Genomic DNA, 47,602 nt, shown 5'->3' with positions numbered 1-47,602 from the left:
CGGCGGGGCCGTGGTCGGCGCCCCGCGCCCGGCCGGGGGGGGGGCGGGGGGGGGGGGGGGGGGGGGCGCGCGGCTGGTTGGTTGCTGGCGGGCGCCCCGGCCGGACCCGCCGGCCCGCCCCCCACCGCTGCCCCCACAAGCGCCCCGAGCCCCACCCCGATAAGGATGCCCAGGAACGGGGAATTGAAAACCAGTTGGCCAACGATGAGGCCCACGGCAGCCCCCAGGAGGCAGCCGATCCACAGTTGGTTGTTCATGGGGCCTCCAGGACTGGAACCGTCAGGTACGGGGCGCCGCGCGGCGGGAACCAAGGACCCTCTTGCGGGGGAGCTCCCCCGACTCCGTGTCAGCCTCGCGGATGGCTGACCACGACGCCGAGACGAGATACACCTGGCTCACCAGGTTGAACCAGATCAGCAGGCCGATGATGATGGCGAAGGATGCCAGGACGGGGTTGTTTCCGGACCTGGCCAGGAGTTCGGTGCTGAAGAACTGAAGCACGGTGGTCCCGACGCCGGCAAGCACGACGCCTTCAAGCAGGGCACGTTTCCCCAGCTTAAGGCCACCGGCAATGCGGAACAGGACTGCCGCCGTCGCGCAGTTCAGCAGGAGTGGCACCACGATCTTGACGGTGGCCGCGATGGGGGCGGCCACCGCTTCGTCCAGCTTCAGCAGGCCGATGAGCCAGTCGGCGGCGGTGCCAAAGATCAGGGAGGCTCCGGCGCTAATGACCAGGATGACACCCAGGAGCAGCAGGGTGCCGGCGTCGATGAGTTTCTGGAGGAGGCCGTTGCGCTGGAGTGGATCAGCGTTCATCACTCCCCGTAGGCCTTCCCTGACACTGGCTATCCAGCCAAGCGACGTGAAGATGGTAATGGCCGCTGCGATCAATGCGGTCCAACCGAGCCCGGACGGATTAAGCAGTGACTGCGGATCTACCAGCCCCTCGCCGCCGTTTACTTGGAGAAGTCCGGGCGCAGCGGAGGCCACGCTTCCGATCACGGCATCTTCCAGCACAGGATTGCCGCCCAGGACGATGCCCGCAATGGCGAAGCCGGTGGTCAGCAGACCCGTGACGGAGAAGAACATGTTGAAGCCGATACCTGCACTCAGCAGCGGCCCGTGCTGCCGTGAATAGTGCTGGAAGGAGCGCATGGCGCGGTTGGTGTTCAGCCTGGCCATGAACAGGGCGAAGAATGCTCCTGCCTTCTTCGGCAGCCCCTCGCCGGAGCGCTTGGCCTGGCCCCAGTCCTGCCTCTTGCGCAGAAGTTGTAATTTGAGCTTGGCCAGCTCAGTTGGCAGCGGAGGAGCGTCCGCCTCCATGGCGTGAATCCGCTTGCTGTTCTTCGTCAGTATCGCCGCCAAAGTCGAGCTCTTCCCGTAGCTGCCAAATTCCGTTGGTGTCGTGCTCGTAAAGTCCCATGCTAACCACAGGGAAGGTCGCCCGGTAATCTCTGAGGACCGTTTCGGCCTCGTCGAGGTTTTCCTGGGCTACATCGTGCGCCACCGTGACGTGCGGGTGGTACGGGAAAGGCAGCAAGCGCTCGAGCGGACCGGTTTGAAGTTTCTCGTGCAACTGCACGCACTCTTCAAAGCCTTCTTCCACGTTGACGAACACCACCGGTGAGACGGGCCGGAACGAACCGGTGCCCGAAATGGTGATGTCGAACGGCTCCTGTGTCCGCGCCACCTCCCGCACATGTTCCCGGGTAGCGGCCCAGTCCTGGGTGGGTGTGGTGGTGATCAGCGTGATGTGGGCAGGAATGACCTCGGCCATCGGATCACCGAAAGAGGCCCGCCATTCCTGCAGTTCACGGGCGATCTCCGGGGGGAAACCAAGGATGACACCCACGCACATAGTGTCACCGGCACCGCAATCGGTGCCGGTGACAGCGGGCTGGCGAGAGTGGTCTGGACCGACACCCTTGCGGGCATCGGTCTTGACGTTGAGCTGGCCAGCGGAGCACATGGAGTTAGCGGACTCCCAAGTCGCGGTGTGCATCGCCGCGGTAGGGCAGGAAACCGACCTTGGCATACACATCGGCCAGGGTGGCTGAGGCAATGTCGCGTGCCTTGTCCGCTCCGAGGGCCAAGAGCCGGTCCAGTTCTGCGGGATCGGCCAGGAGTTCGTTGGCTCGCTCCCGGATGGGTGCCAGGTGTTCCGAGACGAGTTCGGCGAGATCAACCTTGAGGTGGCCGTACATCTTGCCCTGGTAGTCGGCCACGATCTTCTCCACCGGTGTTCCGCTGATGGCCGAGTAGATGGTCAGCAGGTTGGAAACGCCCGGCTTGTTCTCGCGGTCGTAGCGGATCTCGGTTTCAGTGTCGGTCACGGCGGACTTGATCCGCTTGGCCACAGTCTTGGGATCATCCAGGAGGTTGATCAGGCCGGCCGGTGATTCCGCGGACTTGGACATCTTGGCAGTGGGGTTCTGGAGATCGTAGATCTTCGCGGATTCCTTCTGGATGAAGGCCTCGGGAACTTGGAAGGTCTCCCCGAACCGGCTGTTGAAGCGGTTGGCCAGGTCCCGGCTGAGCTCCACGTGCTGGCGCTGGTCTTCGCCTACCGGCACGCCATGCGGCTGGTAGAGGAGGATGTCGGCAGCCTGCAGGATCGGGTACGTGAACAGGCCAACGCTGGCGTGGTCAGAGCCCTGCTTCTGTGCTTTGTCCTTGAACTGGGTCATCCTGCCGGCTTCACCCATGCCGGTGATGCAGTTCAGGACCCACGCCAGCTGGGCGTGCTCTGGTACTTGGGACTGGACAAACAGGGTGCACTTGTCCACGTCCACACCGCCGGCGATGTACTGGGCAGCTGTAACCCGGGTGCGTCGCGCAAGTTCGGCAGGGTCCTGCGGCACGGTGATGGCGTGCAAATCCGGGATGAAGTACACGGCGTCGTACTCGTCCTGCATACGGACCCAATTGACCAGGGCGCCCAGGTAGTTGCCCAAGTGCAAGGAGTCGGCGGAAGGCTGCATGCCGGACAGGACACGGTGCTTGGCGCCAACGGGCAGCTTGGTGGACGTTGCGGGCTGGGGTTCGGTCACAGCAGCAGCGGTGCCGGTTTCAGTCGTGGTGGAACTAGTCATGGAGGAAAACCTTAGGGAGCTTAGAGCCGGTAGTCGACTACCAGCGGTGCGTGGTCGGAGAAGCGGGTGTCCCACGATGGCGCCCGGTCCACTACAGCCGAGAAAGCAGCGGCGGCGAGATCCGGTGTGGCCAGGTGGTAGTCGATGCGCCAGCCTGTGTCAGTGTCAAAGGCCTTACCGCGCTGGGACCACCAGGTGTAGGGGCCGGCGACATTTCCTGCCAGGCCCCTGTGGACATCCCTCCATCCGATTTCTTCGCCGAGGAAGCGGTCAAAGTACGCGCGCTCCTCCGGGAGGAAGCCGGCACGCTTAACGTTGCCCTTCCAGTTCTTGATGTCGAGTTCAGTGTGTCCGACGTTGAGGTCTCCCACGACCAAGGCGTGGTCGCTGTGCTTGGCAAGCTCAGGCAGGCGCACGGTCATGGCGTCGAGGAAGCGGAACTTGTCGTCCTGCTTGGGTGTCCCCACCTCTCCGGAGTGCACGTAAGCACTGACGACGGTGAGGGTGGCGGGTTCACCGGCACCGTTGTTCACGGTGTAGTCGGCTTCAACCCAGCGACCGGATGTATCGAAGTAATCGTCGCCGATGCCAACGCGGGTGGCAGTGGGTTCCTCACGGGAAGCAATGGCGACCCCGGCGCGGCCCTTGGCTTCAGCTTCGGAGTGCAGGATGTGCCAGCCGTCGCCGATCAGCTTCCTGACGATGTCATCAGGTGCCCGGACTTCCTGCAGGCAAAGAATGTCTACCTCGCGTGGCTCCAGCCATTCCGCCATGCCGTTCTTGTAGGCAGCCCTGAGGCCGTTGACGTTAACTGATGCGATGCGAAGGAAGTCCTTCTTCAATGCCGTACTCACCCGGTCCACTCTAGTCGATGATGGTGCCGGCTACGGGCTCGTCCGAGCCGCCGGATGACTTGATCATGTCGCGCGCATTGGTGGCCGTAATGGCAATGGTTTCCAGTGCGCGGTTGATGGTGTCCTGGTCCGCGGCGCCGCCCTTGGCGCGTTCCTCATCCACCACGCGGACCTGAACCTGGACGATCTTGAACGAATGGTCCAGTTTGAGGTCCCGGACCTCGTCTGCCTTGCTGCGCTCGGCAACGACGCGCGTGCCGCCGCTGTCGGCCGCGGACGACGACGGCGCGCGGCCTGCTGCGGCGTTAAAGGCGTTCTGCGCTTCGGTCAACTTTGCACCGGCACGCTGCGCGGCCTTGCGAATGCTCAGCACGACGAACGTGGCAAGAGCCAACCAACCGAATGCCACTACTGCCACGACCCAGCCCACAACATCGTTCTGGTTGGCAGCGAAAATGACAGCTACCAGGAAGGCGATGATAACGACGGTCATCCCCAGGCCGCCGATGCGGAAGCCCTTGAACATGCCTTTACCGGCGGGGGACGTGGACGGGTGCGGGTCACCGAGAGATTGCATGAACCTATTCTCTCAAACGCACAAAGGTGCCCGTGCCCGCTTCCACGGACGGCGAACACCGGCCCCCAAGCCCCGGGTTTTTGTACAGCTAACGCCCCCAAGATGCCGCTTTCGGGGCATTAGCTGTACAAAAACTCCATCACTTCAGGAACAGTTGGCGCAGCCTTCCGGTGGTCAGCATGATGCCGAGCGCGATCATCACCAGGTAGTAGCCCACGTGGATGGCGGTGGCCGGGCTGAACGAGCCCACGCTGATCTGCCGCAGCAGCTCCACGCCGTGCCACAGGGGCATGGCCTGGATGAACCACTGGATGACCTGCGGGTAGACGCTGAGAGGGTAGAACGTGGCACTGAAAAGGAACATGGGCAGCAGGAAGAAGTTGATCCAGTCCATCTGCTGGAACGTCTTCATGAAGCTGGTGATGCCCATCCCGAAGCTCGCGAACCCGAAGGCGATCAGCACCGAGGCGGGAATGACCAGGATGGCCCACCAACTGGTCAGCAACCCCATCACCCCCATGACGGCCGTGAATCCGGTGGCATAGAGCAGCCCGCGCAGGAGGGCCAGGAAGATCTCGCCGATGGCAACGTCCAGCGGCCCCAGGGACGTATAGAGCATGCCCTGGTAGAGCTTGGCGAAGTTCATCTTGAAGAAGACGTTCCACGTGGAGTCGTAAATGGCCCCGTTCATGGCCGAGACCGCCAACAGCGCCGGGGCAATGTAGGCCGCGTAGCTGATCTCCTCGCCGCCCGGACCTTGGACCGTGCCCACGATGGAACCCATGCCCACGCCCATGGCCAGCAGGAACAGCACGGGCTCAAAGAACCCGGAAACCATCACCAGCCAGGTGCTGCTTTTGGCCGCCATCAGCCCACGGCCCACCACTGCCTTGGCATTGCGTGAGTACAGCGAGCCAAACTTGCGCTCACGGGCAAGGTCCGTAACGCTGTGGCCACCTGTCAGGACACTCATGAGCCCATCCTTTTCACGAACTGGCGCCGGACAAGCAGCCACCCTACGGTAGCGGTCACCAGCAGGAAGACCACGTGGATGATGGTCAGCACAGGGTTTTGGTCCATTCCATAGGTGAAGACCCGCCCCAGTTCGGTTCCGTGCCACACTGGCGAAATCCAGCCGATCCAGCGGACCGCTATGGGCAACGAATCGAGGGGGAAGAACGTCCCCGAGAACAGGAACAGCGGCATGACAATGAAGCGCTGCACCAACGCGAACTGTCCCTTGTCCTGTTTGATGCTGGCGGCATAGGCCATGAGCGGCAGCCCGAAGGACAGTGCCGCCACCGTCGCCACAATGGCCGATACCCAGCCCCAAGGGCTTGGCGAAGCACCAAAAAGTGCCACCACCACGAAGTACACCACCGATTGCAGGAGGAACCTGAGGGTGCTGGCCATGATGTGGCCACTGGCAATTTGCTCCGGAATCAGCGGCGAGGCATGCGGACCGTAGAACACCCGTCGCCATTTGAAGCCGTCCATGATGGGGTAGGAAAACTCCCCCGACGCCGTCATCACGGCTGCGGAGACCAGCAAAGCCGGCGCCACGAACTCCAGGTAGCTGACACCGCCAAACGTGGCTTCACTGTTCGCATCCACCAAGCTGGCGAGCCCAACTCCCATGGCGAACAGGTACGCCACCGGCTGACCCACGCTGTACAGGACCACGGACCAGCCGTAGTTCCGCATGACGCGGAGGACCTGCTCCGCATAAAAGAAGGCGCCCCAGCGTCGCGCCCGGGCAGCCGAAACCTCCGGTGAGTGGGCCCGCAACGGGCGCTCCGCCGTCGTGATCGGCTTGTTCGCCGGGTCAGTCAACGAGGCTCCTGCCGGTCAGCCGCAGGAACACGTCCTCCAGCGATGAGCGGCGCACCAGCGACGTCACCGGACGCAGCCCGCGGGCACTGACCTGCTCCAGTGCGGCCTCGCCGTCGTGCGCGTAGATCAGCACGCGGTCAGGCAGCGTCTCCAACCTCTCGCCGATGCCTTGAAGTTCGACGCCGATGGTGGCGTTCCGCTCGGACCCGAACCTGAGCTCAAGTACTTCGCGCGAGGAGTGCTCGCGGATGAGGTTGGCCGGAGATCCCTCTGCCATGATCCTGCCCTTGTCCACCACGATCAGGCGGTCGCAGAGTTGCTCGGCCTCGTCCATGTAGTGCGTGGTGAGGATGAGCGTGACTCCGCTTTCCTTCAGCCGGAACAGCCGGTCCCAGAGGATGTGCCGAGCCTGCGGATCAAGGCCCGTGGTGGGCTCGTCCAGGAGCAGGATCCGGGGCTCGTTGATGAGCGACCGGGCGATGGTGAGCCGCCGCTTCATGCCGCCGGAGAGCGCGTCCACCTTGGAGTTGGCTTTGTCCGTCAGCTGCGCGAACTCCAGGAGCTCGTCCGCTTTCGGGCGCAGATAGCTCAGGGGCAAACCGAAGTACCGCCCGTAGACAATCAGGTTCTCGCGGACCTTGAGCTCTTCATCCAGGTTGTCCTGCTGCGGGACCACGCCCAGGTGCGCCCTCACTTCGGGGCCGTGGGATTCGGGATCCAGGCCCATGATGCTGAGTGAGCCGGAGGTCCGCTGGGAGACGCCGCCAATCATTTTCATGGTGGTGGATTTACCGGCGCCGTTGGGGCCCAGCAGCCCGAAGGACTCCCCCGCAGGTACGTCAAAGGAGATGTTGTCCACGGCGGTGAGATCACCATAGGTCTTGGTGAGGTTCCGCGCGCTGATGACGGTTGGTCGGTTCATGTCGACGCTGGTTCTCGACGATTCGGCTTGTGTTTCAGAGCGGGTTGCTTCATTGTGCACCCTCAGCAGACTAGTAGCGCCCACCGACATGTGAAAGGGCTCTTGCACATATTGTTGCAAGAGCCCTCTCGTTTAGCGCGTGTGAACCTAGGCGATGCCTGCCTGGCGCTCTGCGCTCTCCACGACGTTAGCGAGCAGCATGGCACGGGTCATCGGACCCACGCCGCCCGGGTTCGGGGACAGCCAGGCGGCGACGTCGGCAGCGGCCGGATCCACGTCTCCGGTGACAACAGCTTTACCGTTGCCATCGTCCACGCGGCTGACGCCGACGTCGAGCACGATTGCGCCCGGCTTGAGGTCTTCAGCCTTGATCATGTGCGGCACGCCGGCAGCGGCAATCACGACGTCGGCCTGCTTGAGTTCTGCGGGCAGGTCCACCGTTCCGGTGTGGGCCAGGATGACCGTGGCGTTGACTTCCTTACGGGTCAACAGGAGGCCGATGGGGCGGCCGATGGTGACGCCGCGGCCAACCACCAGGACACGCTTGCCCTTGAGTTCGATGTTGTGGCGGCGGAGCAACTCCACACAGCCCTTGGGCGTGCAGGGCAGCGGGGACTTCATCTCGCCGTTCACGTTGGCCACCAGGCGGCCAAGGTTCATGGGGTGCAGGCCGTCGGCGTCCTTGTCCGGGTCCATGGCTTCCAGGATGACGTCCTGGTCAATGTGTTTGGGAAGCGGAAGCTGGACGATGTAGCCAGTGCATTCGGGGTTGTCGTTGAGCTCGCGGACAACCTCCAGGAGGTCTTCCTGGCTGATGTCCTCGGGGAGGTCGCGGCGGATGGACTGGATGCCAACCTCGGCGCAGTCCTTGTGCTTGCCGCCGACGTACCAGGTACTGCCGGGGTCCGAGCCCACCAGGATGGTGCCCAGGCCGGGGACGATTCCCTTGGCGGCCAGGACGGAAACGCGAGTGGTCAGTTCTGCCTTGATGGCTGCGGCGGTGGCCTTGCCGTCAAGGATCTGTGCGGTGGACTGTGTCATTCCATCTGCTCTTTCTGGTGGGTGACCTATGTTCGAAAGCCTTTGACAGGCTCATGCCAACGGGACCCGCCGCCGTAGGTGTGGCGGCGGATCCCGTAGGCTCCGGTTCAGTGCCCGGGTGATGCTTTAGCAGCGAGGCCGTTTACCACTGCTCGTGCTGCGGGTACAGCGGGAAGTCAGCGGCCAGTTTGTCGACGCGGGCCTGGAGGCTTTCGACGTCGGCGGCGGAGCCTGCCTTGAGCGCGGTGGCGATGATCTCGGCAACCTCGGTGAACTCGGTGGCACCGAACCCGCGGGTAGCCAGGGCAGGCGTACCGATGCGGAGGCCGGAGGTGACCATCGGCGGGCGGGGATCGAACGGAACAGAGTTGCGGTTCACAGTGATGCCCGCCGAGTGCAGGAGGTCTTCGGCCTGCTGACCATCCAGCTGCGAGTTGCGGAGGTCAACCAGGACCAAGTGAACGTCGGTGCCGCCGGTCAGGACCGAAACTCCGGCCTCGGCAACATCGGACTGGTTCAGGCGGTCTGCGATAATCTTGGCACCTTCGAGGACGCGCTCCTGGCGTTCCTTGAACTCCTCGCCAGCGGCGATCTTGAACGCGACAGCCTTGGCCGCGATCACGTGCATGAGCGGCCCGCCCTGCTGGCCCGGGAAGACGCTGGAGTTGAGCTTCTTGGCCCACTCCTGCTTGCCAAGGATCACACCGGAACGCGGACCTGCGAGGGTCTTGTGCACCGTGGAGGTGACGACGTCGGAGTACGGGACCGGGCTCGGGTGCAGACCGGCTGCAACCAGACCGGCGAAGTGCGCCATGTCCGTCCACAGGAGTGCGCCAACTTCGTCCGCGATGGAGCGGAAGGCAGCAAAGTCGAGGTGGCGGGGGTACGCGGACCAGCCGGCGATGATGACCTGGGGCTTCTCAGCGATGGCCTGCTCGCGGAGCTTGTCCATGTCAATGCGGAAGTTGTCTTCTTCAACCTGGTAGGCAGCTACGTTGTAGAGCTTGCCGGAGAAGTTGAGCTTCATGCCGTGGGTCAAGTGACCGCCGTGTGCCAGGGAAAGACCAAGAATCTTATCGCCCGGGGTGATCATGGCGGACAGTGCTGCAGCGTTTGCCTGGGCGCCGGAGTGCGGCTGGACGTTGGCGTACTCCGCGCCGAACAGTTCCTTGACGCGGTCGATGGCGAGCTGCTCAGCGACGTCGACGTATTCACAACCGCCGTAGTAGCGGCGGCCCGGGTAGCCCTCGGCGTACTTGTTGGTCAGGACGGAGCCCTGGGCTTCCATCACCGCGCGGGGCGCAAAGTTTTCGGACGCAATCATTTCCAGGGTGCCGCGCTGGCGGCCAAGTTCCTGGTTGAGGACTGCTGCGATCTCGGGATCGAGATCGGCGAGCGACTGGTTGCTGACAGACGCGGAAGTGGTTGTGGTAGTCACGGAAATCTCCTGGCTAGGCAACGGGTGGTGCTACAGGTCAGGCTACCGGCAGCAGCATTCCCGCGCCCCTTTTTTGACGGAGGGATCGGTCACGTGCGTGCAGCGGTAAGACATGACCCTCGGCCCAGGCGTACGATCCGTGGTCTTCATGATTGCCGCTCCCTGGTGGTAGTCCACCCAACGCCAGTTGCTACCCGTTAACAGTACAACAACGCAGCACAGGTAGGCTTGATCGTGTGACTGAATCCACCGCTTTCGTAGTAACACTTTCCTGCCCCGACCGCCCCGGCATCGTCCACGCGGTAGCCGGAGCCCTGCTGGAGGCCGGCTGCAATATCGCCGATTCCCAGCAGTACGGAAGCCCCAGCACAGGCAACTTTTTCATGCGCGTGGAGGCATCGACGTCGTCCTCCCAGGACGAACTGGCCACCGCGCTGCGTCCTGTAGCCGAATCGTTCGGTATGACCTGGCAGATCAATCCTGTTGGCGAAAAGGTCCGCACCATCATCCTGTGCTCCAAGGACGCGCACTGCCTGAACGACCTCCTGTTCCAGCAGCGCACCGGCACCCTGCCCATCGACGTGCCGGCCATCGTGTCCAACCACCGGGACCTTGAGTCGTTGGCGGAGTTCTACGGCATTCCGTTCCACCACATCCCAGTGACGCCGGAAACCAAGCCGCAGGCCGAGGCGGAGCTCCTGAAGCTCATCGCCGAACACGACGTGGAACTGACCGTCCTGGCCCGGTACATGCAGGTCCTCTCCAACGATCTCTGCACGGAGTTGAACGGCAAGGCCATCAACATCCACCACTCGTTCCTTCCCTCCTTCAAGGGCGCCAAGCCGTACCACCAGGCCCACGCCCGCGGTGTGAAGATCATCGGCGCCACCGCCCACTATGTGACGGCGGACCTGGACGAGGGGCCGATCATCGAGCAGGAAGTCATCCGCGTTGACCACGCCCGCACAGCTGCACAGTTTGTCCAGATGGGCCGCGACGTCGAAGGCCGTACGCTGACCCAAGCAGTTCAGTGGCACGCCGAACACCGCGTGCTCCTGGACGGCACCCGGACCGTGGTGTTCAACTAGCGCCACTCCTAAGCTGAGGGTATGCACGGCATTCCCGAGGCCGACCACGAAGCAGACCTGGCCGCCTTCTACGACCGCCAGGCTCCGGTCCGGAACACCCGTGCGCTGACGCCGCATCGGGTTCAGTGCCGGGAGTGGTTCATCCGGCTGCTGAAGACCGAACACCGGCATTCATTGTTCGAGCTCGGATGCGGCACGGGTGTTGAGGGCGTGGAGTTTGTCCGGGCAGGGCTGCACTACACCGGCGTGGACTTGTCCTCGGAGAGCGTTCACGTGGCGTGCTCGGCCGGGCTGGAGGCGTCGGTTGCGAGCGGGCGCAGCCTGCCGTTTGCGGATTCCGTGTTCTCGGCCGTGTGGACCATGAGCACTCTGCTTCATGTCCCCAACAGCGGAATTCACGACGTCGTCCGCGAACTGGCGCGGGTCGCCGCACCTGGTGCGCCAATCGCCGTCGGGCTCTGGTCAGGTGAGGACTGCGAGGTCCTCAACCCGGAGGACCTCGACGAACCGCGGCGGTTCTTCAGCCGCCGCAGTGACGACACCGTGCGCCGGACCTTTGGTGAGCACGGCTCGATCGAGCATTTCCGGACGTGGCCTGAGGGTGTGGGAGTGGAGTCCGGTCCCGGCGCGGGCAACTGGGTCCAGCACTACCAATTCCTGGTCCTCCGCACCCCCGCACCCAACTGCGACCTACTTGGGAAGTAGGCTGGCTCCATGGCCCCCTCATACACTTTCGCCGGAGACACCCCGGCCATCCATGAATCCGCCTTCGTTGCGCCCACTGCGTCCATCATCGGCAAGGCAACATTGGCCCAGGACTCCAGCGCCTTCTACGGCGTCTCCGTCCGCGCAGACACAGCCGCCATCAACGTCGGCGCCGGTTCCAACCTCCAGGACAATGTGGTCCTGCACGCTGACCCTGGCTTCCCGTGCAGCGTCGGCGAGCGCGTCTCCGTGGGGCACAGCGCGGTGGTCCACGGCTGCACTGTGGAGGACGACTGCCTGATCGGCATGAGCGCCACCATCCTCAACGGCGCAGTGATTGGCACGGGCTCGCTCATTGCCGCCGGAGCCGTGGTCCTGGAAGGCACAATCATTCCGCCCCGCTCCCTCGTGGCCGGAGTTCCCGCCAAGGTCCGCCGTGAACTCACGGACGAGGAATTCGAGGGCGTGAAGCACAACGCAGCCCACTACAAGGAACTCGCGGCGGCGCACCGGGAAATGCACGCATAAACGCTGAATGCGCGAGGCCTGGCCGGGATCAGTCCAGGGAAATCGGGCCCAGTTCGTCCAGCAGGTCACCCGGTCCCGGGTTCCCGGCAACGGAGGAGCCACCCAGGTGGTTCACCACGCCCCACACAGCGTTGAGGCCAGTGGTCACGGCACCCTCTGCCCAACCGGCGGTGAAGGAAACATCATCCCCGGCGAGGAAGATGCCACGCTGGCTCTCCGGCAGCTGATCCTGCTTGAAGTGTGTGAACAGACGCTGCTGGTACCGGTAATGGCCCGGCAGGTTGGCCTTGAAGGCGCCCATGAAGTTGGGGTCGGCCTCCCACGACACAGTGATCGGCTGCCCAACGATGTGGCTGGCGATGTCCACACCCGGGTAGATCTGCTGCAGCGAATGCAGCATCAGCTTGACCCGCTCCTCAGCACTCAGGGCCAGCCACTTCAGCGCGTCATCGTTCCACGTGTAGGACAGGAGCATGACAGCGGGCTTGTCCGGGCCGTCGTCGAGCAAGTACGTTGCCCGGTTGAGGCGGTCGGTGAGCGTCATGGACAGGACTTCCCGCCCGGTCTCCGGGTCGATGTCCTTCCAGAACGGCCGGTCCACCATCACGAACGTCTTGGATGACTGCATGTAGTGCGAGCGCTCGATAGCGGTCCACAGCTCTGCCGGGAACAGCGCTTCCTCCGTGTGGATGCGCGTGGACAGCAGCCAGGACTGGCACGTGGTCACCACGGCCTGGTAAGTGGCTTCGCGACCCCAGTTTTCGCGGACCAGGAGGTCGCCGTTCTCTGCGCGGCGGATGTTGTCCACGGCACCGCGGGGCGATCCGGAGTGCGGTGACGCCAGCGAGGTGCCTTCCGGCCAGTAAGTAAGGTTCGACGGCGCGTGGTTCCAGAGTGCCTCGGGGAGCCTTTGCGCTCCTCCCGCGATGGAGCGGTGCTGGTCGTCCGCGTCGGTGTAGACCACGCGGAGGATTTCGAGGATGGAGTTGGGGAAGTCGGTGTCCCAGCCGCCGGTGCCGAAACCCACTTGCCCGAAGGCCTCTCGGTGCGCGAAGCCCGCTTCCTTAAAGGACTTGCTGGCCGCGATGAAGCCGTAGAAGGTCTGTTCGTCGAGCTCCGGGAGCAGCGCGTTCCAGAGTTCCTTGATCCGCTTGGTGTCACGGGCCTTGATGGCTTCCTGCATTTCGGCGAAGGCTGCGCCGTCGTTGACTGCCGCCTTCCAGGCCTCTGCCACTTCGCGGAAGAACTCAGGAAGTTCCTCGGCCGTCGTGGCGTAGTGCTTCTTGCCCGCCAGCTCGATCACGGTGCTGGACGTTGCCGGCGCCATGGGGTTGGGGAACTCGTTCGTGTTCAAGCCGAGCAGGTCCACGTAGTGGTAGAAGGCCTTGCCGGACACCGGGAACCGCATGCCACCAAGGTCCGCCACGACGCCGGGAGCCGAGGGGAAGCTGGCCGTCCGGAGTCGGCCACCGATTTGGTCGGCCTCGTAGATGACCGGCTTGAGGCCGAGCTTCATGAGTTCATAGGCAGTGACCAGCCCGGACAGGCCGGCGCCGATGATGGCCACCTCCGTGCCGTAGAGCTCCTCGGGGACTGAGCCCAAGCCGTCCGGGTGCGCCAGATAGTGGTCATAGCTGAAGGGAAAGTCCGGGTTCAGCATGGTGATGGGTGCTTGGGCGGCCGCGTCCGCGGGGGCTTCGACGAGCGGAAGTTCAGTGGCGATGGTCATGAGTTTTCTGCTTTCACAGGTTCCGGGCTCACGGCCCTGGTGGTTAGTTCACGGTAGTCCTGCTCGCTGAGCGCGGCTATCTTTGAGTTCCGGCGTCCGTAGCCGAAGTAGATGGCGATGCCCACCAGCATCCACACGCCGAAGGTGATCCAGGTATCGGCGCCGAGGTTGAGCATCAGGTAGGCGCACATGAGTGTGCCCAGGATCGGCGTGATCGGGTACAACGGCACCCGGAAGCTGCGTTCAAGGTCGGGCCGGTTACGCCTCAGGTAGATGACTGCCACGTTGACCAGGGCGAAGGCGAAGAGCGTGCCGATGCTGGTGGCATCCGCCAGCGCACCAAGCGGGACCAAGCCTGCGGTGAGGGCGACGGCGGTGCCAATGATCAGCGTCCCGGCCACCGGAGTGCCGGTACGGCGGGAAACGCGGCCGAAGACTTTGGGCACCATGCCGTCGCGGGACATGGAGAGCATGATGCGGGTCTGGCCGTAGAGAACCGTCAGCACAATGCTGGCGATCGCAAGCACAGCGCCGATGGAGAAGACCAACGCGATCCACGGCTGGCCGGTAATCTCGTGCAGGATCTGCACCAGGGCAGCTTCCGTACCGTCGAACCAGTCCCAGGGACGGGCACCGATGGCTGCGACGGCAACCAGGACGTAGATGCTGGTGACGATCACCATGGAGAGCATGATGGCCCGGGGCAGGTCGCGCTTGGGGTGCTTCGCTTCTTCGCCGGCGGTGGAGGCGGCATCGAAGCCGATGTAGGAGAAGAAGACGCTGGACGCGGCAGCTGAAACACCGGCGGCGCCCATGGGCAGGAGCGGCTCGAAGTTGCCTGCGTTGAAGGCGGTGAAGGCCACGGCGCAGAAGAAGATCAGAATGCCCACCTTGATGATGACAATGGCCGTGTTGATCCATGCGCTCTCCCGCGCACCGCGTACCAGCAGGACCATGGCCAGCACCACGATGACCATCGCGGGGAGGTTTACTACGCCGCCGTCGCCGGGCGGTTGGCTCACAGCATCCGGGAGGAACTGTCCAAACGCCGCCAACGTCTCGTTGACGTACTGCCCCGCACCAACCGCAACTGCGGCCACGGAGACCGCGTACTCCAGCACCAGGCACCAACCGCAGATCCAGGCCATGCCCTCGCCCATGGTGGCGTAGGAATAGGAGTAGCTGGAGCCTGCCACGGGGACCAGGCCCGCCATTTCCGCGTAGGACACGGCGGAGAGCAGCGCAGCGAGGCCGGCGATGACGAAGGAGATCCAAATAGCTGGCCCTGCCAGCGGCACGGACTCGCCAAGGATGACCAGGATGCCGGTACCGAGGGTGGCGCCAACGCTGATCATGGTCAGCTGGAGGACGCCGAAGCTGCGGACCAGCGGTGTACCGCCTTCGCTGCTTCCAGCCTCGCTGACCATCTGGCCAATGGGTTTGCGGCGCAGAAGCTGGGCTCCGAGGCTCGGCCTCGTGACGCTCCCCGCCGCTGGGTTTTTGGTGTTCACAGGCACAGTCACCCTTGACGTCCCTTCAAAGTAGTTTCGATTTCCCCTCCACAAGACTGGCATGTGAGCCACCTCTCACCGCGGTGCAAAATGACCTATAGTGTTCAACCATGAGACGTAATGCACACTATCAAGCGGCTGCCCCGGCAACCCTTTCCGGACAGGTCACCGTGGACCTGTCTGCTATTTCAGACAATGTCCACGCCTTGAAAAGGCGCACCGAAGCCCCGTACTTCATGGCCGTCGTGAAGGGCAACGCCTACGGTCATGGACTGGTGGAAGTGGCCCAAACAGCAGTGGATTCGGGGGCTGATTGGCTCGGAACCGCACAGCTCACCGAGGCCATCACGCTCCGCCAAGCGGGCATCACCGTACCTATCCTTTCTTGGCTTTATCTGGCATCCCAGACAAGCTCCACCATCCTTGAGGCGCTGGAAAACGACATCGATGTTTCCCTCGGAAGCGTCAACCAACTGGAGGTGCTGGCAGGGATCGCGAAACGCCTTGGCCGTCCCTCCGTCGTGCATCTGGAACTGGACAGCGGCCTGAGCCGTGGCGGCGCGCGCAAAGAAGATTGGGCCGAACTCGTAGCCCGGGCGCGGCAGGCCGAACTGGACGGAACCCTTCGCGTTCGAGGCCTCTGGACCCACCTGGCCTGGGCCGACGTCCCCGCACATCCAGGAAACGCCACCGCCGTCGCGGAATTCGAGGACGCTGTCCGGGAAGCCCTGGATGCGGGCCTGAAGCCCGAACTCCGGCACGTGTCCAGCTCCGCCAATATCCTGGACCGGCCCGAATTCCACTTCGACATGGTCCGGGCGGGGCTCGCCATCTATGGACTTGCTCCGGCCGACCACCTGGACCCGGCAGACTTCGGATTGCGGCCGGCGCTCAGCGTGACGGCGCCGCTGGTCATGGTCAAGAAAGTTCCGGCCGGCACCGGTGTGAGCTACGAACACCAGGCCATCACCTACGAACCCCGGTACCTCGGCCTCATCCCGCTCGGCTACGCGGACGGCATCCCCAAGGGCATCAGCGGCCGCTCCGTGGTGAACATCGCAGGACGCAGCGTGCCCGTGATCGGCAAGGTCTGCATGGACCAGTTCATGGTGGACCTCGGCCCGGATGCTTCGGGAATCGACGTCGGCGACACCGCCGTGCTGTTCGGTGACCCTGCGTGCGGGGCGGCCAGCGCCGATGACTGGGGTGCCGCAATAGGAAGCCACGGGGACGAGATCATCAACAGGATCGCGCCCCGCCTGCCCAGGGCGTACGCTACCAGCGCGTACCAGTGCCCCGACTACCAGGAGCCGGCAGCCGCCGGGCAGGGCCATGTCGCCTGAGCCCGCCACCGCCCGCCTGAGTTTTGTCACGCTCGAACAGTTCCTGGAGCAGCTGCCGCCGGAGTTGAAACTACTTCACGACGGCGGCAGCGGCACCTCGCTGCTCCGGTGGGTGGAGCCCAGTGAGCTTGAGGACCCCACTCCGTACCTGCCGGAGGGTGAATTTCTGTTGACCGCCGGGCTGCCTTTCCTTGGGAAAGGTGGCTCGGCGGCGAAGGTGGATGCCTACGTCCAGCGGCTGGTGGATGCCAAGGTGGCGGCGCTGGGCTTCGGGATTAGGCCCTATTTCGACGCCGTCCCCGACGCTTTGGTGGATGCCTGCCGCCGGCACAACCTCACCTTGTTCGAAATTCCGGAATCACTGCCCTTCGCGGCGATCGGGCTGGAATTCTCCCAGCTCCTGGAAACGGACAACGCCAGGGTCTTCCGGCAACTGGCCGACACCAACCGCCAACTCATGCGGGCAGTCCTCTCCCCCAGGCCCGAGCACGAACTGCTCGCGGCCCTGGTTCAGCGGGTGCCCGTATGGGCCGTCCTTGTTGGCGCGGACGGGCGGGTCCGGGCCCGCGGGCACAATGCCGGCGGGCAGGGAGCCTCCGGGCACCATGCCGGCGGCAGCACCGGCGTCGAGCATTCTTTGTTGGCGCCGATGCTGGAGCGGCTGTTGTCCGGCAGCGGTCCGCGGGTGGAGATGGACGGTTTTGACCAGCCGGGATCGGCATTGGTGTTCGGTCATCCTCTGCGCAGCACCAAGGACGCGAACTTGGGTGCACTGATCCTCGGCTCGGATACGCCACTGACGCCGGCCCAGAACAACGTGGTGCAGTCGGCTGTGGGGTTGCTGGAGCTGCTGGTGCGGCAGCGGACCAGCGGTTCGCTTGCTCCGAGCCAGTTGGCTACGGCGGTTCTGCTGCATCCGGATTCGATAACCTCCGGCGGGACCAAGCATGTCAACGGGCTGAAGGACCTGCTGGCGCAGAGCCTGTCCTCCACCCGCTCGGCACAGATGCGCGTGGTGCAAGGCATCAGGGTGGATGGCGCCGCTGACGACGGACCGGTTCGCGAGCTACTGCAATGGCGGAGGCTGTTCGACACCAAACTCGTAGAGATCACCGAGTACGGCTTCGCGGCAATCACACGCCTGAGGGTTGATGATTCCCTGCTGGCCGACGTCGAAAAACTGGGGTGGCGCTTGGTGATCGGTGAACCAACGGAACTTCCCGGGCTCACTGCGGCCTATCAGCGTGCCAGTTCGCTCCGCAGCCGGGTACTTTCCAGCGGCATGAGCGCGCGCGTGGATGAAGTGACGTGGTCCGTTGCGGGCCTTTTGGGGCGCGAAGCCGGAACCATGCTGGCGGAGCGGCTCCTTTCGCCCGTGCTCTCGCTGGAACCTGACCGGCGCGATCCGTTGCTGGCTGTCCTCCGCGGCTGGCTCAGCGAAAACGGCAGCTGGGACGCCTCGGCGAAACTGCTGGGGTTGCACAGGAACAGCGTCCGGCGGCAGATCGGCGTGCTCGGTGAGCTGCTGGACATGGACCTCAACCAAGCACAGGTGCGTGCAGAGCTGTGGTTCGCGTTGCAGTACGTGGAGGAGTTGGCGAACTCCACGGATGTGGCGGGCACCACCTAGATGACACCGAATTCTTCTGTGCAAGCGGTTTTCACCACTCATTTTCGGCGCTATTGGCACCTATTTTGGCTGTCGGGCGGCTAGGGGGCTGCTCAAGGTGTCTAGCCTCCTCGTGGGTGCCGAATCTCATCGGCGCCGTACAGATCATCATTTCCGAGGGGGAAATATGCTCGCTACAACAGCAGTACAGGCCACCAGCACCGTGGCCGCAATCAGGAGCAAAATCGACCATATGGTCATTCGTTACGACGGTTGGTTCCTCGTCGTGCTCGCTGTTCTTATGGTCCTCGCATTCGCGATTCTGGGCGCCATGGCCATCTGATGCCTGACGTCCGGCCGTGGACGGTTCGTCGGCAACTGGAGTTGGAGCCAGTGGGGCGTTTCCGTCTGGGTGGAGTGCGTCTAGTCGTCAGATAACCGCGGTGGTGTCATCGTCGTGCGATGCCACCACAGCCAGATCATGGAGCCAAAGCCCAATGCCCCTTACTGTCGACCACATCGATTATGCGTACAACTTTCAGAAGCAAGTCCTGCATGACGTCTCACTCAGCATTTCCGGAAACAGAATCATGGGTCTTATCGGTCCCAACGGATCAGGCAAGTCAACCCTCATAAAGGTGATTTTGGGCCTACTGCAAATGCAGGGTGGCAGCGTCCACATCAACGGGCACAGGAATTCCAGTCGCAGTGCGAAAATGTCTGCAATGTACCTCTCGAGCAATGATTACCTGCCCGAGTTCCTAACCGGCGAAGAATACCTTCGATTCATGCATGGTCTCTACACTGAACCGCTCGATCTGAATGTCCTTGGTCATCACTTTGACCGCTATTCAATGAGTGGTCGCCACCGTGACCTCATTGAGGACTACTCCCATGGAATGCGCAAGAAACTCCAGCTCATTGCCGCATTCATGCTGGAACGTCGTCTCACTGTTATCGATGAGACACTCAATGGAGTGGACATCGAATCAGTAAAGATCTTCGAAAAAGACGTCCGGAATCTCGCAAGCGATGGGCGCTCGGTACTCTTGTGCAGCCATGACTTCAACGTTCTTGAGAATGTGGCCGATGACGTTACCGTCCTCATCCAAGGCGCCCTGGTCTTCCAAGGGGACCTGGGTTCAGTCAACAAGGACTATGGCAACCTCTCGGTCCTTGCTTCTGAGTACATCCAGTCAATGGAAGTCGAGTAGATGCGGCTCGAAAGCATTGTCCTGTTGTTTCGATTATTTTGGACATTCATTCTCCGGCAGGTTCTGGGACGTGGACTCCTGGCCTCGAGAGCAATGCGAATCGCTGGCGCCTCTATTGTGCTGCTCGGATTTGCGGGATTCAATGTTCTCAGCTACACGGTGATGCGGCAGTATCTCGGTGGAACTGATTTATTCGAACCCGTCCTCGCAATCGCCAACGTTTCGGTGGGTTTTTGGGTCCTCATTGCGTACACGCTGATACGGGTCCTCTTCTTGAAGGCGGATGAACTTCTAAAGTTGTCCTTTCACCTTCCTGCCACCAACAAGGAACGAACGCTTGCCTTCGCTTTGTTCGAGGCATCGGTGGTGGCAGTGATGACGGTTTTCGTTTTCGGCGCATTCTCGATATCAACGGTGCTTCTTGAGGGCCCGGATTTCATTACGAAGATTGCGGTGTCCATTTGGCTTCCGGTAGCGACTGTTTATCTTCTCCTCAGCCTGGCCTACTATCTCTTGGAACGCAGCCTCCTCATCATGCGGCTGGCACGGCTCCGAGGACTACTGGTACCGATTGTCCTGGCGATAGGCCTCTCAGTTCTGTTCCCCTATACGAATGAGCAGACGGCGGTGATTGCCGAGAGCTTCGTCGAGGGGCGTGACTACAGTTCGCCGCTGCTGGTGTACTCCACACTTGAAAAGAACTTCGGATTGTGGCTCGCGGTGGTGAGCTTTGCCGCAGCCTCCATGGCCGTTATTGCCGGCATCGTGGCCGCTGCTCCCGGAGCGTACGTCCCCCTCCGTCGCTTCATCATCTTGCTTCCTTCCGAGATTGCAACGTGGAGGCTGGGGGCCTACACGCTGGTGCTGTTCCGCAGCTTCGAAACACTAGTTTCCGTCATCTTCGTCTTAGCGTTTTCGCTGTTTGCATGGCTGCAACACATTGTCATTCCACCCTATGTTTTGGCTCTCATTACATTTCAGGGCGTGTACGCCTATGTAAATTCTGAACCATTGCGGCGCATGTCAGTGCTGCACGTCAGCGCGTGGAGGAACTACGCGAGCATCCTCGGCTCGCAGATAATCCTCTGGGTTACGGTCGCGATTCCGGTTACCGCGGCCAGCCTTGCTCAAGGCATTGAGCTCTCTGCGTGTTTGCCCGTAGCAGGATTCTGCCTCAGCAATATTCTTATCTCCACCCTCATAGGTATTGCGTTTCCACCGGAAAAGGGGAACCCATTCACTGTTCTGGTCGGTGCGGTGCTGGCCATTATCGTCATCTTGACGATCACGCTCGGCCTCAACGTATTCAATCTCGAACCGGCGATAAGCGCAGTAGTTTACTCAGTTCTAAATATCTTGGTTGTGACGTACAGCATCCTCGGCATGCAGAGGATGGAAAGGATTCGACGCCATGAAGTGGCTTCTTAGAGTTATCACGGCATTTTCAGTGTCATTTGTGATCACCATGGCAATGGTGGTGGCAGGATTCATCATGGCCATGTTTTCCACTATGGACGTGGGCGTCAGAAAATTTGGGCTTTTCGGTGCCATCTTCTTCGAGGCCCACGAGCAAGCCAGCGGCGCAACGGCCTTGGAAATTGGGGTCGCCGACGGCACACCCATTGCGATCATCTTCGGCATCTTCTTCGTTTTTTGCGTGGCGGTCACTGTAGTCCTTGAAAAGCTCAAGCTCCGCAAAAAGCAACTGCTGCAGGCACAGCAGCGGTGAATCTCAGCACGGTTCCCATTGACGAGGTCAAAGTCATGGTGGCCGTCAAAAGCCTGGTTTGGGCCGTCCGCGTTCCGGCCGCCGCAGTGGCTGCCGGCTTCACTGCCTGCGCAGTCACCGCGGTGGCGGGGATTCCCGGGATTCTGCAACCGGCCTTTTGGCTGCTGATCCATGCATCCTGCCTGCTGATCGGCTTTGTGATTCACGAGGGCTCCCACGTCCTCGGCCTCAAGCTGACCCCGGGAATTACCCACGTCACCTTTGCGAGCACACTGCTGAGATTCTCAGTCATTCCCATGGGAAGACTCGTGGGTTGGCAGGCAGCACTTATTGCCCTGGCCGGCCCCTTGGCGGCGTGTGTCGCAGGGGTCCCGGTTGCCTTGGCGCTGCCTGACTATGCACTTCACTGGTGGTTCTTCCTTCACGCCATATTCTTGTTGCCACTTTTCGGCGACGGCAGAAGCCTGGTCAAAGGCCTACTAGCATGGCGGCGGCAAGTACACCTGCTTCAGGTTGACCCCTAGCCCTGCCTGTCCTGCCATTGCCCGTACAGTTCCGGCCTGCGCTCACGAAGGTACGGGACTTCCTCACGCGCGGCTTTGACCGCTTCCGCGCCTACCTCGGCGAACAGCAAAGCTGAACCTTCCCCGGCGGCAGCCAGTAGAGAGCCGTCAGGACCGGCCACAACGCTGCCACCCAGGAAGGTGTACACATCCTCGTGTCCGGAGTGGTTGGCGTAGGCCACGTTGAGTTGGCTCTCCAGGGCACGGGCTCGGATGAGTACTTGCGGCACGTTGTCGAACCCGGCGGACAGGGCCGTTGGGACGAGTAGGAGTTCGGCGCCGCGCGTGGCGGCGGCACGCACAGCTTCTGGGAACTCAACGTCATAGCAGATCAGCATCGACGTACGGAGTCCGTTGAAATCCACGACGGCGGGAGGTTCTTGGGCGGCCACGAACGCCTTGTGCTCTTCCGGCCCAAAGAGATGCACCTTCGCGTAGTTGAGAACCTCTGCGCCTGAGGCGTCCACCAAAGTAGCCGTGATGTGCCAGCCGTTGCCAGCGGCGGCTGGCTGCGCGACGTCGTCGTGCGCTGTCTCTTGCTGGTTGACGGCTGCCTGCCGGCTCACTGCCGGAAGGCTGTAGACCAGGCCGATCTTGTGCCGGCGGGCAATGTCAGCCAGGCGTTCGCGAATGTCCGGGAGAGTGGCAGGGTCCAGTTCGGCGTGCAGCCGCAGAGGGGCATATCCCACGGGGAACAACTCCGGCGTGAGGAGCAACCCGGCCCCTGCGTGGGCGGCGCGCTGCGCGGCGTCGTCGATTGTGCGCAGGTTCGCCTCAACGTCCATCACGGAAGCGTTCGCCTGCAGGACTGAGAGCAGCATCTTTACCACCTTGGGTTCGCCTGTTCCCGATGCCCACAGAATGGGCCCGGGAGGTTTCTTCTTCAAGCGTAGGCCTGGCCGGGACGCAAGGAGCGGGGCAATTGGACCCGCACGGCGCCCAGGCGGGACGCAATGCCCGCATGCTGTTGCCAAGAGACCGTTGTGGGGCCCGCTCTGCGCCCTCAATCTCGAAGTTGGCGCGCATAACGGGCCCCACAAGGGGTACATAACGGGTGTTCTTGCGTTGGAGTATGTCGGGGAGTGTTGACTCCTTGTGTTCACTTCTTGACTACAACGTCGCTTGTGGGGCAATCTTCTTGTCATGCCCGCTACGCAGCGCTCAACGAAGAGCCACCCAAGAAAACCCGGCTCGCAGTCCGCGCTGCGCCACCTGAACCAGCAACGCATCATCGAGTGCCTGCTGAGCGGTCCCTCCACGCAAGCAGAGCTGTCGCGCCAGACCGGGCTTTCCACGGCGACGATCTCGAACATCGTGAAGATCATGCAGGACGCCGGCCTGGTTTCCACGGAACCCACCACCAGCTCCGGGCGCCGGGCAACCAACGTGAGGCTGAACAGCAACGGAGCGGTCGCCGTCGGAATCGACTTCGGGCGCCGGCACCTGCGCGTGGTCCTGGCCTCGCTGGGCTATCACGTTATTGCCGAGGATTACATCGAATTGCCGCTGGGCCACCAGGCTGAGGAAGGCATCGCTGCCGCAGTCCGCCTGCTGGAAAGGCTGCTGCAGGAAAACGGCATCGACCGCACTGCCGTGGTGGGGGCGGGCGCGGGCATTCCCGGCCCCATCGACCGCCGCTCCGGCACGGTTGCCCAGGGAGCCATCCTTCCGGAATGGGTGGGCATCGACATCCTCCATCGGCTTGAGGAAGCGCTCAATTGCCCCGTCTTCGTTGACAACGACGCCAACCTGGGCGCGCTGTCAGAAGTAACGTGGGGACCCCACAGCGGGGTCTCCAACCTGATGTTCCTCAAGATCGGCTCGGGCATTGGCGCGGGCCTGATCCTCAACGGATTCCCCTATTACGGCAATGTGGGAATCACCGGCGAAATCGGCCATGCAACCATTCACGAACATGGCCTGGTGTGCCGCTGTGGGAACAGGGGTTGCCTCGAAACGATAGCGTCCACCACCACCATGATCGAACTGCTGGGACGCGGCCAGGAGACCCTGCTGACACCGCAGGATATCGTCCGGAACTGCCTCGCCGGCGACTCCGCGACACAGCGGGTGGTGGACGACGCCGGACTAGCGGTGGGACGCGCTTTGGGCAACGTCTCCAACCTCATCAACCCTGAAGTGATCGTCGTGGGCGGACCTTTGGCGGGCCTCGGGGACCTCCTGCTGGACCCCATCCGGCGCGGCCTGGTCAGGCACGCCGTACCTGTCGTGGGCGAGACAACCCACCTCGCAATGTCGTCCCTCGGGGCACGCGCAGAAGCACTCGGGGCCGCCGCTTTGGTCTTCCAACACGCGGGTATTACCGGTAGGTAACGAAATCGTTAGCTGGCTCTTGCGTTCAAGTCTTGACGACAAGGGCCGTGATCCAGTTTACTTTTTCATCAGACAGCCTCGCCATTGCGGGGCCGACAACGAAGTCATGCATTGGAGGCGTAAGGGCTGATGACATCCCTCGACACGCAAGGTGATCCCATCCTCTTGGAGATGCGCTCGATCACGAAGGAATTCCCCGGCGTGAAGGCCTTGTCGAACGTGAGCCTGCGTGTGATGGCCGGCGAAATCCACGCAATCTGCGGGGAAAATGGTGCCGGCAAGTCCACGCTCATGAAGGTTCTTTCCGGCGTTTACGGGTACGGAAGCTACACCGGCGACATCGTGTACCAAGCCGAAACCCAGCAGTTCAAGGACATCCGCGCCAGTGAAGCGGCCGGCATCGTGATCATTCACCAGGAACTGGCCCTGATCCCGGAACTGTCCATCATGGAAAACATCTTCCTCGGAAACGAACCCACCAAGTGGGGCGTGATCGACTGGAGCGAGGCCCGCAAGCGTTCCCTCGAACTACTGGCCCGCGTTGGCCTGCGCGAGGATCCCGATACCCCCATCAAGGAAATCGGCGTCGGCAAGCAGCAGCTGGTGGAAATCGCCAAGGCCCTGAACAAGTCCGTTCGCCTGCTGATCCTGGACGAGCCCACCGCAGCGCTGAACGAATCCGATTCCCAGCACCTGTTGGACCTGATCCTGGGCCTCAAAGGCAAGGGCATCACCTCGATCATCATTTCCCACAAGCTCAACGAGATCGAACAGATCGCGGACGAGATCACCATCATCCGTGACGGCAAGTCCATCGAGACCTTGAACGTCAAGCGTGATGGCGTGGACGAGGACCGCATCATCAAGGGCATGGTTGGCCGGACGCTCGAGTCCCGCTTCCCGGACCACGAACCCACGATCGGCGAGGTGTTCTTCGAGGTCAAGGACTGGACCGTGGGACACCCCCAGATCTCGGACCGCCTGATCTGCAAAGGTTCCAACTTCTTTGTGCGCCGCGGCGAAATCGTCGGCTTCGCAGGGCTCATGGGCGCCGGCCGCACGGAGTTGGCCCGCTCCCTCTTTGGCCACTCCTACGGCCGCTTCATCAAGGGCCAGGTGTACAAGGACGGCAAGCCGGTCCACCTCCGCAGCGTCAAGCAAGCCATCGACGCCGGCCTGGGCTACGTCACTGAGGACCGCAAGTCCTTGGGGCTGAACCTGCTGGACGACATCAAGACCACCACGGTTTCCGCGGCACTGAACAAAATCAGCAACTACTCGGTGGTGGATACGCGCAAGGAGTTCACGGTGGCGGAGGAGTACCGGAAGTCACTGCGGACCAAGACCCCGTCGGTTGAGGAAGGCGTGGCCAAACTCTCCGGCGGCAACCAGCAGAAAGTTGTGCTGGCCAAGTGGATGTTCACCGACCCCGACCTCCTGATCCTGGACGAACCCACCCGCGGAATCGACGTGGGTGCCAAGTACGAGATCTACGGAATCATCCAGAGGCTCGCGAACCAGGGCAAGGGAGTGATTGTCATTTCCTCGGAACTCCCTGAGCTCCTGGGCCTGTCCGACCGTATCTACACCATCTTCGAAGGCGCCATCACCGGCGTCCTGGACAAGAACGAAGCAAGCCAGGAAAGCCTCATGAAACTCATGACTTCCGCCCGCAAAACCGCCTGACCGTTGGCCCAGACTCGCCCCATCCTGACACAAGGACCAAAACAATGAACGCGCTCAAGAAGCTATTTGGTGGCAATACCCGCCAGTTTGGCATGATCTTCGCCCTGGTGGCACTTATCGTCTTCTTCCAGATCTTCACCGGTGGCCGCACGTTGACCCCCGGTAACGTGATCAACCTGTTCAACGGCAACTCCTACATCCTGATCCTGGCCATCGGCATGGTGCTGGTGATCATCGCCGGCCACATCGATCTCTCCGTCGGTTCCGTAGCCGCGTTCGTGGGGGTTTCGGTGGCCCTCGCCATGCGGGACTGGGGCCTGCCTTGGTGGGCGGGTGTGCTCTTCGGCCTGCTCCTTGGAGCAGTGATCGGCGCCTGGCAAGGGCTATGGACAGCGTATGTGGGCATACCTGCCTTCATCGTGACGCTGGCCGGCATGCTGTTGTTCCGCGGCTTCAACCAGTTCGTGGGCAAGTCCAACACCATCCCCGTTTCCAAGGAATTCCAGTTCATTGGTTCCGGGTACTTGCCCGAAATCGGCCCGAACACCGGCTTCAACAACCTCACCTTGCTCATTGGCATTGCGGCGGCAGCGTTGGTGGTCATCATGTCCCTGCGTGCCCGTGCAGCCAACAAGGCACTTGGCGCCGATGTTCCCGAGCTCTGGGTTGAGGTCACCAAGCTGGTGCTGATCTGCGGTGCCATCCTCTACGCGACGTACCTGTTCGCTACTGGCCGCCCCGGAACGTCCTTCCCCATCCCCGGCCTGATCCTTGCCGTGCTGGTGCTCATCTACGGTTTCATCGCTGACAAGACGGTCCTCGGCCGCCACGTCTACGCGGTGGGTGGCAACCGCCACGCAGCTGAGCTGTCCGGCGTGCAGTCAAAGAAGGTCAACTTCATGGTCATGATGAACATGTCCATCCTGGCCGGCCTTGCCGGCATGATCTTCGTTGCCCGCTCCACTGCTTCCGGCCCGTTCGACGGCGTCGGTTGGGAATTGGATGCCATTGCGGCCGTCTTCATCGGTGGCGCTGCCGTTACCGGTGGTGTCGGTACCGTGATCGGCTCGATCGTCGGTGGCCTGGTCATGGCCGTCCTCAACAACGGCCTTCAGCTCCTGGGTGTTGGCGCCGACCTCACCCAGATCATCAAGGGCCTGGTGCTCCTGGCTGCAGTCGCTTTCGATGTCTACAACAAGTCCCAGGGCAAGCGGTCCATTACCGGCCTGCTGCTGAAGAGCTTCCAGCGCAACAACGAGATCAAGCCGGACGAAACCACATCCACCAAAGAGGTCATCTCCAAGGAAGCGTGATCCGCTTCCTGACAGACTCGCTCCACCCCACCCACACAGAAAGTGAACCAAGATATGCGAATGTTTGGTAAAGCAGGAAAGGCAGCAGCAGTCGCTGCCATCGCGGCACTGGCGCTGACAGCCTGCGGCCGCACTGACAGCGGCTCAAGCAGCAGCACAGCAGGCGGGGAAGCGTTCCCCAAGGACTCGCTGATCGGCGTCGCACTTCCGCAGAAGACCAGTGAAAACTGGGTCCTCGCGGAGAAGCTGTTCAACGACGGCCTCACCAGCGCCGGTTTCAAGGCGGACGTACAGTTCGCCAACGGCGGCGTATCCGAGCAGCAGAACCAGATCAGCGCCATGGTCACCAAGGGCGCCAAGGTCATCATCGTGGGAGCCATCGACGGCGCCCAGCTGGGTACCCAGCTCCAGCAGGCCAAGGAATCCGGCGCCACGATCATCGCCTACGACCGCCTGCTCCTCAACACCGAGAACGTGGACTACTACGTGGCCTACGACAACTTCAAGGTTGGCGAACTGCAGGGCCAGGCCCTGTTGGACGGCATGAAGGCCAAGAAGGCGACGGGTCCGTACAACATCGAACTCTTCGCCGGCTCCCCGGATGATGCCAATGCGAAGGTCTTCTTCGACGGCGCCATGAGCGTCCTGAAGCCGAAGATCGACGACGGCACCCTCAAGGTTGTTTCGGGCCAGACCTCGTTCGAGCAGGCTGTTACCCAGGGCTGGAAGGCAGAAAACGCCCAGCGTCGCGCTGACACGCTGCTCACCGGCAGCTATGGCACCGCTTCCCTGGACGGCGTCCTGTCCCCGAACGACACCTTGGCCCGTGCAGTGCTGACGTCCGTCAGGGCCGCCGGCAAGCCGCTCCCGGTTGTCACCGGCCAGGACTCCGAAGTTGAGTCCGTGAAGTCGATCATGGCAGGCGAGCAGTACTCCACCATCAACAAGGACACCCGCAAGCTCGTTGAGCACGCCATCACCATGGTGAAGGACCTCCAGGCCGGCAAGGAACTGGAAATCAACGACAAGGACTCCTACAACAACGGCGTCAAGACCGTCCCCGCGTACCTCCTCCCGCCACAGATCGTGACGCTGGAGAACGTCAAGACCGCTTACGTTGACGATCCGGTACTCGGCCCGATCACCAAGTAGCACCTCTTCACAGCAAGACAGCAAGCCCCGGTCCGCCAGCAGGCGGGCCGGGGCTTTCGCTTGCCTCAAACGGCAGGCGCGGGTGCTTTCACAGCCCACGCATAGCTTCGGCTGGTGTGCAGCACAGCAGCACTCAGCAGTCTTGGATCTGCGGCCCGCATTCAGCGGGACGAACGAACATGCAGGTCAAGAGGAGAAACGTGAGCGTCCTTGCCCGGAGCGTAGGCAACGCCTTCCGCAACAAAATCAGAACGGCGGCGGTCGTTGTCGTGCTGGCCGTAGCCATCGGTTTGGCCTTGGCCATGCTGGTCGCCAATCAGGCCGTGGGTGCCAAGGTCCAGGAGCTCAACGCTTCCGTGGGCACCACCTTGACGGTGAATCCGGCCGGTGGCCAGGGCTTCGAAGGCGGCGGCGAGCCGCTCACGACGGCGGAAGCTGAGACTGCGGCTTCGGTCGCCAACGTGACGTCGGTTGTTGGTACCAAGGCACTGCGCCTCCAGACGGTGACCACCGGAACCACGGATTCAACAACCGGCACCACCCAGCAGGGCCCGGGCGGCGGTTTCGGTCCCGGCGGACAACAGGCGACGGTCACCACGAACCTGACGGCCGCCGTCGACGCCGGTACGCTGGGCAACCGCAACGGCTCCGCCGGAACAACAGGCAGCACCACCCAGCCGGTACGCACGCTCCCGATCACCGCGACGGGTATCGGCGCCGAAGTGGACAGCACGGGCAAGGCCTTGGACATCACCAGCGGCACCGGGCTGGGCGACTACACCGCAGCCGAAGCGAAGGCACTTGTGGGCACCTCGCTTGCGGAGAAGAACAGCCTGACAGTGGGCTCCACCTTCACCATCCAGGACAAGACGTTCACCGTGTCAGGCATCTTCGACGCCGGCACCACGTTCGGCAACAACGCCGTCTACGTCGCCCTGCCGGAAGCGCAGACACTGGCCGAAACCCCGGATGAGCTCTCCAGCATGATCGTCACGGTCAACAGCATGGAAAACGTGGACAGCACCAAGACCGCTGTCCAGGACGCACTCGGCACGGACAAGGCAGACGTGACCCAGGGCCAGCGCAACCTCGAAACCGCCGTCAGCTCACTGGACAGCGTCAAGAACATCTCGCTGATCGCCTTCATCGCGGCCCTCGCCACCGCCGGCATCATCATCCTGCTCATCATGGTCATGCTGGTCCGCGAGCGCCGCCGCGAAATCGGTGTCCTCAAGGCGATCGGTGCCCGCAACCGCACCATCGGCCTGCAGTTCGTCCTCGAGTCACTGGTTCTTGTAGCTCTTGGAAGCGTGGTGGGTGCGGTGATCGCTTCACTGGCCAGCGGCGGCATTGCGTCCGCGCTCATCAGTTCGAACACAACCACGACGGCGGCCACCACCACCCAGCGCGGCGGCGGTCTCGCAGGGGCCATGCCAAACGGCGCGGTACCTGGCGGTGGCGGCTTGCCCGGCGGCGGCCAAGGTGGTCCGTTCGGTGGCGCTTCCCAGCTGCTCACCTCCGTGACTGCCAGCGTCTCCCCCGGCGTCCTCGCTGCAGGCATCGCAGCGGTGTTCGCGGTGGCCATCATCGGCGCGCTGGTCCCGGCATTGCTGACCGCCCGCATCCGTCCCATCGAAGTACTCCGAGGAGAATAGCCGTGATCGTAGTCAAGGACCTGGTCCGTCAGTTCAAGTCCGGTGACCGGACCATCAAGCCCGTCAACGGTGTGAGCTTCGAACTCGAAAAGGGTTCGCTGGCATCCATTGTCGGCAAGAGCGGCAGCGGCAAGAGCACGCTGTTGTCCCTCCTGGGTGCGCTGGACAAGCCCACCTCAGGTGACGTCGTCGTGGATGGCGTCAGCTTGGCTGGGCTCCCGGACGGCAAGCTGACCGAGTACCGGCGCCGGGACATCGGCTTCGTGTTCCAGCAGTTCAACCTGATCCCCAACCTCAGTGCCGTAGACAACGTCATGCTGCCCATGGAGTTCGCGGGCGTCCGCAAGGCGGCCAGGCTGCAGCGTGCCAAGGAGTTGCTGGAGCAAGTGCAATTGGATCCTGAGAAGCACTCACGCCGGACCAACCGGCTTTCCGGCGGCGAGCAGCAGCGTGTGGCGATTGCCCGGGCGCTGGCCAACGAGCCCAAGCTGATCCTGGCCGATGAGCCCACCGGCAACCTGGACGAACAGACCGGTGAGCACATCATCGAACTGCTGAGCTCGCTGAGCCGCGACCACAACACCACCATCCTGGTGGTCACCCATGACCGGAGCCTGGCGAAAAAGACTGAACGCTGCTTCCGCCTGCAGCAGGGCCGGCTCACCGAGGAGGTCAGAACCGAATTGCGTCGATGACCTTGACGCGCACCGCCACGAGCGCAGGGATGGCTCCGGCGAGTGCGCCGACAAGGACAGCCGCGCCGAATCCAAGGAGAGCGGCGTCGATGGGGAACGCGGGGTACTCAGTGAGCCCCGGCGCTACCTTCGACTCGATCCACGGGTGTTTCACCACCGCAACCGCCAGCATGACGCCAGCCACGCCGGCCACCGCGGTGGCCACCACGGATTCCATCATGACGCCAACAAAGATCCGGCCCGACGTTGCCCCGAAGCTGCGGCGGATGCCGATCTCCCGGACCCTGTAGCGCACGGTGACCATGGAAATGTTCAGCATCCCCACGGCGCCGAGCAGCAGGACCAATCCGGCTACTCCGCCCACCACCAACTGCACGGGAGCCAAAGGATCGCCCCAGGCTGCGTAGTCCATGCGGTCGGCTTGGGCGTAGTAGCCGGGGAACTGGCCTTGGAGGTCCGCGGTGATCGCTGCTTTGAGCGCGTCGGCCTGCTCCTCGCCCACCCACATCTTGAACTGGGACATCTGCGGTTCCATCCCCGTCATGGCCGCACCCTCGCTGAGGATGAACGCGGACGGTGGCGTATCGGGGTACGTATCAGGGACGACGCCGATAATCACCGCCGTAGCTGGCCGGTCACCGGGGATGCTCATTGTGGGATGGGTGGTGAGGTTTGGCCTGCCGGCTTGGTTGTAGAAGGACTCGGACACCACGACGGCGGGTGCAAGCCTTTGACCGTCGTCGGCGGCGAACCAGCTTCCCTGTTGGAGCGGAACTCGGTGGATAGTGCCGTAGCCGATGTCCACGATGGTCATGCTCACGGCGGTCACACCGCGGGGAAACTGAAAACCAGCTTGCGTCTGACCGACGTGGGTGGAGGTGGTGATGCCGTAGCGCTGCTGGATCCCTTGGTACGCCTTCTCGAGTTTCCCCGGGTCCGGCATGGTTGGTCCGTTGACGCTCAACGACAACGTTGCCACCCGGCCGCCGTTTCGTTCGGACTGCACCTTGTAGCCCTCGCGGGCCAGATTCCCGACGCCCACCACGGATGTCAGTGCCGCCACGGACAACGCCACGCCCATGAGTGCCAGGAGGATCCGGACTTTGTTGATGCGAAGTTCCTGCCACGCCTCGACCAGCGTGGAAACGAAGCCGGTCATGCGCCGACTCCTGCTGCTGCGGGCACCGGCAGTGGACTGAGTACGCCTGAGTCCAGCCGGTAGCAGGCGCGGGCCAGGGCGGCCACGTTGGTGTCGTGGGTGATGGTCACCAGGGCGGCGGCGGTCTCCGTGGCGACGGTGTCCAGCAGTGCCATGACGGACTGGCCGGTCTCGACGTCGAGTGCTCCGGTCGGTTCGTCGGCCAGGATAAGCCGGGGCTTCCGAACCAAGGCGCGGGCTATGGCCACGCGCTGCTGTTCGCCACCGGAGAGCATGTTGGGCATGGTGTTGGCCCGGGCTGCGAGGCCCACCCGGTCCAGCATGTCCATGGCGATATTGCGGCGACTCCAGAACTCCTTGCCCTTGGCGTAAAACAGCGGAGTGATCACGTTGTCCAAGGCGCTGCGGCCTGGCAGGAGATTGAACTGCTGGAAAACGAAGCCCACGGTGGAACCGCGGAGCCGGGCCCGGGCGTTGTTGCCCAGCCGGTCAGCGGACTGGCCCAGGAACTCAAGCTCTCCCGATGTCGGGATGTCCAGCAGGCCCAGCAAGTTGAGGAGCGTTGATTTGCCGCAGCCGGAGCGTCCCACGATTGCCGTGTGATCGCCACTGTGCACCTCGAGGTCGATGCCCCGGAGAATGTGCAGGTGCTGATCGTCCGGCAGGATGACGGATCGGGTGACTGACCGCAGGCTGACAAGTGTTTCCTTGGGTTCCGTCATGCCTTTAGCCCGCCGGAGCGTAGGCGACCTGGCCCGGCCCCATCATGGGGTTCGGGGCAGCCGGAGCACCGGGCACGAATTCAAGGACCTGCTCGCCTTCGGCCAGACCGGAGGTCACTTCCACTACGGAGCCATCATTGAGCCCCAGCTGCACTGTGCGCTGCTCGGGAGCGGCACCAGTCCCTCCGGGGCCTGCAATCCACACGATGCCGTCCTTGACGCTGCCCTTCACCGAGGTCAGCGGAACAGTCACGACGTCAGGGGCGACTCCGGCGCTGACTGTCATGGTGGCTCCCAGACCGGCGAAAACCTGCTGGTCGGAAGGGATTGCGCAGCTCAGTGTTCCCGTGGGGGTGCCGCCTTCTTCCGGCTGGCTTCCGCCTCCTCCGGGACCCACCATCGCTGCGCCCACACCCATCCCCGCACCACCACCAGTGGCGGCCAAACCGCCCGAGGTGGTGCCGCCGTCGTCGGACGCATTGTTCTTGAGCGTCACTTCGGTGCACTGGAAGGGCGCCGGTCCACCTACCAAAGCAATTTCCGCGGGACCGGGCTTGCCGAGCAGGCGATACTGCTGGGCTGCGGTGACCGGGCCCGCCACCGTGTACGTTCCGGGATCGATCTTGCCCACGGGCTCGCCAACGGTCACCTGCTGATCAATGAGCGTTGACAGGGACTGCAGGGTTCCGGCGCTCGGAGCGAGGACATCGAAGTAGTCGTACACCGGTTTGGGTGTGGTGGGTGTGCCGTCCTTGGAGGTAGCCGTGCTGGTGACGGGTCGCTCGGCCTTGACCTGGAAGAGAGCGTCTCCCTTGGCGACCGTGGCACCTTGGTCCACGAAGATCTTGATGACCTTGCCGGCGGAAGTGCTCCGGACCGGTTCGGCTGCGTCACTCTGAACGGTGCCCTTGATCTGGACTGTGTTGGTAACCGTGGTCCGTGTCGCCGGGACCACCGGAATATCCACTTGGGCCAGCGGGGCCGGCTCCGCCCCGGACGACTCAAGGCCATCCACGAAGGCGATCTTGACCAATGCCACCGCGATTATCGCGAAAACCAACAACCAGGCAACCGGCAAAATGACGCGCCGAAAAGTACCCATCCCTGCTCCATTTCGGTAACTCCCCACAGAACCTCTGCGAGGGATGATGGCCTAAGCCTAGGCGAGGAAAATCTTCGGTCCGGACATTCGTATGACTTGACAGCTCACGACACAGAAGAGTCGGCCATGATTCTCTGCTGCGCAGGGTTGACGCTGTTCCGGCGCGGGAGCAATCTGTGAGCAGGGCAGGAGGTGGCGGGCGTGTCCGCTCACAAGAAAAAAGGAAAAAAGACTCCTTGGCATCGACGCGGCAAGACATGGATCATCACCGCGGGAGCCATCGCCGCGGCCCTCATCAGCATCATCGCCCTGTGGGACCGGATCATTCCGCCCAATACCGAAGACGTTGCCGACATAGAATCGCTCACCATCCTCAAGCAAACTTCGCTTGCGGCCTTTGCCCCGGCGGACTTGGGCAAGGACCTGACACTCAACCCGGCCGCAGCAGCTGCCTTTGAGCCCTATTCAGCGAATCTGGCCGCGTCTACTGGGAGCAAGAAGCCAACTCCCACCACATTTCCGCCAACCACCACGCCTCCCCCAACGACGTCCACGGCCACCACCACCCCCACAATTCCGACTACTCCTGCGACGACATCCGCCACCCAAGGCACCTCCACAGGCTCACCCACCTTGGCAAACAAGATCACCTCCCGTCCGCCCGAGGAGTATCGCTCCGCTGTTAAGGAACAGAAAGTGCTGGAAGGCTACGTTCCCGGAGCCCTCATAGCCATTCCCGCTCTCCTCCCGCCGGTGACGGTCAACGAGGCGGGCGAACTGCTCCCGCCGGCCCAGGTGGCAGCTGAACTGGTCAAGGCCTTGGAGGAAGTGCTGGTCATCGATGGCACCCAGGGCAAGGACCCGCTGGGGTGGACTGTCGCCGTGAAGCTGGATCTTGCGGGCCTGGCCCACGTCCCGATGCTCCTGACGTGGTCCTTGGATGGCATTGAAGTCTCCGAAAGCTGGAAGGCTGAGAACCTGGCCTACAGGATCCTGGCCACCACGGACCATGACGCTGGAGTCGCGGAGATTTGGATACCGGACCTCGGAAAGCCCGGCGCTTACAACGTCAATGTCAGGCTGACCTTCGAATCGACGGGAACCACTGCGGACCTGGAGCAGCTGCAACTTCCCCATTAGCGATAGCCAAAATGAGAGGATGTCAGTCATGACCCTCCCTATCGCCAAGCCGTGGCTTTTCTCGCAAACCAACCAGGATCCCCGAGCGGCTACGGGCCGGCGTTTGAGGTGGGGCGTCGTATCCACCGGCAACATCGCCAACAGCGTTTCGCAGGACCTGGCCTTGCTGGAAGACGCTGAGCCCTACGCTGTGAGTTCCCGGACCCAGGCTGCCGCGGACGCGTTCGCCGCCGCGCTTGGTTTCGCCAAGGGATACGGGGACGACGGCGATGTGCCCGGCTACCAGCGGCTGTTCGACGATCCCGTAGTGGACGTGGTCTATGTGGCCACTCCCCATGCCCAGCACTTCCAGATTGCATCGGCGGCCCTGCGTGCCGGCAAGCACGTACTGTGCGAGAAGGCGCTCACCATCAATGCCCGCGAAGCTACCGAGCTGGTGAAACTGGCCAGGGAAAACAACGTCTTCTTCATGGAGGCCGTATGGAGCCGTTTCCTTCCGAGCATGCAGCGGGCCTTCGCGATCGCCGCGTCCGGGGAGCTAGGCGAGATTCAGTGGGTCAGCGCGGATCTTGGCTTCCCCGCGCCCTACGATCCCTCTGCCCGTATCTGGGCCTTGAACGACGGCGGCGGCGCACTCCTGGACCTCACCGTCTACCCGTTGCTGTGGCCTTTGGGCACACTGGGATTCCCCCAGTCGGTGACGGCGATCGGCACGCTGAACGAGGACGGCGTGGACACGCAGAACGCACTGACGCTGGGGTACGCCAACGGTGCCCAGGCGCAGCTGACCTCTTCCCTCATGGCGCACGGGCCACGGACCGCCACCGTTGCTGGCGGACTCGGCTTCCTGCAGACAGTAGGTTCCGTGAACAATCCGCGCGAACTGATGATCCGGGTTGGTTGGGACGAGCCGCGCCACGAGCGCTTCGACGTGGTGGGCATCGGCTACACCTACGAGCTCCGTGAGGTGACGCGCTGCGTGCAGCAAGGGCTCACCGAAAGCCCGGTCATGCCGCTGGAGGACTCCGTGAATGTCATGCGCTTGTTCGACGGCGTGCGGTCACAACTGGGCATCCGGTATCCGAACGACGCACGGTGAGTTAACTCAGCCGCGTTAACGCCCTTGGCGGGCCGGTTGCCGTGCGAGCTTGCGGTCAAGGGACAGCGCCCCCGGTCCGAGGAACACGAACGCCACGGAGATGGCTGCGTAGACAATCAGGAGTTCTGCCGTAACGCCCGCCTTGTCCGTCAGCAGGGGCTTGCCCGCTTCCGTCACGAACCAGATGCCCGCGAACATGATCGCCGCGAGGAACCCGGCCACCCGGGTCAAGGCACCGAGAACCAGCAGCAAGCCAAGCCCCAACTCACCGGCGATCACCAACCACGCCACGATCTCGGGCTTCTGCACGCCCATTGCCGCGACGGACGCCGCGAACGCGGGGTGACCGGCCATGAGCTTCTGGATGCCGTGAACCATGATGAGCGCGCCGAACACCACGCGCAGGATGGTGACGCCACGGGCGGAGGACTTGGGAGAGGGGTGAAGGAATTTCACCCGTCCCAATCTTCCATGCCGGGCGTCCCCAGCCAAACGGCGGCCCCAGCCAACCGGACGGCGCCAGCCAACCGGACGGCGCCAGCCAAACGGACGGCGCCAGCGCCCGGCACTAGGACAGCAGCGCCGGGATGTCCTTCACGCCGTCCAGGATGTGGTGGTGCGGGTGCGCTGCGAGGTCGTCGCGGCCCAGCTTGCCGGTCAGGACACCGACGGCGGTGACGCCTGCGTTGTTGGCGGCGGCGAGGTCATTCACGGTGTCGCCGGCGGCGATGACGGCCCGGACGTCCTGCACGCCTGTTAGTTCCATGGCACGGTGGATCATGTGCGGCGCCGGGCGGCCCGCAGCTACTTCATCGGAGCAGACGACGGCGTCCAGCAGGTTGTCGTCGCCGACGCCCCATCCCAGCCGCTCGAGCAGGGGCTCGGCGACGTCACGGGAGAAGCCGGTGGTGAGCGCCACCTTGATGCCCTGGCGGCGTAGTTCACGGAACGCGTCCTCCACGCCTTCCAGCGCTACGGGCGGGTTGGCGTCGTAGAACTCGACGAGCAGTTCCTTGAAGCGGATGAACGCCGCCGCCACCGTTTCAGCGTCCGCCGTGCCTCCGCCGGCTTCGATCAGCGCCGTGATGGCCTCCACCTTGTCCGCGCCCATCCATTCCTGGACAGCCTCTGGCGTGGTGGCCACGCCGGTCTCTTCAACGCAGCGGGCAAGGGCAACGTAGACGTCGCCGTGTTCGTCGATGGTGGTTCCGGCCATATCGCAGGCAACAAGGGTGATCATGGGGTGGCTCCTTCGGTATGGATGCGGACCAGGGCGGCCCGGCGTTCCACGGTGTTGTCGATGGTGAAGTTGGTCAGTGCCGGCAGGTAGCGGTCCTCGGAGTATTCGAGTGGCTGGCCGTCGCCGGAACGGGTGATGCGGCGTTCGCGCAGCAGCGGAATGCCTTCGGGTTGCTCCAGCAGTTCGGCGTCTTCATCGCTGGCTGCAACGGCGTCGATGGTGTGCCGTGCGCTGTGCAGATCCACGCCTTGCTCCTTGAGGAACGCGAAGATGGACCCGGAGTCGGTGTCGAAGTCGAACAGTTTCCGGCCCACATCCAGGATGAACGTGGTCCGCTCAATCATGGCCGGGGACTCGTCCAGGTAGCGGACCCGCAGGACTTCCACCACCGTGGTTCCCGGCACGAGGCCGAGTGCCTCGGCAGCTTCCGGGCTGGCTTCGCGTCGCGCGACCTCCAGGGTCCGCTGGCCGGGCTTCTTGCCGATGCCGCTGGCCCACTCGGTGAACGAGTTGAACGTGGAAAACGACTGCGACGGCACGGACGAACGAACCATGGGAGGACGACCCCGTCCTCCGGTCACGGCGCCTTCCGACCGGAGAAACGCGAGCGCCTGGCGGATCGGTCCGCGCGAGGTCCCGAACTCCCGGCATAGCTCCGCTTCGCTGGGCAACTGGTAACCCGGAGGCCACTCACCGTCGGTAATGCGGCGCATGAATTCCTCGCTCAGCCTGACGTGGAGGGGTGCATTCTGCTGTGTGCTCACCAGTTGATGATACAAGTCCCACTGGTTCGAAACGCTGGTTCTGAGCGGCTCCAGATGAATTTGGGGTGAACTGAAATGAACATACGTTAAATTCAGATTAACTTGTATATACAAGTCCCATTTTGGCTTGCATCCCCTTGCTGCAGCAGCCAATCTCAATGGTGTGAACAACCCAAGCACTTCCTCCGCAGCCACCAACAGCACAGCAAGCCAACCCACCGACGTCGTGATTGTTGGCGCCGGAATCATCGGCCTGGCGCATGCCGCCCACGCTGTTGCCAACGGCCTCACCGTCACCATCATCGAGCGCGACCACCACGCCGCCGGCGCCTCCGTCCGCAACTTCGGCCACTGCTGCATCACGGCCCAGTCCGGGGAACTGTACGAACTCGCGCAGACCTCGCGGAAGTACTGGCTGGAGTTCGCCGAGCAGGCCGGTTTCTGGGCTTCCGAGGCCGGCGCCGTCGTACTCGCCCGCACCGAAGCCGAAATGAACGTCCTGCGCGAACTCTCCGCGGTCCGCGAGCCAGGCCAAGTGGAGCTGCTCTCCCCCGCCGGGACGCGGGAGCGGCTGGGTGCTGCGTCCGCTGAGGAAACGCACGACGACGGTGGTGCTTCGAGCGCGGCATGGCCCGGCCTCGTAGGCGGCGCCTTCCTCCGGGACGACCTCCGCGTCGACCCCCGGACCACCGTTGCAAAGTTGGCCGACTGGCTCAGCCGGCAACCCGGCGTCGAACTTCACTGGAACACCGCCGCGCTGGGCTTCAGCCCGTCCACTGACGGCGTGACCGTCCAGACCTCGCGCGGTGAGCTTCGCGCAGGGCGGGTGTTCGTGTGCGTCGGCCATGACGTCGACTACCTGTACCCGGACCTGGCCGAACAACACCGGATCCAGCGATGTGCCTTGCAGATGTCTTTGGCCGCGAAACCATCGGGCGTCGAGTTCGCCCCTGCAGTCCTGACCGCAACGTCCATGCTCCGGTACCCGGCGTTCACGGACATGCCCGCTGCTGCAGCCCTCCGTTCCGAGGTGTTGGAGAACCAGCCCGAGCTGTTGGAGGTCGGAGCCAATGTCATGTTCACCCAGCGCCCGGACGGCACCATCATCCTGGGCGACTCGCACCATTACCACCGCACGGCCGATCCGTTCCTGGACGAAGCCGTGACCACCACGCTCAACACCGAAATCACGGGCCGGATTGGTGAACGGTTGGAGATCATCCAGCGATGGCAGGGCGTTTACGCGTCTTCCGACGTCGCACCGATCCTGGTCCGCGAGGTCCAACCCGGCGTCACGGTGGTGTCCGTGACCTCGGGCGTAGGCATGACCCTGTCCTTCGGCCTGGCACACCGCAACGTGTCGCGCCTGTACTGACTCACCTTGTACTGAATATCCCCGCTCTCCCCTCCCTTCGCATAAGGAATCCCATGAAAACCTCGCTCTTCACCGGCTCCGCCCTTGCCCTAACCGCGGCCCTCGCACTGACGGCCTGTGGCGGCTCAGCCCAGTCCTCGCCTGAGGCGACGTCGGCCACCTGCCCCAATGGTGAGATCAAGTTCGGCATCGAGCCCTACGAGGACCCGGCCAAGCTCAAGCCCGCCTACGATGTCCTGGCCGCGGCGTTGTCCAAGAAGCTCGAATGCCCCGTCAGCGTCCAGGTGGTTGAGGATTACGCCGCCGAGGTCCTGGCCATGCGCAACGGAAAGCTGGACCTGGGCCAGTTCGGTCCGCTGGGATATGTGTTCGCAGATGCCAAAGCCGGTGCCGAACCCCTGGTTTCGTTCGGCACCGCGGAGAAGGAACTGAGCACGTACACCGCCGGGATCTGGGTTCCCAAGGACAGCACCATACAGGCCATCGGCGACCTCAAGGGCAAGTCGCTCGCGTTGGGCAGCGTGGGGTCCACCTCGGGTGACGTGCTGCCGCGCTTCGGCCTCCGCGAAGCCGGAATCGCCGACGCCGACATCAAGATGGACTACACGGGCGGCCACCCCGAAGCTTTGCTGGCCCTGACCAACGGCAAGGTGGATGCTGCCGAGATCAACTCCCAGACGCTGGCCACCGCGATCGCCGCAGGGACATTCAAGAAGGACGATTTCCGCCAGGTTTGGACGTCCGACCCCATCCCCAACGATCCCATCACCGTGCGGGGAGACGCCGATCCCGCCTTCAAGGCTGCCGTCAAGGACGCGTTCCTGAGCCTTGATCCCGCAGACGTGGCAAAAGTTGGGGAGTTCCTGGATGTCACCCCTCCGGGGCCGCTGCTGGAGGTCACCAAGGACAACTACACGCCGCTGTTCGACCTTGCCGAGACCATGGGCCTCACCGAGAAGGACCTGTAATGCCTCTCTCCGTCCAAGGCTTACGCAAGTCCTTCAGCGGGCGGACCGTGCTTCAAGGAGTGGACTTCTCCGTTGCCGCGGGCGAGCTGGTCGCTTTCCTGGGCGCCAACGGCTCCGGTAAGTCCACCACCCTCCGCTGCGTCATGGGCATCACGGAACCCGACGCCGGCAGCATCAGCATCGACGGTGCTGCACTGGATTCCCTGCAAGGCCGTGAGCTGCAGCAGGCGCGCCAGCGAATGGCCATGATCTTCCAGAAGATCCATTTGGTCCCCCGCCGCACGGCCCTGGACAATGTTTGCGCCGGGGCCCTCGCCCGGATTCCCACTGTGCGTTCGCTGTCGCCGCTCTTGTTCCCGGCCGATGTCCAGCAGGAGGCCCTCGACTGCCTGGACCGCGTCGGTTTGGCCGACCGGGCCTTCGACCGCGTCGGCCGGCTCTCCGGCGGACAGCAGCAGCGCGTCGCCGTAGCCCGGGCACTCTGCCAGCGGGCCGACGTCGTACTCGCCGATGAGCCGGTGTCCGCCCTGGACCCGCATGCCGCTGAGCAGGTCATGGCGCTGCTGCGCGAGCTCGCGCACTCCGAAGGGCTGGCCGTTGCCGCCGTCCTGCACCAGCCGGACCTGGCCCTGCGCTACGCGGACAGGTCCATCGGGCTGCTCCAAGGATCCATGACCTTCGACCTCCCCTCCACAGCGGTCACGGCCGAACATCTCGACACGTTGTATGCCCCGGACAGGAATATCGCAGCATGACACCCCAGACCCTGACCCCGGCCGTCGCCCGCCGGGACTCAACCGCAAAAAACCGAGTGGCACTTGTCCGCCCGAAGAAGCCGCTGCGGTGGATCACGACGGCGGCAGTGGCTGCCGCCGTCGTCGGACTTCACGCTGTGGCCATCGAGGGGACTGATTTCAAACCTGAGCTGTTGGTGGATGGCTGGAAAGGCATGGCCGCGTTCATCGGCGATGCGTTCCCGCCTGACCTGAGCTGGGAGAAGACACTGAAGCCTGGCCTGGAAGCCACGCTGGTGACCCTGTGGATCGGGCTCTTGGGGACGACGTTGTCTGTGCCGTTCGCCCTGCTCCTGGCTGCGCTGGCCGCCGAGAACACCAGCCCGCACCGTCTGGTCTACCAGGGCGCGCGGGCCGTGTTGTCCTTCTTCCGCGCCGTGCCGGACATCGTGTTTGCGCTGATCTTCGTGACGGCCGTGGGGCTCGGTCCCTTCGCCGGCGTGCTCGCCCTGATCTGCCACAACACGGGCGTGATGGGCAAGCTATGGGCCGAGTCCATGGAGGAGATCGACGCCGGACCGCAGGAGGCACTCCGTACCGCCGGCGCCAACCGGATCCAGCAGGTCGCCAATGCCACACTGCCCATGGTGGTCCCCCAGTTCGTGGGCCTGCTGCTGTACCGCTTCGATGTCAACGTCCGGTCCTCGCTGGTCCTCGGCCTGGTGGGCGCTGGCGGCATCGGGCTCCTGATCAACCAGTCCATTAAGTCGTTCCAGTTCGACTCCATGCTGACGCACATCCTGATCGTGCTGGTGCTGATCATCGTGGTGGACCAGTTCTCCGCATGGATCCGGAGGCGCCTGGCCGCGTAACCAGCCTCCCCCCCCCACCGCGCGCGCGGCGGGGGGGGCGCCGGGCGCCGCCCCCCCCCCCCCCCTCCCTCCCCCCCCCCCGCTTCCATCTGCCCGCGTCGCGCGGGGCCCCCCCCCCCCCACCTACGTGGGTGAGGGGGCAGAATGGGAGGTGGCCCTGTTTGGGGTTGTTGAAGAGGGCGAATGGAGCAGGCATGCAGGTCGATGTTGTAGTTGTTGGCGGAGGAGCCATGGGATCGGCGGCCGCGTGGCAACTCGCCCGCTCGGGCCGCTCGGTGGTCCTGTTGGAGCAGTTTGAGGCCGGGCACCATATCGGCGCTTCGCACGGCGCCACCCGCAATTTCAACACCGCCTACGCCGAGGCCGACTACCTGGACCTCCTGGCCGAATCCAAGACCCTCTGGGACGAACTGGCTGCCGAGAACGGCGCGCCGCTGCTGGACCTGGTGGGGTTGGCGAACCACGGCAACCTCCCCCGTTTGAAAGAAGTCCGCGAGGCCCACGAGGCACGCGGCATCGAGAGCTACTTCATCTCCGCCGAAGAGGCCGCCAACCGCTGGCTGGGCATGAACTTCGCCACCGATGTCCTCTTCGTGCCGGGTTCAGGCCGGATCCGTTCCGCCGACGCACTGGCGGCGCTCCGCAAATCCGCCGAGGCCCACGGTGCGGTCTTCAAATACTCGACGCCGGTCCGCGACATCCGCGTCACAGGCGGCGAATCCGTGGTGGTAGTCACGGAAGAAACCGACTACACGGCCAGCCGCGTGGTGGTCACTGTTGGCGCTTGGACCCCCAAGTTGATCGGCAAACTCGCAGACCTGCCGGCGCTGGTGGTCACCCAGGAGCAGCCCGCTCACTTCACGCCCAAGGACAACACCTTGGTGTGGCCCAGCTTCAACCACAGCCCTGACCCCGATCCGAACAACGAAGCCTACGAATACTGGTTCAGCCCCGTCTACGGCATGCTCACCCCCGGCGAAGGCGTCAAGGCGGGCTGGCACGGCGTGGGCCCCGTCATGGACCCCGACGAGCGCACGTTCGAGCCCATCCCCCAGCAGCTCGAAGCCCTGGTGCGTTACGCAGAAGAGTGGCTTCCCGGCGTCGACCCTTCCACAGCGGTTCCCATCAGCTGCACCTACACCACCACGCCCAACGAGGACTTCGTCCTGGACCGTTTCGGTCCCCTGGTGGTGGGCGCCGGGTTCTCAGGTCACGGATTCAAGTTCACCCCGGCGATTGGCCGGGTGCTGAAAGACATCGTCGACGGCGGCGTGGCACCGGAGCGGTTCCACGCGGACCGCTAGGAGTTTTTGTACAGATAATGCCCCCAAGACCGCGTCTTGGGGGCATTATCTGTACAAAAACTCGGAGCTCGGGCGCCCGTGAAAGGCACCCGGGCTCGAGGGACTACTTCTTCAGGTCCGCGAGGACCTTGTTGAACGTAGCCGACGGGCGCATGATCTCAGCGGCCTTGGCGGCGTCCGGACGGTAGTAGCCGCCCAGTTCGACGGCGGGACCCTGGACTGCGGCCAGCTCGCCGACGATTGCCTCCTCGTTGGAGGTCAGGGCCTCAGCGATTGCTGCGAAGTCCTGGGCCAACTCGGCGTCCTCGGTCTGCTTGGCCAGTTCCTGGGCCCAGTAGGTGGCCAGGTAGAAGTGGCTTCCACGGTTGTCCAGCTCGCCAACGCTGCGGCGCGGGGACTTGTTTTCCAGCAGGAACGTACCCGTGGCGCGGTCCAGCGTGTCAGCCAGGACCTGTGCGCGGGCGTTGCCCGTGGTGGTGGCAAGGTGCTCGAAGCTGACGGCCAGGGCAAGGAATTCGCCCAGGCTGTCCCAGCGGAGGTGGTTTTCCTTCACCAGCTGCTGGACGTGCTTGGGAGCGGAGCCACCGGCGCCGGTCTCGAACAGGCCGCCACCGTTGATCAGCGGAACGATGGAGAGCATCTTGGCACTGGTGCCCAGCTCGAGGATCGGGAACAGGTCCGTGAGGTAGTCGCGGAGGACGTTACCGGTGACGGAGATGGTGTCCTCGCCCTTGCGGATGCGCTCCAGCGTGAAGGCCGTGGCGTCAACCGGGGAGAGGATCTTGATTTCCAGGCCCTCGGTGTCGTGTTCCTGGAGGTACTCGTTGACCTTGGCGATGAGGTTGGCGTCGTGCGCGCGGGTCTCGTCCAGCCAGAACACGGCCGGGGTCTGGGAAGCGCGGGCGCGGGTAACGGCCAGCTTGACCCAGTCGCGGACCGGGATGTCCTTGGTCTGGCATGCGCGCCAGATGTCGCCCGGGAAGACCTGGTGCTCGGTCAGGACGGTGCCCTTGCTGTCGACGAGCTGGACGGTGCCGGCTGCCTGGATCTCGAAGGTCTTGTCGTGGCTGCCGTATTCTTCGGCTGCCTGCGCCATGAGGCCCACGTTGGGAACGGTGCCCATGGTGGTGGGGTCGAACGCGCCGTTGGCGCGGCAATCGTCCAGGACTACCTGGTAGATGCCGGCGTAGGAGCTGTCCGGGATGACTGCCAGGGTGTCGGCTTCCTTGCCGTCCGGGCCCCACATGTGGCCGGAGGAACGGATCATGGCCGGCATGGAGGCGTCAACGATGATGTCCGAGGGAACGTGCAGGCTGGTGATGCCCTTGTCGGAGTCGACCATGGCCAGTGCGGGACCGTCTTCGAGGCCCTTGGTGATGGCTGCCTTGACGCCTTCGCGGACGTCTTCGGGCAGGTCGTCCAGACCGCTGAGGATTGCTGCCAGGCCGTTGTTCGGGCTGATGCCTGCGGCTGCGAGCTGCTTGCCGTAGGTGTCGAACAGCTCGGAGAAGTACGCCTTGACGACGTGGCCGAAGATGATGGGGTCCGAGACCTTCATCATGGTGGCCTTCAGGTGTGCGGAGAAGAGGACGCCCTCTTCCTTGGCGCGGGCAACCTGTGCCTTGAGGAACTCGTCCAGGGCGTCGGCGCGCAGGACGGTGGCGTCCACGACTTCGCCGGCCAGGACGGGGAAGTCCTTTTTGAGGACCTTGGTGGTGCCGTCTTCGCGGACCAGCTGGATGCTCAGGGAATCGTCGGCCTTGAGGACCACGGACTTCTCGTTGGAGCGGAAGTCGTTCGTGCCCATGGTGGCAACGTTGGTCTTGGAATCAGCGGACCAAGCACCCATGGAGTGCGGGTTCTGGCGGGCGTAGTTCTTCACCGACAGGGGTGCGCGGCGGTCCGAGTTGCCTTCGCGCAGCACCGGGTTAACAGCGGAGCCCTTGATCTTGTCGTAGCGCGAGCGGATGTCCGTCTCGGTGTCCGAGGAGGGGTTGTCCGGGTAGTCCGGGAGGGCGTAGCCCTGGGCCTGGAGTTCGGCGATGGCAGCCTTGAGCTGCGGCACGGAGGCGCTGATGTTGGGCAGCTTGATGATGTTGGCTTCCGGCTGCTTTGCCAGTTCACCAAGTTCAGCCAGGGCGTTGCCTGTGCGCTGCTCTTCGGTCAGGAAATCGCCGAAGACGGCGATGATGCGGCCGGCCAGCGAAATGTCGCGGGTCTCCACCTCTACACCTGCGGTTGAGGCGTACGCTTCCACAATCGGCAGGAATGAGTAGGTTGCCAGCATCGGCGCTTCGTCTGTGTGGGTATAGATAATCTTGGCCATTGGCGGGGTTCTCCCTGAAAGTCTGCAGATTTCAACATCTCCTAACTTACCCGAGCACGCCGTTTTGACGGCCCTTCGTGTCCGGGATCACGTGTTCGTTACCACCCCGGGAAAGCGATTTACGCCCGACGGCGACCTGACCGCCGTCGCTGCCGACCGGCGTCGGGCGTCGACTGCCGTGGTTTCTGCGGGCTCCCGGGCGCGTCAGTATCGCATTCCAAGCAAAACCGAACATAGTGAAACCATGACCCGCACGAACCGATCCTTCGCCCGGGCTGCCGTCGTTGCCGGGATTCTTCTCACCCTGACCGCTTGCACCGTTCCCGCGCCGTCACCACGGCAGACCATCCCGCACGACGCCGGCACGGGCCAGACGCTCGCGGAAGCCCGCGAGGCTATCGACGCCGTCCCCGGGATCTCGGTTACTGAATTCGCCGGAGGGGGTCCTCCGAATGTGAAGGGCAACACCGGGTACTCCGTGGCGTTCGACATTGACCCCGGATACACCGTTCTCCGTGGCGACGTGCTGCTGGATTACATCGTCCGGAGCACGTGGTCCGTGGGCGAGGGCTACATGCCGAATACGCAGATCCAGATCAGCGCAAGCACCGCTGACGGGGAGCCGTTCTTCGACCTGGCGTCCGCCGCCACGGGCTCGGGCTGGATCCCGCCCCTCAGCCGTGACCCTTCGCAGCACAGCACCGTCGTCATCCCGCTCAGCGCCGATGACTCCGAGGGCGCGCGGAATCTCTCACTGCTCACACAGGACGGTCAATGGCCGGGTGTTGTGCCGGAGCCCCACCCGGGCAATGTCACCGCCAAAAACGACTAACGTTTGCACCGGTTCAACCGCACGCCAAAGGGACCCCGCCACTTGACGAGCAAGTGACAGCAAATTATCACAAACTATGAAACATCTCTTTACAAACTTGTCATACGTTCGATACCTTCAATTCCGTCAGTCGGCGGTCGCCATCACTGGCCGCCTCACTCCCTCGATAGGTAGGAACAACGTGACAAAAACCAAGACCCTGGCCACAAGCCTGCTGAGTCTGTCCGCTGCCGCAATCCTGGCGCTGGTCGGCACCACCAGCGCCAACGCGGCTCCGGTAAACACCACAGACTCCAGCAGCGCTGCGGTCAGCAGCCACACAGTGTCGGACGCCGGCGCTGCAGACTACTGGACGCCGGAGCGCATGAAGACCGCCCAGTCCGGCGAAATCCTGGCCGCCAAGGCACTGGATCGCGGCAAGCTCCTCAACCTCGGCAAGGCCCCGGTCACCGAAGCCCCGGGCGCCGTCAGCAGCATCGCCGGCCAGCAGGCCACCACCGAATCCAAGACCATCGACCGCAAGGTCAACCAGAGCGAAACGCCGGTCAAGCACATCGGCAAGATCTTCTTCACCCTGGGCGGCTCCAACTACGTCTGCTCCGGCAACTCGGTCACCGCGGCCAACAAGAGCACCGTGTCCACCGCCGGACACTGCCTCAATGAGGGCCCGGGCGCCTACGCCACCAACTTCGTCTTCGTTCCGGCGTACCTCAACGGCGCAGCACCCTACGGGAAGTGGACGGCAAAGGCGCTGTACGCCCCCACCCAGTGGGCCTCCAACGGCAACATGCAGTACGACACCGCGTTTGCTGTCATGAACACCCTCAACGGCCAGAAGCTCGCCGACGTCGTAGGCTCCTCCGGCGTCCAGTTCAACGCCGCCCGCGGCCTGAGCTACAAGTCCTTCGGTTACCCTGCAGGCTCGCCCTTCAACGGTGAATCGCTCAAGAGCTGCTCCGGCACCGCCACCAACGATCCCTACAACCCGCAGTTCGCCACGCAGGGTATCCCCTGCAACATGACCGGTGGTTCCTCGGGCGGTCCGTGGTTCATCGGCAACAGCTCCTCCGGCTACCAGAACTCCGTGAACAGCTACGGCTACGGCAGCAACTCCAGCACCATGTACGGCCCGTACTGGGGCACCGTGATCCAGTCCACCTACAACACCGCGTCGGCTTCGTAACCGATTTAGCAAGTCCCTGTTAATAACGACGGGGGGGGGGGGGGGCGCGGGGGGGGGGGGGGCGGGGGGGGGGGGGGGGGGGGGGGGGGGTAGGGGGGGGGGGGGGCGGGGGGGGGGGGGGGGGGGGGGCGCCGGCGGGGGGCGGGGCCCGGGCGGCCCGGCGCGGGCGGC

General features: G+C 63.5%; 45 protein-coding genes. 25 read left to right on the top strand and 20 right to left on the bottom strand.

Features of this window, described 5'->3' with window-relative positions; all coding sequences use genetic code 11:
- Positions 1-279: 279 nt before the first annotated feature.
- The 10 genes from LN996_RS14890 to glyA form a co-directional block, all read right to left on the bottom strand.
- Entirely contained in the window at positions 280-1,365 is a 1,086-nt protein-coding gene (locus tag LN996_RS14890; protein WP_231341143.1) for a YihY/virulence factor BrkB family protein, read from the bottom strand.
- Positions 1,292-1,969: a 2'-5' RNA ligase family protein gene (locus LN996_RS14885; RefSeq protein WP_231341142.1), complete on the bottom strand. Its 678-nt coding sequence runs from the start codon at positions 1,967-1,969 to the stop codon at positions 1,292-1,294. The genes LN996_RS14890 and LN996_RS14885 overlap by 74 nt, the downstream gene beginning before the upstream one ends.
- Before the next feature lie 4 nt (positions 1,970-1,973).
- Positions 1,974-3,092, bottom strand: a complete 1,119-nt coding sequence (trpS, locus tag LN996_RS14880; protein WP_231341141.1) for a tryptophan--tRNA ligase — start codon at positions 3,090-3,092, stop codon at positions 1,974-1,976.
- Positions 3,093-3,112: 20 nt separating this feature from the next.
- Positions 3,113-3,946 (bottom strand): exodeoxyribonuclease III, encoded by an 834-nt coding sequence (locus LN996_RS14875; protein WP_231341140.1) that lies wholly within the window; start codon positions 3,944-3,946, stop codon positions 3,113-3,115.
- 10 nt (positions 3,947-3,956) lie between these two features.
- Positions 3,957-4,523, bottom strand: coding sequence for a hypothetical protein (locus tag LN996_RS14870; RefSeq protein ID WP_231341139.1), 567 nt, complete (start codon positions 4,521-4,523; stop codon positions 3,957-3,959).
- 139 nt (positions 4,524-4,662) lie between these two features.
- On the bottom strand, positions 4,663-5,496 hold the full coding sequence (locus tag LN996_RS14865) for an ABC transporter permease (RefSeq protein ID WP_231341138.1): 834 nt from the start codon (positions 5,494-5,496) through the stop codon (positions 4,663-4,665).
- Positions 5,493-6,356, bottom strand: coding sequence for an ABC transporter permease (locus LN996_RS14860; RefSeq protein ID WP_231341137.1), 864 nt, complete (start codon positions 6,354-6,356; stop codon positions 5,493-5,495). The genes LN996_RS14865 and LN996_RS14860 overlap by 4 nt, the downstream gene beginning before the upstream one ends.
- A complete protein-coding gene (locus LN996_RS14855) occupies positions 6,349-7,278 on the bottom strand; it encodes an ABC transporter ATP-binding protein (RefSeq protein ID WP_231341136.1) in 930 nt (309 codons plus the stop codon). Before LN996_RS14855 ends, LN996_RS14860 begins: the two co-directional genes overlap by 8 nt.
- 147 nt (positions 7,279-7,425) lie before the next feature.
- Entirely contained in the window at positions 7,426-8,319 is an 894-nt protein-coding gene (locus tag LN996_RS14850) for a bifunctional methylenetetrahydrofolate dehydrogenase/methenyltetrahydrofolate cyclohydrolase (RefSeq protein ID WP_091466032.1), read from the bottom strand.
- A 142-nt stretch (positions 8,320-8,461) separates the two neighbouring features.
- Positions 8,462-9,757: a serine hydroxymethyltransferase gene (glyA, locus tag LN996_RS14845; RefSeq protein WP_231341135.1), complete on the bottom strand. Its 1,296-nt coding sequence runs from the start codon at positions 9,755-9,757 to the stop codon at positions 8,462-8,464.
- A gap of 236 nt (positions 9,758-9,993) precedes the next feature.
- On the opposite strand from glyA, the gene purU reads away from it, so the two are divergent.
- From purU to LN996_RS14830, 3 genes are read left to right on the top strand one after another with little or no spacing between them, the layout of a single operon-like run.
- Complete coding sequence (gene purU / locus LN996_RS14840) at positions 9,994-10,845, top strand: formyltetrahydrofolate deformylase (protein WP_231341134.1); 852 nt, start codon at positions 9,994-9,996, stop codon at positions 10,843-10,845.
- A gap of 21 nt (positions 10,846-10,866) precedes the next feature.
- On the top strand, positions 10,867-11,550 hold the full coding sequence (locus LN996_RS14835; protein WP_231341133.1) for a class I SAM-dependent methyltransferase: 684 nt from the start codon (positions 10,867-10,869) through the stop codon (positions 11,548-11,550).
- 9 nt (positions 11,551-11,559) lie between these two features.
- Complete coding sequence (locus LN996_RS14830) at positions 11,560-12,078, top strand: gamma carbonic anhydrase family protein (protein ID WP_231341132.1); 519 nt, start codon at positions 11,560-11,562, stop codon at positions 12,076-12,078.
- Positions 12,079-12,106: 28 nt separating this feature from the next.
- Here the strand turns inward: LN996_RS14830 and LN996_RS14825 are convergent, their stop codons facing one another.
- Together LN996_RS14825 and LN996_RS14820 are read right to left on the bottom strand one after the other, a co-directional pair.
- On the bottom strand, positions 12,107-13,807 hold the full coding sequence (locus LN996_RS14825; RefSeq protein ID WP_231341131.1) for an NAD(P)/FAD-dependent oxidoreductase: 1,701 nt from the start codon (positions 13,805-13,807) through the stop codon (positions 12,107-12,109).
- Positions 13,804-15,234 carry an amino acid permease gene (locus LN996_RS14820; protein ID WP_231341144.1) on the bottom strand — a complete coding sequence of 477 codons (1,431 nt, stop codon included), beginning with the start codon at positions 15,232-15,234 and terminating at the stop codon, positions 13,804-13,806. The genes LN996_RS14825 and LN996_RS14820 overlap by 4 nt, the downstream gene beginning before the upstream one ends.
- 194 nt (positions 15,235-15,428) lie before the next feature.
- Here LN996_RS14820 and alr point away from each other — a divergent pair, with 194 nt between their 5' ends.
- From alr to LN996_RS14785, 7 genes are all read left to right on the top strand, one after another.
- Positions 15,429-16,661 carry an alanine racemase gene (alr, locus tag LN996_RS14815; RefSeq protein WP_231341130.1) on the top strand — a complete coding sequence of 411 codons (1,233 nt, stop codon included), beginning with the start codon at positions 15,429-15,431 and terminating at the stop codon, positions 16,659-16,661.
- Complete coding sequence (locus tag LN996_RS14810) at positions 16,651-18,291, top strand: PucR family transcriptional regulator (protein WP_231341129.1); 1,641 nt, start codon at positions 16,651-16,653, stop codon at positions 18,289-18,291. The genes alr and LN996_RS14810 overlap by 11 nt, the downstream gene beginning before the upstream one ends.
- A 166-nt stretch (positions 18,292-18,457) precedes the next feature.
- Complete coding sequence (locus tag LN996_RS14805; RefSeq protein ID WP_231341128.1) at positions 18,458-18,613, top strand: hypothetical protein; 156 nt, start codon at positions 18,458-18,460, stop codon at positions 18,611-18,613.
- Between the two features lie 154 nt (positions 18,614-18,767).
- Entirely contained in the window at positions 18,768-19,484 is a 717-nt protein-coding gene (locus LN996_RS14800) for an ATP-binding cassette domain-containing protein (protein WP_231341127.1), read from the top strand.
- Positions 19,485-20,912: a hypothetical protein gene (locus LN996_RS14795; RefSeq protein ID WP_231341126.1), complete on the top strand. Its 1,428-nt coding sequence runs from the start codon at positions 19,485-19,487 to the stop codon at positions 20,910-20,912.
- Positions 20,896-21,213, top strand: a complete 318-nt coding sequence (locus LN996_RS14790) for a hypothetical protein (RefSeq protein ID WP_231341125.1) — start codon at positions 20,896-20,898, stop codon at positions 21,211-21,213. The genes LN996_RS14795 and LN996_RS14790 overlap by 17 nt, the downstream gene beginning before the upstream one ends.
- Entirely contained in the window at positions 21,210-21,737 is a 528-nt protein-coding gene (locus LN996_RS14785; protein ID WP_231341124.1) for a hypothetical protein, read from the top strand. Before LN996_RS14790 ends, LN996_RS14785 begins: the two co-directional genes overlap by 4 nt.
- On the opposite strand, the gene LN996_RS14780 is transcribed toward LN996_RS14785, so the two are convergent.
- Positions 21,734-22,597 (bottom strand): carbon-nitrogen hydrolase family protein, encoded by an 864-nt coding sequence (locus LN996_RS14780; RefSeq protein WP_231341123.1) that lies wholly within the window; start codon positions 22,595-22,597, stop codon positions 21,734-21,736. The genes LN996_RS14785 and LN996_RS14780 overlap by 4 nt on opposite strands.
- A 322-nt stretch (positions 22,598-22,919) precedes the next feature.
- Here LN996_RS14780 and LN996_RS14775 point away from each other — a divergent pair, with 322 nt between their 5' ends.
- The 6 genes from LN996_RS14775 (at position 22,920) to LN996_RS14750 (ending at position 30,611) form a co-directional block, all read left to right on the top strand.
- Positions 22,920-24,110: an ROK family transcriptional regulator gene (locus LN996_RS14775; protein ID WP_231341122.1), complete on the top strand. Its 1,191-nt coding sequence runs from the start codon at positions 22,920-22,922 to the stop codon at positions 24,108-24,110.
- Between the two features lie 129 nt (positions 24,111-24,239).
- Positions 24,240-25,796 (top strand): multiple monosaccharide ABC transporter ATP-binding protein, encoded by a 1,557-nt coding sequence (gene mmsA, locus LN996_RS14770; protein ID WP_231341121.1) that lies wholly within the window; start codon positions 24,240-24,242, stop codon positions 25,794-25,796.
- A gap of 44 nt (positions 25,797-25,840) precedes the next feature.
- Positions 25,841-27,109 carry a multiple monosaccharide ABC transporter permease gene (gene mmsB / locus LN996_RS14765; protein ID WP_231341120.1) on the top strand — a complete coding sequence of 423 codons (1,269 nt, stop codon included), beginning with the start codon at positions 25,841-25,843 and terminating at the stop codon, positions 27,107-27,109.
- Positions 27,110-27,163: 54 nt separating this feature from the next.
- Positions 27,164-28,261: a sugar-binding protein gene (locus tag LN996_RS14760; RefSeq protein WP_231341119.1), complete on the top strand. Its 1,098-nt coding sequence runs from the start codon at positions 27,164-27,166 to the stop codon at positions 28,259-28,261.
- 200 nt (positions 28,262-28,461) lie between these two features.
- On the top strand, positions 28,462-29,916 hold the full coding sequence (locus LN996_RS14755) for an ABC transporter permease (RefSeq protein WP_231341118.1): 1,455 nt from the start codon (positions 28,462-28,464) through the stop codon (positions 29,914-29,916).
- Between the two features lie 2 nt (positions 29,917-29,918).
- Positions 29,919-30,611 carry an ABC transporter ATP-binding protein gene (locus LN996_RS14750; RefSeq protein ID WP_231341117.1) on the top strand — a complete coding sequence of 231 codons (693 nt, stop codon included), beginning with the start codon at positions 29,919-29,921 and terminating at the stop codon, positions 30,609-30,611.
- Here the strand turns inward: LN996_RS14750 and LN996_RS14745 are convergent.
- The 3 genes from LN996_RS14745 to LN996_RS14735 are packed head-to-tail and all read right to left on the bottom strand — an operon-like array spanning position 30,589 to position 33,594.
- A complete protein-coding gene (locus LN996_RS14745; RefSeq protein WP_231341116.1) occupies positions 30,589-31,770 on the bottom strand; it encodes an ABC transporter permease in 1,182 nt (393 codons plus the stop codon). The two genes, LN996_RS14750 and LN996_RS14745, sit on opposite strands and share 23 nt — an antisense overlap.
- Complete coding sequence (locus LN996_RS14740; protein ID WP_231341115.1) at positions 31,767-32,492, bottom strand: ABC transporter ATP-binding protein; 726 nt, start codon at positions 32,490-32,492, stop codon at positions 31,767-31,769. The genes LN996_RS14745 and LN996_RS14740 overlap by 4 nt, the downstream gene beginning before the upstream one ends.
- Before the next feature lie 4 nt (positions 32,493-32,496).
- Complete coding sequence (locus LN996_RS14735; RefSeq protein ID WP_231341114.1) at positions 32,497-33,594, bottom strand: efflux RND transporter periplasmic adaptor subunit; 1,098 nt, start codon at positions 33,592-33,594, stop codon at positions 32,497-32,499.
- Positions 33,595-33,795: 201 nt separating this feature from the next.
- Between LN996_RS14735 and LN996_RS14730 the strand changes: the two genes are divergently transcribed.
- A complete protein-coding gene (locus LN996_RS14730) occupies positions 33,796-34,734 on the top strand; it encodes a hypothetical protein (protein WP_231341113.1) in 939 nt (312 codons plus the stop codon).
- Between the two features lie 28 nt (positions 34,735-34,762).
- Entirely contained in the window at positions 34,763-35,833 is a 1,071-nt protein-coding gene (locus LN996_RS14725; RefSeq protein WP_231341112.1) for a Gfo/Idh/MocA family protein, read from the top strand.
- A gap of 15 nt (positions 35,834-35,848) precedes the next feature.
- Here LN996_RS14725 and LN996_RS14720 read toward each other — a convergent pair whose 3' ends face one another.
- The 3 genes from LN996_RS14720 to LN996_RS14710 all read right to left on the bottom strand — a co-directional run bounded on the left by LN996_RS14720 (position 35,849) and on the right by LN996_RS14710 (position 37,837).
- Positions 35,849-36,289: a DoxX family protein gene (locus LN996_RS14720; protein WP_231341111.1), complete on the bottom strand. Its 441-nt coding sequence runs from the start codon at positions 36,287-36,289 to the stop codon at positions 35,849-35,851.
- A gap of 112 nt (positions 36,290-36,401) precedes the next feature.
- Entirely contained in the window at positions 36,402-37,073 is a 672-nt protein-coding gene (locus tag LN996_RS14715; RefSeq protein WP_231341110.1) for a phosphonatase-like hydrolase, read from the bottom strand.
- Positions 37,070-37,837, bottom strand: coding sequence for a GntR family transcriptional regulator (locus tag LN996_RS14710; protein WP_159698217.1), 768 nt, complete (start codon positions 37,835-37,837; stop codon positions 37,070-37,072). Before LN996_RS14710 ends, LN996_RS14715 begins: the two co-directional genes overlap by 4 nt.
- A gap of 127 nt (positions 37,838-37,964) precedes the next feature.
- Here LN996_RS14710 and LN996_RS14705 point away from each other — a divergent pair, with 127 nt between their 5' ends.
- The 5 genes from LN996_RS14705 (at position 37,965) to LN996_RS14685 (ending at position 43,090) form a co-directional block, all read left to right on the top strand.
- A complete protein-coding gene (locus LN996_RS14705; RefSeq protein ID WP_269215741.1) occupies positions 37,965-39,212 on the top strand; it encodes a TIGR03364 family FAD-dependent oxidoreductase in 1,248 nt (415 codons plus the stop codon).
- Positions 39,213-39,265: 53 nt separating this feature from the next.
- A complete protein-coding gene (locus LN996_RS14700; protein WP_231341108.1) occupies positions 39,266-40,180 on the top strand; it encodes a phosphate/phosphite/phosphonate ABC transporter substrate-binding protein in 915 nt (304 codons plus the stop codon).
- A complete protein-coding gene (locus tag LN996_RS14695) occupies positions 40,180-40,935 on the top strand; it encodes a phosphonate ABC transporter ATP-binding protein (RefSeq protein WP_231341107.1) in 756 nt (251 codons plus the stop codon). Before LN996_RS14700 ends, LN996_RS14695 begins: the two co-directional genes overlap by 1 nt.
- The gene (gene phnE, locus LN996_RS14690) at positions 40,932-41,786 is read left to right on the top strand and encodes a phosphonate ABC transporter, permease protein PhnE (protein WP_231341106.1); all 855 of its coding nucleotides are present in this window, start codon (positions 40,932-40,934) and stop codon (positions 41,784-41,786) included. Before LN996_RS14695 ends, phnE begins: the two co-directional genes overlap by 4 nt.
- Before the next feature lie 194 nt (positions 41,787-41,980).
- Positions 41,981-43,090 carry an FAD-dependent oxidoreductase gene (locus LN996_RS14685; RefSeq protein WP_231341105.1) on the top strand — a complete coding sequence of 370 codons (1,110 nt, stop codon included), beginning with the start codon at positions 41,981-41,983 and terminating at the stop codon, positions 43,088-43,090.
- Positions 43,091-43,193: 103 nt separating this feature from the next.
- Here the strand turns inward: LN996_RS14685 and LN996_RS14680 are convergent, their stop codons facing one another.
- On the bottom strand, positions 43,194-45,416 hold the full coding sequence (locus LN996_RS14680; RefSeq protein WP_231341104.1) for an NADP-dependent isocitrate dehydrogenase: 2,223 nt from the start codon (positions 45,414-45,416) through the stop codon (positions 43,194-43,196).
- 244 nt (positions 45,417-45,660) lie between these two features.
- On the opposite strand from LN996_RS14680, the gene LN996_RS14675 reads away from it, so the two are divergent.
- Together LN996_RS14675 and LN996_RS14670 are read left to right on the top strand one after the other, a co-directional pair.
- Positions 45,661-46,248: a hypothetical protein gene (locus tag LN996_RS14675; RefSeq protein WP_231341103.1), complete on the top strand. Its 588-nt coding sequence runs from the start codon at positions 45,661-45,663 to the stop codon at positions 46,246-46,248.
- Positions 46,249-46,324: 76 nt separating this feature from the next.
- Positions 46,325-47,431 carry a hypothetical protein gene (locus LN996_RS14670; RefSeq protein WP_256491182.1) on the top strand — a complete coding sequence of 369 codons (1,107 nt, stop codon included), beginning with the start codon at positions 46,325-46,327 and terminating at the stop codon, positions 47,429-47,431.
- The last annotated feature ends 171 nt before the right edge of the window (positions 47,432-47,602 follow it).

The organism is Arthrobacter sp. AK01 (assembly GCF_021109375.1).
Taxonomy (GTDB): Bacteria; Actinomycetota; Actinomycetes; order Actinomycetales; family Micrococcaceae; genus Arthrobacter.
Note: the sequence above shows the minus strand (reverse complement) of the source record. Positions and strands in the feature narration are given on the sequence as shown.

Excerpts from the sequence above, each read along its gene's own strand:
- LN996_RS14870 (WP_231341139.1), bottom strand. The coding sequence starts at position 4,523 with ATGCAATCTCTCGGTGACCCGCACCCGTCCACGTCCCCCGCCGGTAAA.
- LN996_RS14740 (WP_231341115.1), bottom strand. The coding sequence starts at position 32,492 with ATGACGGAACCCAAGGAAACACTTGTCAGCCTGCGGTCAGTCACCCGA.
- LN996_RS14725 (WP_231341112.1), top strand. The coding sequence starts at position 34,763 with ATGACCCTCCCTATCGCCAAGCCGTGGCTTTTCTCGCAAACCAACCAG.
- LN996_RS14670 (WP_256491182.1), top strand. The coding sequence starts at position 46,325 with ATGAAACATCTCTTTACAAACTTGTCATACGTTCGATACCTTCAATTC.
- LN996_RS14790 (WP_231341125.1), top strand. The coding sequence starts at position 20,896 with ATGAAGTGGCTTCTTAGAGTTATCACGGCATTTTCAGTGTCATTTGTG.
- trpS (WP_231341141.1), bottom strand. The coding sequence starts at position 3,092 with ATGACTAGTTCCACCACGACTGAAACCGGCACCGCTGCTGCTGTGACC.
- mmsA (WP_231341121.1), top strand. The coding sequence starts at position 24,240 with ATGACATCCCTCGACACGCAAGGTGATCCCATCCTCTTGGAGATGCGC.
- LN996_RS14760 (WP_231341119.1), top strand. The coding sequence starts at position 27,164 with ATGCGAATGTTTGGTAAAGCAGGAAAGGCAGCAGCAGTCGCTGCCATC.
- LN996_RS14810 (WP_231341129.1), top strand. The coding sequence starts at position 16,651 with ATGTCGCCTGAGCCCGCCACCGCCCGCCTGAGTTTTGTCACGCTCGAA.
- LN996_RS14795 (WP_231341126.1), top strand. The coding sequence starts at position 19,485 with ATGCGGCTCGAAAGCATTGTCCTGTTGTTTCGATTATTTTGGACATTC.
- LN996_RS14800 (WP_231341127.1), top strand. The coding sequence starts at position 18,768 with ATGCCCCTTACTGTCGACCACATCGATTATGCGTACAACTTTCAGAAG.
- LN996_RS14715 (WP_231341110.1), bottom strand. The coding sequence starts at position 37,073 with ATGATCACCCTTGTTGCCTGCGATATGGCCGGAACCACCATCGACGAA.
- LN996_RS14680 (WP_231341104.1), bottom strand. The coding sequence starts at position 45,416 with ATGGCCAAGATTATCTATACCCACACAGACGAAGCGCCGATGCTGGCA.
- LN996_RS14830 (WP_231341132.1), top strand. The coding sequence starts at position 11,560 with ATGGCCCCCTCATACACTTTCGCCGGAGACACCCCGGCCATCCATGAA.
- LN996_RS14745 (WP_231341116.1), bottom strand. The coding sequence starts at position 31,770 with ATGACCGGCTTCGTTTCCACGCTGGTCGAGGCGTGGCAGGAACTTCGC.
- LN996_RS14820 (WP_231341144.1), bottom strand. The coding sequence starts at position 15,234 with ATGGTCAGCGAGGCTGGAAGCAGCGAAGGCGGTACACCGCTGGTCCGC.
- LN996_RS14780 (WP_231341123.1), bottom strand. The coding sequence starts at position 22,597 with ATGCTGCTCTCAGTCCTGCAGGCGAACGCTTCCGTGATGGACGTTGAG.
- LN996_RS14775 (WP_231341122.1), top strand. The coding sequence starts at position 22,920 with ATGCCCGCTACGCAGCGCTCAACGAAGAGCCACCCAAGAAAACCCGGC.
- LN996_RS14695 (WP_231341107.1), top strand. The coding sequence starts at position 40,180 with ATGCCTCTCTCCGTCCAAGGCTTACGCAAGTCCTTCAGCGGGCGGACC.
- phnE (WP_231341106.1), top strand. The coding sequence starts at position 40,932 with ATGACACCCCAGACCCTGACCCCGGCCGTCGCCCGCCGGGACTCAACC.
- LN996_RS14835 (WP_231341133.1), top strand. The coding sequence starts at position 10,867 with ATGCACGGCATTCCCGAGGCCGACCACGAAGCAGACCTGGCCGCCTTC.
- mmsB (WP_231341120.1), top strand. The coding sequence starts at position 25,841 with ATGAACGCGCTCAAGAAGCTATTTGGTGGCAATACCCGCCAGTTTGGC.
- LN996_RS14805 (WP_231341128.1), top strand. The coding sequence starts at position 18,458 with ATGCTCGCTACAACAGCAGTACAGGCCACCAGCACCGTGGCCGCAATC.
- LN996_RS14675 (WP_231341103.1), top strand. The coding sequence starts at position 45,661 with ATGACCCGCACGAACCGATCCTTCGCCCGGGCTGCCGTCGTTGCCGGG.
- LN996_RS14865 (WP_231341138.1), bottom strand. The coding sequence starts at position 5,496 with ATGAGTGTCCTGACAGGTGGCCACAGCGTTACGGACCTTGCCCGTGAG.
- LN996_RS14850 (WP_091466032.1), bottom strand. The coding sequence starts at position 8,319 with ATGACACAGTCCACCGCACAGATCCTTGACGGCAAGGCCACCGCCGCA.
- LN996_RS14685 (WP_231341105.1), top strand. The coding sequence starts at position 41,981 with ATGCAGGTCGATGTTGTAGTTGTTGGCGGAGGAGCCATGGGATCGGCG.
- LN996_RS14735 (WP_231341114.1), bottom strand. The coding sequence starts at position 33,594 with ATGGGTACTTTTCGGCGCGTCATTTTGCCGGTTGCCTGGTTGTTGGTT.
- LN996_RS14700 (WP_231341108.1), top strand. The coding sequence starts at position 39,266 with ATGAAAACCTCGCTCTTCACCGGCTCCGCCCTTGCCCTAACCGCGGCC.
- alr (WP_231341130.1), top strand. The coding sequence starts at position 15,429 with ATGAGACGTAATGCACACTATCAAGCGGCTGCCCCGGCAACCCTTTCC.
- LN996_RS14825 (WP_231341131.1), bottom strand. The coding sequence starts at position 13,807 with ATGACCATCGCCACTGAACTTCCGCTCGTCGAAGCCCCCGCGGACGCG.
- LN996_RS14855 (WP_231341136.1), bottom strand. The coding sequence starts at position 7,278 with ATGAACCGACCAACCGTCATCAGCGCGCGGAACCTCACCAAGACCTAT.
- LN996_RS14885 (WP_231341142.1), bottom strand. The coding sequence starts at position 1,969 with ATGTGCTCCGCTGGCCAGCTCAACGTCAAGACCGATGCCCGCAAGGGT.